This is a genomic window from Kitasatospora sp. NPDC101801 (assembly GCF_044766665.1).
Lineage (GTDB): Bacteria > Actinomycetota > Actinomycetes > Streptomycetales > Streptomycetaceae > Kitasatospora.
In genome coordinates, this window is sequence record NZ_JBIWML010000051.1 from 1 (window position 1) to 42874 (window position 42874).

Consider the following 42874-nt stretch of genomic DNA (forward strand, 5'->3'; position numbering starts at 1 on the left):
CCCTCCGCCACACCGGCCGCGACCACCACCGACCCCTGGCAGCCCTCGGCCTCACGTGATCAACCCGGACAGATCGCGATCATGCAATGACCCTGACCCCTGGCCGCCACTAATGCGCGAGGGGAAGGTCAGGCAGGTGTCCCCGAAGACCGATATGCCGTTCGGCTTCAAATTCCCGCACTCCTACCGGGTGCAGCCCTCGGACCTGCGGCCGGGGACCGGTTGGTGATGCTGACCGACGGGATGCTGGAGCGCAACGCCGAAAGCCTGGCCCTGGCGGACGTGATCGCCGGCACTCGCGCCCTGCACCCGCGCGAAGCCGCCCGCGCCCTGATCGGCGCGGGTGGTCGACGCGGCCCACGGCCGTCTGCAGGACGACGCGACCGTCATGTGCCACCAACCGCTCACAGCGCGATGCCACCACCGGCGCCGACCTCACCAACGCATCACCGTCAAGAACCGAACCGGCCCCGCCCGGACGCTGACCACCGCCGCGCGAAACCCAAGGCACCAGCACGTCCTGAGGGTGGCGCTGGCCGGGACAAGGTGCAGCAGCCGCGGCGAGCAGCACCACCCGGCACGAAGGCGCGCGCCTCGGATGTGGGAGATCGCGCAGGTGCGCCCCGCGGGCCCCTCGGGGCCGGGAGTGCCAGCACGCACGGCCGAACAGTGGGCGCGCGGTCGCGGGGATGCGGTGCGGCCTACGGAGCCTGTCACCGAAAGCGACGTCTGCTCGCGTGGACCAGGCTGTGCTGTGCGTGAACACCAGGGCCCGGGCGCGACCGCACATCAGGCGGCATCGGAAGGAGTGATTCTGCTGGAATCCATCCCCGATCGCGGGGCACACGGTGGCCCATGAACCGCTCCACCGCCACCGGCATACCCACCGCTCTCCTCGGGGACGGAGGGTTGATGTCGTCACTGTTCGATGCCGCCGCTGCGGGCGTCTACGCCGTCGACCCCGACGGGCGGGTGATCGCCTGCAACCCGTGGGCCGAACGCCTGCTGGGCTACCGGCCCGGGACACTGGTTGGGGTCGATGCCCACCAAGCGCTTAACCCCCACACCGGCAACACCGACGGGCTGCGCGGGCAGCGCCCGGTCCTGCAGGACGTCGCCGCGGGCAGGCGCATCAGCGGCGACCGCGCCGTGCTGCTGCGTGCCGACGGGACCCCGCTGCCGGTGTGGTGGTCCGCCGCCCCGCTGCCCGCCCGGCCGGAGCCCGGCGCCAAGGGCGGGGCCGGCGCGGTGGTGGTCTTCCACGACGCCACCGGCCAGCGCGACCGCGCAGACCGCAGCGCGGTGCGCTACGCGCACAGCGAGACGATGCGCGAGCAGGCCCAGTACGACCTCTCCGAGATCACCTGGCTCGGCGAGCTGACCCTGGCGATGGTCAGCACCCTGGACGGCGACCAGTCTCTGGAACGCCTGGTCCGGCAACTGGTACCGCGTCTTGGGGACACCGCGATCGCCGACCTGACCCACGGCCGGACCGTGCGCAGGGTGGCGTGGGCCCACCACACCCCCGACGCGATCACCCCAGCCCCCGAGGCGGCCCGCACCAGTCTGCACCCGGGCCACCGCACGGCCCTGGACCGGATCGGTCACGGCGCCGGCGTCCAGCACCTGACCGGCCTGACCGCACGACCGGGCACCGGAACCGACCTGCTCGACCTCACCGAAGCCGACGAAGCCCTCGTCGTGCCCCTGCGCCTGCGCGACACCACCCTGGGCGCCCTCACCGTGACCCGCGGCGCCGCCGGCCCCGGCTTCAACGAGGCGGACCGCATCCTGGCCGAGGAAGTGGCACGCCGCACCGCGCTCGGCCTCGACAACACCCGCCTGCACGCCGCCCAGGCCGACATCGCCACGACCCTCCAACGCGCCCTGCTCACCGACCTGCCCGCCGTCCCCGGCATCGAACTGGCCGCCCACCACCAGCCCGCCCAGCAATCCGCGGAAGTCGGCGGGGACTGGTACGACGCCTTCCCCCTGCCCGACGGCGACACCGCCCTGGTCATCGGCGACGTCACCGGCCACAACATCCACGCCGCGGCCCGCATGAGCGAACTCCGCAACATGCTCCGAGCCCTGGCCGCCGACCGCCCCGAAGAAGACCCCGGCCAGATCCTGGAACGTCTGGACCGCGCCCAGGCGCTGCTGACCCGAGCCGACGCCGCCACCCTCATTCTCGCCCGCCTGCACCCCACCCCCCACGGCCCGTGGGAACTGGCCTGGTCGGTAGCAGGCCACCCGCCACCCCTGCTGATCAACACCCACCGCGCCGCCTCCTACCTCACCGCACCCCCTGCCATGCTTCTGGGCGTCGCCCCCACCACCCACCGCCCCACCGCCCGTATGACCCTGCCCGCCGACGCCACCCTGCTCCTGTACACCGACGCCCTGGTCGAATCCCGCACCCAGGACCTGGACACCGGCATGACCCGGCTACGCCGCCACACCGACACCCACCGCGACCTGCCCCTGGCCGACCTGTGCACACGGCTGGCCAAAGACCTCGGCGACACCCGCGACGACATCACCCTCGTCGCCGCCCGCACCCCCGCTACTCCGTAACGGCAGGCCGGGCCGTCGTCATCGGCATCGGGGTGGGCGTGGGCGTGGGCGAGCGTGGTGACAGTCATCGAGGCGCTTCCGTCCGGCAGACCAGAACGAGTGTGGTGCCCGCCCGTGGACCTCCGACACGACCTCGGCCAGGAGAATTGAGCAACAGAGTCCCCACCCTCCGCAAAGCCTGGGCCGACATGGGCTACAAGAACGCCGTCGTCGAGCACGCCGCCACCCTCGGCATCGACATGGAAATCATCCGCCGCGACCCCACCACGAGAGGATTCGTCGTCCAGCCCGCCGCTGGGTCGTCGAACGCACCCTCGGCTGGCTGATGAACCCCCGCCGCCTGGCCCGCGACCACGAGGCCCTCCCAGCCCGCTCCGAAGCCATTATCCACCTTGCCACGATCAACCTCATGACCCGCCGTCTCACCGGCGAAACCATCCCCACCTGGCGCGAAACCTGACCCTCAAAACCAGGAACGAAACGCCGAGTCAGACCCGCTCGGCAGGTTCGTGGGTGATCAGGTCTCCCGGCTGGCACCGCAGGACGTCGCAGATCCTCGAGAGGGTCGAGAAGCGGACGGCCTTGGCCCGCTCGTTCTTGAGTACGGACAGGTTGACGACGGTGATGCCCACCTGGGCGGAGAGTTCGGTGAGCGTCATGCCGCGCTCAGCGAGGAGCCGGTCGAGGTGGATCCGGATCGTGTGGAGTTCCTCTTCGGGCATCAGATGGTCCCTTCGAGGTCCTCTCGCATGCGTACGCCTTCGCGCATGATCTTCCCCATGATCACTGCGGCGAGGCCGGCAAAAACGAGTTCCAGCGGTCCGGAGACCGTCGGCCCGGAGCCCGCGACCGGCGCCATGCTACCGACCAGCCAGGACTGCGACCAGCCGACGACGAGGCCGGCCAGCGGCATGCCCACGGCAACGAACCAGCCGAGAACGGAGAGCCGTTTCGCCACCGCCTCGGTGAACGGCCCGTGTTCCAGGACGGCACTCAGCAGCAAGGAGAAGAGCAGCAGAGCGAGGGAGGCGAACAGCAGCCAAGGCAGTTGGCCCGCCAGGTCGGCGGCGCGCTGACCCGTGGAGGGACCGTCCTGGCAGAGGCGCGCGGCGCTGCTGGATGCTTTCACGCCCTCCTCGACCGGCAGGCCGCCGGTCAGCGGGGCATTGGCCCAGAAGCCCGTCTGTGCACAGACCGCCCCGTCGTCGAGCACGTGACTGACGGTCGTGCCGATGAAGACGAGCCCGAAAAGCCCCGCCAGCGCAAAGGTCACCGAGGCCAGGGCCCTCGTGAGTCGCGTGTTCATCGCATTCCTCCCCATCGATTTTCGATATGCCCCAGACTAGGGAGCATATCGATATTCGACAAGTCTGAGGGCCTCGGGACGGGCCTCGGGGCAGTGAGGCGATCCGGGCCGAGGTGATCGCTGCACCCGGTCACGCGACCAGGCCGCCGCGAGTGGGCGCGGCCCGACACCAGCACCGACTTCGACGGCAGCCCCCGCGTCGTCCTGGACGACCGCGCAACCGGCTGACCACTCGCCGCTCCGGACGATCCGACGGCTGGCCCCTCCCTATCCGAGTGGCCAGCCGTCTTGCTTCACGCCCAGTGGGCGTGGTCGCCGGCGGCTGACCCGCCGTCAGCTGCCGGTCCACTCGTAGACCGTGACCCCGCCGCCGGTGGCCGCCACCCGGTAGCCGGCCCTCGGCAGGGAGTCCAGCACGGCGAGTTGCTCGGACTGCGGCACCGGGAAGTCGCCGGGCCGGTCCTCGGCCGCCACCCAGCGGGCCTCGGGGCGCCAGTTCGGCCCTTCCGCGCCGGGGAAGGTGAGGTACGGGAAGAGCGAGACGGTGCAGCGGCCTGTGAGCTGCGGCGCCAGCCGGTTGGCGGCGGCCACCGTCGCGCCGTCGGGTATCACCGCCAGGGTCCGCCGGGCGTCCCGTACGGCGGCGTTCGGCCCGGCCGGGTCGGGCAGCGGGGCGAGTGCCACGGCGAGTGCCAGGGCCAGCGCGGGCACCGCCGCGACCGCCCGACGGCGCCACCCCGGTACGGCCGCGCGGCTGCGGAGCCGGTGCAGCCCGTCCACCAGGGCCAGGAAGAGAACCGGCATCAGCACCGCGTTGTAGTGCTGCCCGGTACCCCAGTAGGTCGGGGCCGGTGTCCAGAACCGGCACGCCAGCGGCAGCACCAGCAGCAGCGCGAGCGGCGAGCGCACCGCCACGAACAGGGTCGGTGCCAACAGCATGGCCACCGTGCCCCACTTGGACCAGGGCAGCAGCAGCCGGGTCAGCGGGTTGCCCTGCCAGTCGCCGTTCGCGCCGTAGGTCCACACCCCGCCCGGATTGACCGCGGGCACCAGGACCAGGACCGCCAACAGCGTGCCGGCCACCGCCGCCAGTACCGCCGAGGCGCCCAGCCGGCGGCGCCCCCGGCAGAACACGTACGCACCGATCCCGGCCAGCATCAGCCCCTGGTCCTCCTTGACCAGCAGCAGCGGCAGCGCCCAGCAGACCGCCGCCCGGTGCCTCCCACGGGCCAGCGCCGCCACCGCGCAGGCGATCAACGGCACGGCCAGCGCCACCTCGTGGAAGTCGAACCGGACCGCCCGGCACAGCCCCCAGGACAGCCCGTACGCCAATCCCACCGCCACCCCGCGCGACCGGCCCAGCCGGTCGACCGCCAGCCCGGTGACCGGGACGCAGGAGAGCGCGACCAGCAGCGCCTGGACCACCAGCAGCGTGCTCGCCGCCGGGACCAGCCGGTAGACCGGAGCCAACACCACCAGCAGCGGGCTGAAGTGATCCCCCAGCAGGTTGAACCCGGCGCCTTTCAGGGTGGAGACCGGTGCGGTCAGCCCGGCGTAGGCCCGGACCCCCTGCTCGAAGATGCCCAGGTCGAACCCGCTGCTCTCCATCCGCCGGTGCCGGGACACCGAGAGCAGCAGATGAAATCCGAAAACGGGGACAACGGGAATCCATGAATGCCGTGCCGGTGCATTGGCCCATCGCTCACTATTCACTTCGGCGACGCTAGGCAAAACGTGCTGAAGGAATTCTGAACGAAGCTGAAGATTTGTTCAGAGAGGACCTTCTTGCCATAACGGGCAGCGCGCTTTACATATCGCCGAACTGCTCTAGGCTGGCCTGATGCGCCTGCTGATGGTGGAGGACGAGGAGCGGCTGGCACAGTCGCTCAGCCAGGGACTACGAGCCGAGGGCTATGCCGTCGACGTGGTCGGAGACGGTCTGACCGGGTTGGAAAGGGCCCGCGACGGAGGTTATGCCGCCGTGGTGCTGGATCTGATGCTGCCCGGCCTGAACGGATTCCGGGTCTGTCAGGAGCTGCGCCGCGAGCAGAATTCGGTGCCGATTCTGATGCTCACCGCCAAGAACGGCGAGTACGACGAGGCGGAGGCGCTGGACTGCGGCGCCGATGACTTCCTCAGCAAGCCATTCTCGTACCTGGTGCTGACCGCCCGGCTGCGCGCACTGCTGCGCCGCGAGGCCACCGCCCGTCCCCTGGTACTGACCCTGGCGGACCTGCGGATCGACCCGGCGGCCCGGCGCTGCACCATCGACGGTGCCGAACTGACCCTGACGGTCAAGGAGTTCGGCGTGCTTCAGTGCCTGGCCCGGCACCCTGACCAGGCGGTGCCCAAGACCGACATCCTGGACGCGGTCTGGGACTCCGCCTTTCGGGGGGACGTCAACATCGTCGAGGTGTACGTGGCCGCGCTGCGCCGCAAGCTGGCCGCCGCGGGCGCGCACTGCACGATCGAGACCCTGCGCGGCATCGGCTACCGACTGGCGGCCGGCGATGAGTGACCGCCGCAGGTTCGGTTTCGGTGTCCGGGCCCGCGCGGCCCTGGCCTCGCTGGTCGCCGCCGCGATCGCCTTCGGGGTGGCCGCCGTCCTGGTTGGCGGAGCGGTGCAGGACAGTCTGCACCTGCGTGCCGAGGACCGGGCGTTCACCGCGTTCGAGAACGTCTCGGTCAAGATCCCCGGTACCCCCGAGGAGGCATACCAGAGCGACCCCTACGTGGTGCTGGCCGAGGACGGCCGCTGGCTGCGCTCCTTCGGGTTGACGGACCCCCGGAGCAAGGGGCTCTCCTTCGGGCTGGACCCGGTCGGCCCCAGGCTGTTGGAGCCGGTTGCCGACCTCTCCTTCGGACCCGTCACGCTCGACTTCCCGTCCGATGCGGGCCTGGCCTTCGGCCTGCCCGAACAGACGGGCACCTCACTGCAGTTCTACCGCTCCCGCACCGCCGACACCTTCACCAGCGCCCAACTCGAGCGGTACTCCGGCATCGTCGGCCTGCCCGACCAACAGCTCTCCGTCTACACCCTGGTCGACACCGCCCAGGCCGAGCGGACCAGCGCCACCGTGACCCGGCTTCTCGCCTGGTACGTCGCCCCCGGCGCCTCGCTCTTCGTGGCCCTGATGGCCTGGCTGGTCACCGGCCTGGCGCTGCGCCCGGTGGAGGCGATCCGGCGGCAGATGGCGGTGATCGGCGACGGCGCCTTCCACCGGCGGGTGCCCGTCCCGAGAGCCAGGGACGAGATCTTCCTGCTGGCCGGCACCACCAACACCACGCTGAGCAAGCTGGAGACCGCCCTGGCCGAGCAGCGCCGGCTGGTCGCCGACGCCTCGCACGAACTGCGCAGCCCGCTGGCCGCCCTGCGCAGTTCGCTCGAAGTCCCGCTGACCCATCCGCAGCAGGCGGACTGGCCCGCCGTGGTGGCCGGGGCGCTGACCGACACCGAGCGGCTGCAGCAGTTGGCCGACGACCTGCTGCTGCTCGCCGACACCGAGGAGGGCCGGCCGGTGGAGGGCATGGTCGCCCTGCACGACCTGGTCGCCGAGCAGTTGGCCGAACGGACCGTCACCGACCCCGCGTTGACCTGTCACGGCGACCTGGCCGAGGCCACCGTGGCCGGCCGGGAGGTCCTGGTCGGCCGCCTGCTGCGCAACCTGCTGGACAACGCCGCCCGGCACGCGGCCGCCACGGTCACCGTGACCCTCCGCACCGTCGACGGCCGGGCCGAACTCACCGTCGCCGACGACGGACCCGGCATCCCCGCTGCCGACCGCGATCGGGTCTTCGACCGCTTCGTCCGGCTGGACGCCGACCGCACCCGCGCGGCCGGCGGTGCGGGGCTCGGCCTCGCCCTGGCCCGCACCATCGCCACCACGCTCGGCGGCACCGTCGCGGCCACCGAGCCGCCGAGCGGCCACGGTGCCCACCTGGTGGTCAGCCTCCCGACGGCCGGCTGACGGCGGGCGCGGTTCCCCCAGTGGGGGAACCGCGCACCGGCGTACCCGCCGGGTCGTACGTCCGAGACACGAAGGAGCAGGAGTGGAGGAGCGGGGCGTCGCCCCGGCCGCGGTGAAGGGCGCGGAGAGCACGGCGGTGCCGGAGCGGGTTCGCGCCGCCGGGCTCGGTCACGGGGTGGGGGTCTGTACGGTGACCGGCTCTGTCCCGTATTCGGTGGTAGCGCTCTGTGGTGATCACTGGAGGAGGATGCGGTGGCGGAGCAGGGGGAATCCGGCTCGGCCGTGCATCTGCCTCATGATCCGCTTGGTGCGGGTGTTGACGCCCTCAGTGCGGCCGTTGTGGTGCGGGGTGGTGAGTCCGGCGTTGACGGCGGCCCGGTCGAGTTCCAGGCCGTTCGTGAAGGAGCGCAGGTGGGGTAGGTCAGCAGCGCGAACTGAGGTGATCCAGGCGGTGAGCTTGGCGTCGTTGCCCTGGGCCGGCGTCAGCAGTTGTGCGAACTCTCAGATTAGACGGGCGAGTTCGGTCATCTCGGAGCAGGCCGTGGTGAGTTCTCGCAGCAGGGCGGTGTCCTTGTCGCGCAGGTTCTCGGGGCGGGTGAGTAGGAGGCGGGCGAAGCGCTGCGGGGTGGTGACAGGTTTGTCGCCCTCGGCGCGGCCCTGGGTGAGGTAGCGGACCAGGAGGTTGGCGCTGCCGGTGTAGCCCAGTTCCTCGATCTCGCGCAGGAGGTGGGTGACCGGCACCGCGGGGTCCTCGGCCCTGCGTCGGCGCAGGTGGTCGCGGTAGGGGTCGACGAGGGTCGACTTGTAGCGGGGTGCGCGGCGCTCCGCGGTGGGCTCGTTCATGCGGGCGTACCGCTTGACGGTGTTCAGGGCGACGTCGAGGCGGCGGGCGCATTCGAGCAGGCCGACGCCCTTGCCGAGGAGGTCGTGGACCCGCTGCCAGCGCTCGCGGGTGCTCTGCTCGCGAACTCCTCCCGGCCGGGCGGGGTTCACGGCGGTCGCCCAGCAGGCGGTGTGGGAGCCGACCTCGGCCAGGACCTTCCCGCACAGGTTGCTCCAGAGGTGCCATCTGTCGCTGACCTGCACCGCTTCGGGCAGGGCCTGGCGGATCGCCTCAGTGTAGGAGGCGGAGCCGTCGCGGCAGACGTACTCGGCCCCAGGGTGCGCGCGCAGCCACGCGGCCAGGGTTCTGGTGGTGCGGTCGGGCAGGACGTCGATCCGCTCACCGGTTTCGGCGTCGATGATCACGGTGGCATAGCGATGCCGGCGCTTGAGCGCGAAGTCGTCGACGCCGAGCACACGCGGCATGCGCAGTGACGGTATCGCCTGGCGTATGAGCATGCGCAGGGCGGTCGAGCGGGAGACCGCGCAGGCCAGCACGCGAGAGAGGCGGGCGCCCGCCCGGCCTGCTAATTCCTTCACAATCTCCCCGAGTTGGACGGCAAGTCGTCGCGTGCGCCGCTGGTAGCGCTCGATCAGGCCGGGGACCTGCTCGCGGAACGTCTGCCGCGGGCAGCCCAGAGCCGGGCAGACCATGCGCCGCACCCGCACCGACGCCACGACCCGCCGCCCGTCCACCGGCACATCCGCGATCACCCGCCCGTGGAAACCGTGAACCTGCCCCGTCAGCTGCCCGCACATCGGACGCGGCACCGGATCGTCCCGGGTCCGCGCCGACACCCGAATGAACTCGCCCTCATCCGTCACGCCCTCGACGACCAAGGCAGACAACCCCGAAAACACCACACCCACAAGCTCGTTGACATCACGCACACCATGCCAACGACGACCATCACCCTTCGTCACCACCGAATACGGGACAGAGCCGGTCACCGTACAGACCCGCTCTCGGCCGGTCAGCGCATCCGGCGCACCCACCGCAGGATGCACAACCCGATCGGCAGTGCGGTGAGGTGAGGGTCAGAGAGCGATGTCCGGGTGCAGTCGCGCGACGGTCCACACCCGCTGGCGGTGGACGGCCACCGTGGTCAGTGCCAGGAACGCGACTCCGAAGGCGAGCAGCACCACGCCATCGCGCAGCAGGTGGGACGGCTGTCCGCCGGAGACGGTGACCCGAAGGCCGTCGATCAGGTACGTCATCGGGAGCAGCGGGTGGATGGTCTGGAAGAACGCCGGGGCGGTGGACACCGGGTAGAGGCCGCCGGCTGCGGTGAGCTGCAGGATCAGCAGCACCAGGGAGAGGACGTCGCCGGCCACTCCGAGCCAGGTCCGCAGGAAGTGGTCGACGGCGACGAAGGAGGCGGCGCCCAGCACCAGCAGGCCGACGGTGGCCCAGGGATGCACCGCGTCCAGGCCCAGGGTCAGATCCACCACCGCGTAGAGGACGGTGGCGGCCACCGCGCCGAGCAGGGCGGCCGGGAGCCAGCCTGCGGCGGCGACGTTCCACGAGCGGGCCCGGCCGGCCAGCGCCCGCAGGTTGACCGGCCGCAGCAGGAGGTAGGCGAACAGCCCGAACACCCACAGCGCGATGCCGAAGAAGAACGGTGCCATTCCGCGTCCGTACACGCCGGCGGGGTGCAGGTTCGTGCGGTCGATGCGGGCCGGGGTGCCCAGTACCCGGGCGGCGTCGGCGGTCTGCTGGTCCGTCAGGTCGGGGATGCGGTGCAGCCCGTTGTCGACGGTGTCGGTGAGCCGGGTCGCACCGTCGTGCGCCTGGTCGGCAGCGGAGGCGGCGGCGCCGGTCGCCGAGCGGAGCGAGTCCAGGCCGCCGGCGACGGTCGCGGTACCTGCTGCCACATCGGCTGTCCCCGAATCCAGGAGCCGCAGCGGGGCGTTCAGCGCTGAGGCGTCGCGGCGCACCGCCTCAGCGGCGCGCTCCAGCTCCCGGGCCGAGGCCAGTTGGCGCTGGGCCGCGGTGTCGGCAGCCGCCGCGCGCTCGTCGATCCCGGCGGCGCCGGCATCCACCTGCTCGGCGTGCCGCAGGGCCCGCGCGAACAGCGGGTCCTGGTTCAACTCGGGGTGGGAAGAGACAAGTTGGCGCAGGTCGGCGAGGGAGGCGGTGGTGCCCTGACGGACCTGCGAGGTGCCGGTGTGCACGGTGCGGACGGCTTCGGCGGCCACCGAAGCGACCGTCACCAGCTGGGCGGCGGCCTGCGGCAGCCGGTCGGCCGCCGCTTGGTTGAGGGTCTCGGCGGCCCGGTCGACCTGTCCGACGGCTTGGCTGATCTGCTCCGCCCCCGCCGCGATCCGCGCGCTGCCCTCGCGCGCCCCACCGGCGGCGTCGGCGAGCGCCGCAGCGCCCTGGCGCGCGGTGACGGTGGCACCGACCAGCTGGTGCGCGCCCTCCGATGCGGCCTTCAACTCTTTCCGGAAGTCGGCCAGTTCGCCGTAGACGGCGCGCACGTACGCCTCATGAACCGCCGAGTCGACCTGGGACTGCAGTTTCGACTGGACCACTTCCGTCATCATGCCGGCGATGTAGTTGTTCGCGTCGTCGAGCCGCAGCAGGACGCCGCTCTGCTGCGGGCGGGCGTCGGTTGCGGTGGCCAGCCTGCCGCTGAAGTCCGGCGGGATCTCGACCGTGAACGCGTACCGGCCACTGCGCAGCCCGGCGTCGGCCGTGGCGGGGTCGACGAACTGCCAGCCGAAGGTGCCCGACGCCTTGAGCTGCTCCACCAACTGCGCGCCGGCGTCCACGGGCCGGCCCTCGGCGGCAACGGCGGGCCGGTCGAGGTTCACCACGGCGACCGGGATCCGGGCGGTCTTGCCGTACGGGTCCCAGTTGGCCCACAGGTACATGGCGCCGTACAGCAGAGGGATCAGGCACAACAGGAGCGGCACCAGCCGGCGCAGCGGGCCGCGGAAGCGGCGCAGTTCGAGCAGGGCGAGCCGGAGGGCGGTCATGCGGTCACCTCGCGGGGGGGGTGGCGTGGGCCGTGCGGTCGGCCGGCAGATCGGTCGAGCGGTGCGGCAGGGCGAGCAGGACGGCGCCTTCGGGCACGGGCACGGGCGGCTGGGCGGTGGTGCTCAGGACGGTGCGGCCGGTGGCCGTCACCGCGGCCAGCGCCTGCCAGGCGCGGTCGCGGTCGTGGCCGGTGAAGTCCCGGTCGACCGCATCGACGGCGAGCACCGGCGGACCGGCCGCAAGCGCCAGGGCCAGATCGAGCAGCAGGGCGTCGAGTGGTGGGAGGTCCTCGATCAGCGTCGCCGCGCGCAGGTGCAGGCCGAGCGGGCGGGCGGCCTCGACGACCCTGCGCCGGGTGACGCCCGGTTCCAGCCAGCAGCGTTCGGCTATCAACTCCCTTACCCGCAAGCGGCCTTCGGCGGCGACGGCACCGTCCGCCCGGGCGACCGCGACCAGCCGCCGCACCCGCCCGGCACCTGCCCCGGAAGCCCGGTGCCGTCCGACCCGCACCACGCCCGTGTGCAGCCGCATCCGCCCGGACAGGGCCAGCAGCACGCTGGTGCGCCCCGATCCGGCGGGCCCGTGCACGACGAGCAAACCCCCGCCCGGCACGTTCACGTCCACATTCTCGAACACCGGCCCGCGCGGGCCACGCACACTGATTCCCCGAGCCGTCACGGCTTCCCCAAGCACAGTCACTACTCACGGGTAACCGCAATCGGCCCGAACATGCGCCCTGTTCGGCTCCTGGCCGGATGCAGAGCGCTGAACGGGGGCACCCCGGCGACCAGACGGCACAGGTGACCGAAGCGGGCAGCGGGTTCGTCGCCGCCGGGGACGGCGACGCCGCCGTGCCCGGGCACTGCGAAGCGCGGGCGCCGGACCGAGCAGTGCCGACGAGCGGGGGTGGCACCTCGGCGCCACGCGTTGCCGGTCGGCGCGCGCCGTGCGGATCTCCAGGTCACCGTCCGCTGACCCGAGAGCCGGAGCGCGCTCCGGCCAAGAGGGCCTCGGCCTTCGCAGCAGCGTCCTTGCCGTCGGGCACGTCGGCACATATCGTCCGCCGAGGCTGTCATCAAGCTGATTCCCCGCGCCCGGCGCATCACCGCAGCCGCCGTCGGCGACGCCGTGACGGCCGCAGCTACCAACGTCAACCGGAGCTGGTCGGGGCCGGCAGCACCCGGCGCCCGCTCGCAGGCGCCGGCACCGGAGCGGCCGTGCCGGTGCCGGTGGCGCTCCCGGAGAAGGCGGGCGTGGGGAAACGACGGCGAGCGGTCATGACCAGAGCTGGCCAGCCAGCCAGCCGGACCGAGCCGACCAGAACAAGCCGTCCCGCTCTCATTCCCTGCCCTCACGTAGCACTCCCACCAAGCGAAACGGGGTGGGACGGTCCTGGGACCGTCCCACCCCGTCGCAGCACTGGCCCGCCTCCGGGCGGGCCGCCGCCGTCCTACCGGCGGGTACTCAGTGCGCGGTGCCGCTGCCGTAGTAGCCGGCGAGGCGGTTGCGGTAGTCGAGGTCGTCGGTGTGCTGCTCCTTGACGTACTCGGGAGAGTTCTTGATCTCGTCCTTGGTTCGGTTGATCCACACCGTTTCCTCGGCCGCATCCACGCGGGTGATGGTGCCCGCAGGCAGGAGCACCTCACGGCCGAAGATCCACGGGCCGGTGTCCACCACGATCGAGGCGGAGTCGACGTCCACGGTGTGCTTGTCGACCTTCCCGATGTGGCCGTCGGTCGCCTCCACCCGGTACCCGGTCAGGTCGGTGCCCGCCGCATAGCCCTCGGCACCCTCGTAGCCCCACAGTCCGCTGCTCACAACTGCCTCCTCAACGCTTCGGTGTTGCTCTGACGGTCGGTCGGCTACCCCGGGCATCCAGTTGCATTCGTGCGAACTTGCGCAGCTCACGGACCGCCGGAAGGCAACGGACCGGCGCGGCAACTCCGGCGGCGAGATGGGGTGTTGACCCGGCGATCGAGGGCAGGCGGACGGCACCGCAACGATCTCCTGAGCCGGAGGACCCGCCCATGATGCTTCTGCTGATGCTCGCCCTGCTCGCGCTCGTTGTGGTCGCCACCGTCGAAACCGCCAGGAGCTCGAGCGGACGCCACCGCGGCGCCCGCCGACTCACGACCGCCAGTACCGGCCAGCACCCCGCCCGCCACGCCCGCTGAACAACCCACCGGGCCACCTGCTGCGCCGGTCCGGGCGCGTACCGGCCGGATGAGCCGTGTCCTCTGCGGGCACGGCGGGATGGAGTGGTCATGACCGTCGCAGTCGTCGCCGGACCAGTCGTCGCTCGCGTAGAAGGTGTTGCTCTCGCTGTAGCTGACGTTCCTGGTGGAGGCGTTCACCTGGTGGCCGTAGAACTGCTCCCAGCCGCAGGTGCCCGCGAAGGCGGAACCTGCGGCGGGAACTGCGACGATGCCGGCGGTTGTGCGAGCAGGCGGGCCGTGCTCCCTTCCATGTGAGGGGGTCACTTCTGGTGTGCGGGGTAGGGGATCCACCCTCGCGCCGACGCCGAGCACCACCGCGCGCGACGGCCCCGCCGAGCTGGGCCACCTGTGCGAACAGCCTCGTTCGCCCGGGAGGACGAGACGAAGATATCCGTCCAGCCCACCCGATTCATGTACCGGCTTTCCCGGATGGCACATCCCGAACTCGGGTCATAGATTTGTGGACGGGAAATCATCTGACTCCTTTCCGAGGTGACAGAAAATGACCGGCAAACTCGCACGATCCATTGCGGCATGCTCGCTCGCGGTGACGGCCGTGGCCGTCCCGATCGCCGCCGCCTCCTCCGCCGGCGCCGCGCAAGCGCGCTCCGTGAACGTGACCAGCAGCTCCTCGTACTCCTACTCCACGGGCTACAACCAGCAGTTCAGCGCCCACACCAGCCACATCAGCGTCAACGTGACCAGCCACGGACAGTGGGGCTGGTACCCCGGCTGGGGCTGGGGCTGGTACTACGGCGGCCTCTGGTACGGCGTCGGGGGAATCATCATCGTCCTCTGACGAGCAATTCCTTTTTCGCCACTGTGGGTGACCCTGAAAGGGGTCACCCACAGTGGCGAAAAAGAATCATCAGAACGCGGCCAATCCGAAACTCGCGCGGCTCCGAATAAGCAATCGTGAATTCCTCCGATTTCCTGGCCCGACACCGCCGGCTGCTCCACGCAAAAAGCCGTGACACGCTCCCGTCAGTTGCAGGTACCGGCGGTGTGGCAATGACCGGCCGCGAGCGGGGCTCGTTGGTCCGGGCATGAGCTGGCCGCGACATGGCCTCGCCGAGCGCCGCGTGGAGCTGTCTCGTCCCGATCCGCCGATCTACGCCCAGCCGGCGGCTCGGTTCCGACGGGAGGGGCGTGCCGTTCCCGGGGATCGGGATCAGCGCACCCGTCCGTCCCCTCGCCCGGCTCCGCCCGCGCCGACCCAGGAGCTTGGCTCACCCGCCCTGCCGGTGCCGTCGTGAGCGGCACCACGGCACCCGGGGCGGAGCCCTTGGGCGAGGACGGTTGCAGCGTTCCGCTCAACGTGAGCATGCTCGTCGCTCCCGGCCTCCCGGTGCGGGTCGCCGCGTGCCTCGGCTACCACCGCGGCGACCCGTACGCGGTCCGGTTGGACTGCCACGTCGACTCAGCCGTGCCCGTGCGGTGGACCTTCGGCCGCGAGCTGCCCCGGGGGGGCTGCTCCCGCCCCTGCGGGAGCGGCGATGTGAGCGTGGAGCCCGGGCGGCCCGGCGACTCGGACCTGGTCATCACCTTGCGCGGCGCCGGCGGAGCGGCCCGGCTGCGCACCCCGCTCGCGCCGGTGCGGGAGTTCCTGGAGCGCACTCACCGCCTGGTGGCAGCGGGGACGGAATCCACGCACCTGCGGATCGACGAAGTCATCGACGTGCTGCTCGGCCGCACACCCCCTGATCGGATCTGACGGCCGATCGGAAAGCTCCCGCCCCCGCCGGGCCCGCCCCCGCGTCCGCCGGGCGAAGATCGCAGTGCCGGCTTCGGTCCCGGCGGCGGTGCTCCGGCTACTGCGGGCTCCACTGGAGGTGGAGGACGGCGAGGTCGTCGGTGTGACGGTGGGCGTTCAGGGTCTGGGCCCGTCTGATGAGCAGGTCGACGTGGGTGGCCGGGTCGGTCGGCGCGGCAGTGTTGATCAGGGCGAGCAGACCGTCGGTGCCGAGGCGCGCGCCGGTGCTGCCGTTGTGACCCTCGGTCAGGCCGTCGGTGTAGATGGTCAGGGCACCGGCCTCGGGAAGCGGGACGGTGGTGCTGGGCCAGTTCCGCAGGCCCGGCAGGATGCCCAGGGCGATGCCGTGGGCGGCACTCACCTCGACGGTGCCGCCCGGGCCGGTGAGCAGGGGTTCGTGGTGGCCGGCCAAGTGGACGGTGGCGGTGCCCCGCTGCTGGTCGAGGGTGAGCAGGGTGCAGGTGGCGAAGTACGACTCCCCGCCGCGTTCGGCGACCAGGACACGCTCCATCAGGTGCAGCAGGTCCGCGCCGCGATGGCCACCGAGGACGAGTGCGCGCCAGGACGCCCGCAGGAGCACGCCGAGCGCGGCGGCGTCGCGGCCGTGTCCGCTGACGTCGCCGACGACCGCGTGCAGGAGTCCGTCGTCTCCGACGACGACGTCGAGGAAGTCGCCACCGAGCAGCGCCATCGCGGTGCCGGGCAGGTAGCGGCTGGTCACCGTCACGGTGGAGGTGCCGAGGATGGGCGGCGGAAGGAGGCCGCGCTCCAGGCGGGCGTTCTCCTCGGCGCGCAGCCTGATGGTCTGGGCTTCGAGGGCGGTGCGTTCGGTGCGGCTGCGGTAGACGGCGTAGCGCAGGGTGCGGCGCAGGAGTTCGGGTTCGACCTTGCCCTTGACGAGGTAGTCCTGGGCGCCTGCCGCCATCGCGTCGGTGCCGGCCTTCTCCTCGGCCAGGCCGGTCAGCACGATGACGGCGTTGTGGGGGGCCAGTTCGCGAACGGCGGTGATGGCGGCGGTGCCGGCCGCGTCGGGCAGGTGGAGGTCGAGCAGGATGCAGTCGATCCGCTGGGTGGCAAGGATCTGTTTGGCGGCGGCGATGGTGGTGCTGACGGTGAGCTCGTGGTGCAGGCCGGTGTCGAGCAGGAGCTCCTCGACCAGGATCGCGTCGGCATCGTCGTCCTCGATCAGCAGCACCCGGTAGACCTGCTGGTCGTCAGCCGACCCGGACTGAGCGGTGGAGGTCATGGCGCTTGCCGCTCCGCTCCGGTTCCGGCGCGGACGGCCTCGGGCAGGGTGGAGGCGCCGGGAGTGTGCTGCGGTTCGGCGGCGAGGGTGAAGACGATGCGGGTGCCGTCGCGGTGGTCGGGGTCGACGGTGATGGTGCCGCCGTGGAACTCGACGATCTTCCTGCACATCGCCAGGCCGATGCCGCTGCCGCCGAACGCCTCCTTGGTGTGCAGGCGCTGGAAGATGACGAAGACCTTGTCGGCGAACTCCGGGGCGATGCCGATGCCGTTGTCGGTGATCGCGAGGCGCCACAGCGGGCCTTCGCGCTCCGCCGTGACGTGGATGCGCGGCTGCTCGCCGGGGCGGCGGAACTTCACCGCGTTGCCGATCAGGTTCTGGAAGAGCATGCCCATCTGGGTGGAGTCGGCGACCAGCGCGGGCAGCGGGTCGTGGGTAATGTCGGCGCCCGCCTCCTGGACGCTGACGCTGAGCGCGTCCAGGGCGCGCTCGAAGGTCTCCTCCAGGTCGACCTCGACGGTGGTGTGCAGGACCCGGCCGACGCGGGAGAAGTCGAGCAGGTCGTTGATCAGCGTCTGCATCCGGTTCGCGCCGTCGACGGCGAAGTCGATGTACTGGTCGGCCCGGGCGTCGAGTTGACCGCCGTACCGGCGCTGCAGCAGCTGGGTGAAGCTGGAGACCTTGCGCAGCGGCTCCTGGAGGTCGTGCGAGGCGACGTAGGCGAACTGCTCCAGCTCGGTGTTGGAGCGTTGGAGGTCGGCTGCCTGGGCGTCCAGGCGCACCCTCGCCTCCTCGGTGAAGGCGAGCTCGCGCACCAGGCGCCGCCGCATGAAGTCGATCTCCCCGCTCAGGCGCCGCAGGTCGGCCGGCCCGGTGGCGGTGATGGGGTGCTCGAAGTCGCCTACGGCGATCCGGCGCGCGTCCGAACCCAGTTGCTCAAGCGGCTGGTTGATGCCCCGGCGCAGGCCCTCGAAGACCAGCACGGTGAGCAGGGCGATGACCGCGGCGATGGCGGTGAAGATCCAGTTGCGCAGGTCGAAGGTCGACGTGAGGGCGTCGCGGGAGGCGGCACGGTCGGCGCGCAGGCGGTCCTGCTGGGCGGTCATCGCGGTGCGCACCGCGTCGAAGGAGGCCTGGCCGTCGGTGGACAGACTCGCGACCAGGGGGCTGGGTGCACCCGGGGGCTCGGCGGCGATCGGCCGGGCGACCTTCTCCTGCCAGGTGGCGATGGCCGCCTTCACCGCGGTCAGGTCTCCCAGGGCCTGGGCCTCGCCGGGCAGCAGTTCGGCGAGCCGGGCGGTGTAGGCGGCCTGGTCGGCCAGTCCTCGTCGGTAGGGCTCCAGGAAGTCGGGGTTGCCGGTCAGCCCGTAGCCGCGGATGCCGGTCTCCTGGTTGAGCATCGCCGCTTCCAGGCGGAACGAGGACGTCAGGGCGGGTGAGCGGGTGTCGACCAGCTCGACGCTGATGTTCTCGGTCCGCTGCAGCACCCACGCCCCGGTCAGGCCGAGCGCGGCCAGGACGGTCAGCGACAGGGCGACGCCGACGCGCAGCCAGCGCCTGGTCGTCCACGTGGACAGGGACCGCGTACGCGGCGGCCTGCGGTCGTCGTGCATCGTTGTTCGCCCCTCCGGATGGCGGCCCTCCTGTAGGGGACCAGCGCATACTGTAGAGGCATTGCGACAAGTGTTGTTGTCGAGGGTCGGATTGCGGCCTAAAGTACCGGTCATGCCCGGAAAGAACTTCGTGCTCCGCTCCACCCCGGAGGAGACGGCCGCCGTCGCGGAAGCGGCGGTGGCACGCCTCGCCCGGAGCCTCGTCCTGCAACTGCTGGAGGATCCCCCGGGGAGCAGGGGTACCGCACCCGCCCTGGGCGCGCTCCACATGCTGGACCAGCTCCAGCGGGCCGCCGAGCGTCTCCAGCGCGAGGCCGCGGTCACCGCGGCCCGTGCCGGGGCCGGCTATCCGCAGCTCGGCTCGGCCTGCGGGCTCACCCGCCAGGGTGCCCGGCTGCGCTGGCCGGGCATCTTCGACCATTCCGATGAAGCACCTACGGAGACCCTGATGATGATCAGCCCTGCTCGCGCGTTCGATGTCCTGCTGGTCGAGGACGACGCGGCCGACGCCATCCTCATCGAGGAGGCGCTCACCGAGCGAGGCGCCCGCAACCTCGTCCAGGTGACGGATGGACTCGCAGCCCTGGAGCACCTGCGCACCCCCGGCACGATCCGCCCCGACCTGATCGTGCTGGACCTCAACATGCCCCGGATGAACGGCCGGGACCTGCTGCGGGTGCTGAAGACCGACGAGGACCTGCGGACCATTCCCGTCGTCGTGCTCACCACTTCCTCCGCCCCCGACGATGTCAACGGCGCCTACAGCAGCCATGCCAACGCCTATGTCACCAAGCCCGTCAACCTCGTCGAGTTCGAGCAGGCGGTGCAGAGCATCGACGCCTTCTACCTCGACACCGCCACCCGCCCGCCCTGCGACTGACACCGCGCCGACCGACCGGGCCGCACTGGCAAGGTCACGCCGGGGTGCTGCCGCCCCGCAGTCGACGGACCATCGCCCCGGCCTGAAAGCGATTTTCACCATCCCTCTCACCCACGCGAAAAAGCCACAAATTCTTCACATGATTGAGGGGCATGGGCTTGTCGAGAGAGGGCATACGGGGGCAGACCATTACGCCGCTGGGGAGGACCGACATGACCGTGACGAGGGATCAGCTCCTGATGGCAGCGCCTGCCCCGACGGAGGACCGCGTACACGTCGCGCCGCCGCGCAGTCCGCGCGAGGTCGCGCCGGAGCTGGTGGAGCTCGGCGAGCTGACGGAGGTCGCGCCGAGCGACGCGCGGGACCTGACCCGGGTGCTGCTGGTGCGCCTCGCCGGTCTGGAGGAGGGCACCAGGGAGTACTCCTACGTGCGGGGCTCGCTGGTGGAGCTCAACCTCTCCCTGATCCGCTTCGCGCTGCGCCGCTTCGGGTCGCACCGGGAGAGCACGGAGGACCTGATGCAGGTCGGCGCGGTCGGTCTGATCAAGGCCATCGACCGCTTCGACGTCGAACGGGGCCTGGAGTTCACCACTTTCGCCATCCCCACCATCCTCGGCGAGCTGCGCCGGCACTTCAGGGACACGACCTGGGCCGTCCACGTGCCCCGTCGCCTCCAGGAACTGCGTCTGACCCTGGCCAAGGCCCAGGACGCACTCTCGCAGAACCTCGACCGGGCCCCGACGGTGGCCGAGCTGTCCGCGCACCTCGGACTCTCGCAGGAGGAGGTCATCGAGGGCCTGACCGCCTCCAACGCGCACAGCACCGACTCCCTCGACCTCCCCGCCGGGCCGGACGACGACGGCCCGGGTGCCCTCGCCGCCAAGCTCGGTGGCACCGACGAACGGCTGGGCCTGGTCGACAACCTCGTCTCCCTCCAGCCCCTGATCGCCGCCCTGCCCGAGCGCGACCGCCTGATCCTGTCGATGCGCTTCACCGAGGAACTGACGCAGTCCCAGATCGGCGAGCGCCTCGGTCTGTCACAGATGCACGTCTCCCGCGTCCTGACCCGCATCCTCAAGCAGTTGCGCCAATGCCTCGACGCGGCCTGAGAGCCGCCGAACCCACACGACGCGGGATGATCAGCCATCACCCGCCCGCCCACAGACCATCACCCACACGGTGAGAGGGTATGAGAATGCGGTCACACGACCAGCCGCCCGCCGGGGCCGGCACCATCGCCCTCGATGACGGCATCGGCATCGAACTGCGGCCCGGCGGCGACGGCGGCCTGGTCTGCCGCATCGCCGGCGACCTCGACATCGACTCGCTGGCGCCTGCCCAGGAAGCTCTCGCCGGGGCCCTGCGCGACAGCCGTCTCGTCGTCGTCGACCTCGCACAGGTGAGGTTCTGCGACTCCTCGGGACTGAACATGCTGCTGCTGGCCCGCACGAGCGCCCTCGCCGCCGGCACGGGGCTTCGGCTGGCGGCGGTGTCGCAACCCGTCCAGCGGCTGCTGGAGATCACCGGTGCCCACGCCGCGTTCGATCTGTATCCCACCGTCCGGGCCGCGCTCGAGGAGCTGTCGTGACGATCACCATCACTCCTGTGCGGGTTCTGACGGATCATGCCGTCCAGCCGCATCAACCGTGGCGCAGCGGGCAGGCGATGTGGCACGGACCGTCAACTCGAAGGGTCGACCGAATGAGCATCACCCGGCAGACCCTCGACGACCACCTGCCCGACACCTTGCTGACGCTGCCCCCCGGCGGCCAGCGGCGGTGCCTGGTGCTCGACGGGCAGCGCAAACCGGTCACCCGCGCACGGCAGTTCAGCGCCGGAGCTCTGGCCGACTGGTCGTGGCCCGGCGCCGACGACGTCGTGCTGCTGGTCGTCGAACTCGTCGCCAACGCCATGCTCCACGCCGACGGCCCCCAGGACCTCGTCCTCCACGCCACCGATACCCGCCTGCGCGTCGAGGTCACCGACGCCTCCCGGACCGCACCCGCGCCGCGCGAACCGCGCCAGCCGGCGACACCCGGCGGCCACGGCCTTCACATCGTGTCCACGATCTCCGACGGGTGGGGCACCAGCCCCCACCCGTCGGGCAAGACCGTCTGGGCCGAGATCGACGCTCCTCGCCCCTGACCGTCCGTCAGAGCGGGACCGTGCCGCCGATCCGTTGCGTGCTCTTGACGGCCGCGTAGGCCGTCCCCGTCCGTCCGGGTCGCCGACCTGCCGTAGGTAGGCACCGTGGCCACCCGGGCTGTGAGGGTACCGAGGGCTGTGCGGCGGGGACCGACCTGGCCGGGTACCGGGTGGAGGCGGCCGACGGCCACATCGGGAAGGTCGACAAGCACGCCGAGGTCGTCGACTCCGCGCACGTCGTGGTCGACACCGGCCCATGGTCTTCGGCCGCGAGGTGCTCCTCCCCACCGGCTTCCTCGGCCCCGTCGACGCGGCCGAGGAGCCGTTACCGCCGGCAGCCGGGCAGAACGGTTCACCCTGACGCAGGAGCATGACCCCAGCGATCACGGGAAAACGCAGCCCGCACCGGCCATCTGGGCCGCCAGTCACGGGAGTTCCCGCCATGCCGTTCGAATCGGTCGTCCACCCGATCACCGGAGTGCTCATCGGCCCGCTGGCACCGGTTCGCTTCACGGCACGAATCGAGTACCAACGCAGTGACCCCTTCGCGGTCCGCATGCTCTTCGGCCCCGAGCTCACCTTCGACAGCACCCCGGTGGCGTGGACGTTCGCCCGCCAACTCCTCAGCGACGGGCTGTCCCGCCGTGCGGGCCACGGAGACGTCAGGGTGAGCCCGTACGGAGCGGCACGGACCACCATCGAACTGCGCGACCACAACGGCTGCGCCCTCCTGGTACTGCACACCCAGGAACTGGAGGCTTTCCTGAACGAGGCCGAAACTCTGGTGGCGACCGGCTCGGAAGAGCAACTGATCTCCTGGGACGCCGAACTCGCTGCGCTCGTCCGCGACGCCGTCTGACGGCCCGGCCGCGCCGTCGGCCACGTCTCCCCCACCGGCGCGGCGCTCACGCCCTCGCCCCCGATGCCAGGCCCGCCACCCGTACCCCGCCCGGCCACTGCGTCACCTGGCCCCGAAGCGGGATCCCGGCTGCGGCGGCGCCGGCCCCGATCCGTATCTGCCGTGACGTCGGGGCCGGCGATCGCGGCGCTGTGAAGCCGGGGCGCAGTCCCAGCGAGGTCGGGTTGCCGACGCCGATCACGGGCGACAACGGGCGGGAGAGCCGGTTCTGACGGGTCGTCCGGCGCGGATCCACCGCGATCAGCGGAATCAGCTACCTGTCCGCACCCATCCGCGGGCACAGGGCAGCCTCGGGCAGCGCGGGTGCTACTGACGCTCCTCCAGGCGGACGGCCTTGCGCAGGTCCTCACGCGCCTGCCCGCCCTCACCCTCCTGCTGCTCCAGCATCGCCCGGGCGATCGCGTCCAGCTTGCGCTGGATCGCGTGCTCGGCCCGACGCTCGGAGTTCTTCAGCATGGCCAGCAGCAACAGCGTCACCGCCGCCATCGAGTCACCCACCAGCAACTGCCACTCGCTCGAAAGGCCCACCACGTGCACCACGACAAACCCGGCCACCAGGCAGACGCACAAGCCTGCGAACAGTGGCGAACTCGTGAAGTTCGACGCCAGCTCGGCGAACTGCTCGAACCGCCCCCGCCGACCGTCATCGCGCCTACGTGCAGGATGCTCCAGCGTCACGTTCTCACGTCCTCACGGCCTCGTTCGTATCCAGACCGGCAGCAGCCGGTGCTTTCGTCCTGCTCGCCCCAGACGCCCAAGCACGCCAGCCGGGGCGCCGACACGCCCAGATCACCCGCGGCATCCGGCCGCTGCCTTCGGTGTGCGGCTACCCGGATCCGGCAGCCGCACGCCGAAGGGACCACGCGGCCGACCACCCACCGCACCCGCGTGTGGATCCTGCGACCACGACGACGGCAGACTCCCAGCCTCGACCCGCCGACTCCGACGACGTCGGCCCGCAAGGCTTCGCCCGGCGTGATGGCAGGGGGGGTTCCGCCGGTGGCGTTGACGATCTCGCCGGTGATGTAGGAGGCGGCGTCGGAGGCGAGGAACACGTAGGCGGGCGCCATCTCGGCCGGTTGCGCGGGCCGGCCAAGCGGTGACTGCCTTCCGAACTGCGTCGCATCGGGCATCGTCGCCGGGATCAGCGGGGTCCAGACCGGACCCGGCGCCACGGCGTTGGCCCGGATTCCGCGCTCGGCGAGCATCTGGGCGAGGTTGTGGGTGGTGAGCCGGAACATGCCGTAGAGGTTGGTCTTCATCACCCGGTCGAACTGCTCGGTGGTGATCGCCTCGATCCCGTCCGGCTGCGCCATCTGGTAGGCGGCGTTGTTGACGAGCAGGTCGAGGCCGCCCAGTTCGCTCGCGGCCTTGTCGACGAAGGTGCACTCGCAGGGTCGCGCAGGGTGTGGCCCCTGGCCGCGTCGTACGCCCACGCCTTCGTCCGGCAGATCCCGCTCGGCGGGCTCCGGTTCGGTGGGACGGAGGAAGTCGACGATCTGGAACCGGGCCGGGCCTGCGGGATGCGCTTGTCGGCTCAGGGGGACGGCGGGTGGGCGTCGATCTCGGCCCATACGGTTTTCCCCCAGGGTTGAGGGGTGGCGCCCCAGCGGCGGCAGGTGCGGGAGACGATGAACAGACCGTGTCCGCCGGGCCTGGCCGGGTGGTGCGGTTCGCGCGGGGCGGGCAGGAGCGCCGAGGCGTCGTTGACCTCGATCCGCAGCCGCTTGCTGTTGGCGTCCAGGAGGAGGTCGATCGGGCCGCCGCCGTGCAGCGTCGCGTTGGCGACGAGTTCGGCGACCAGCAGCAGAACGTCGTCCAGATCCGGCCAGCCCCAGTCGACGAGGGCCGTGCGGGTGAAACTCCGGGACGCGCCGACCGGCCGCTGACGACCTGTGAGAGCCATCCGGCGGCGTTGGCTGCCCGGGGGAAGGACGGGCAGAGGGTGTCCGGGGCGGTGGCCGTTGGCTCGCTCCCGGGGGGCGTTCATACGGTCAGCCCTTCGCAGCGGAGGTCGTTCACGGACTGTACGCCTGCTTGCTGTGACACGCCTGATACGGGTGGGCATGGTGTCGCCACCGTGCCGGTCTCGACGTCGCCAAGACTCATGTGGTGCGGGCGAGGGCGGCCGGCACGGTGGGGTAGAGGTCGAATGCCGCTTCGGCTCCCGTGAGTTCCAGCAGCCGTCGCACCGGCTGGGATATCGAGGCCAGGCGCAGCTGGGCGCCGGCGGCGAGGGCGTTCGCGCGGATCTGCAGGAGCAGGTTGAGGCCGGAGGAGTCGCAGAAGGTGACGTGTTCGAGGTCGGCGACCACGACCTGGTTGTCCCAGAAGGCCCGTTCGAGTGCGTCCTTGGCCGGCCCGAGGGTATCGACGTCCAGGTCGCCAGTGAGGGTGACCAGGGTGTAGTCGGGAGCTGGGCGCGCTTCGACGTGGATGTCGTCGGTGTCACCGGGGGCTTGTGCGTCGAGCGGGAGAGGGTGTTCGTACCCGGGCATGGTCATCCCCTTGTGGAACGTCGTCAGTCCGGGGCGCGGCCGGGCGGCGGTCGTCGGCCGCAGGCCCGGGGTGAACGGTCAGGCCGCTTCCAGGCCCACCCGCAGCCGGGTGAGGATGCGGGCCAGCAGACGGGAGACGTGCATCTGGGAGAGCCCGAGGTGCTCGCCGATCTGGGACTGCGTCATCTCGTGGGTGAAGCGCAGCGACAGGATGAGGCGGTCCCGCTCGGGCAGGGTCGCGATCAGGGGCCGGAGCGAGACGAGGTTCTCGATCAGGCCGAACCGGTCGTCGGTCTTGCCGAAGCGGGCGGCGAGCGCGCCCGGGCCCTCGTCGTCCTCGCTCGCAGGCTGGTTCAGGGAGTCGGTGGTGTGGGCGTTGGCAGCGTTCAGCCCCTCCACGACCTCCTCCTGTGAGAGGCCGACGTGAGCGGCGAGTTCGGCCACGGTCGGCGAGCGGTCGAGCCGTTGGGAGAGCGCGTCCTGAGCCTTCGCGAGGGTCAGGCGCAGCTCTTGGAGGCGCCGGGGGACGTGGACGGCCCAGGTGCTGTCGCGGAAGTGCCGGCGGATCTCACCGAGGATGGTGGGGATCGCGAAGGTGCTGAACTCCACGCCGTGCTCAGGGTCGAAGCGGTCGATGGCCTTGATCAGCCCGACCGCGCCGACCTGCATCAGGTCCTCCGTGGGCTCGCGGTGCGAGCCGAAGCGGGGCAGCACGAACCGCACCAGCGACAGGTTGAGCTCGACCAGGCAGCCGCGGACGTAGGAGTACTCGCGGGTGCCCTCCTCCAGTGCGGCGAGCCGCACCAGCAGGACCCGGCTCATGTCCCGTGCGTCGGTGGGAGCTACCGCCCGCAGCTTCTCGATCCCCTCCAGCTCGGGCGCAACGTCGAAGGACCGCACTGGACGAACGGCCTCCACCTCACCGGTTACGCACGCGTCCTGGCGGAGTTCGTCACTGGCCACAGCCATGTCGGTCCCTTCGCTCGAGCAGTACGGTCCGCACCCGACTACCCCCGATTTTCGATTGCACTCCCCCTCATTGCGTACACATCTATGGCGCGGGTGACTGTGCCCCACCGAGTCGGTGAGGCCGCCGACATCGGTCTCGGCCGTGCCGCTTCCTTCCGCGAGGGCTTTCTGGAGTTCGTCGCGGGTCATCGTGGAGGGGTGGGCGATGCCCGGGGCGGTGGCCCGCTGGTGGAGCTCGGCCTTGGTGAGGGCGCCCAGGTCCTCCTTCTCGCGCAGCGGCGCGGCGGTGCGCTTCTTGCCGGTGGCGTCGGACCCCCTTGATCCGGCCCACCCGCACACCACCGGCACACGGCGGGCCGCGTCCCGCTCTGCCGGTGCCGCGCGGCCACGTATCGGCCGACGGGCCCCGGGCGAAGCTGCGCCCGCTGGAGTGATCACCACGTGGGCCGGCGCGTACCTGGCCCGCTTCGGGGTAGGCGGACCCGGATACCGGGTTGCCTACGCACGTCTCGGAGGGTCGGCTGGTGGCCGTCGTGGTCTCGCGAGTCCTTCCTGAGGCCAGGCTCACCGGGCTTCGGGTCCGTGCTCCCGGCAGGGCGGCAGAACCGCGAAGGCCTGTCCGCCTGGGCCTGAGCAGACCCTCTACAGTGTCGAGGCCGATGTGGCCGGGATCAAGGAGCACACAGCGATGAACAGCCAGCCCTGGCACGAGGGTGTCCGCCCGAGTGAACCAGGCTCGATCCGCCGCAGGAACAACGTCACGGTCACCGGCCGTGCGGACGGGCCGGTGCTGCTGCTGGCTCACGGGTTCGGGTGTGACCAGAACATGTGGCGCCTGGTCGTTCCCGCGCTGGCCGAGCACTACCGGGTCGTGCTCTTCGACTACGTGGGCTCGGGCCGCTCCGCCCACGGCACCTGGAGCGAGGAACGCTACAGCTCCCTGGAGGGCTACGCCGCGGACGTGCTGGAGGTCTGCGAGGCGCTGGACCTGCGGGAGGTGACCTTCGTGGGGCACTCGGTCAGCGCCATGGTCGGCGTCCTGGCGGCCGCGCGGGCGCCGCAGTACTTCTCCCGCCTGGCCATGGTGGCACCCTCGCCCCGCTACATCGACGACGCCGGGTACCAGGGCGGGTTCAGCGCCGAGGACATCGACGAGCTGCTGGAGTCCCTGGACGCGAACTACCTGGGCTGGTCGGCGGCGATGGCACCGGTGATCATGGGCAACGCGGACCGGCCGGAGCTCGGCGAGGAGCTGACCGCCTCGTTCTGCGCGACCGACCCGGACATGGCCCGGGTGTTCGCCCGCACCACGTTCCTGTCCGACAGCCGCCAGGACCTGAAGACGGTGGCGGTACCGACGCTGGTGCTGGAGGGCCGCCAGGACGCGATCGCCCCGCGCGAGGTCGGGGCCTACGTCCACGCCGCGATTCCCGGAAGCCGGCTGGTCACCCTGGAGGCGACGGGGCACTGCCCGCAGCTGAGCGCCCCCGAGGCCACCGCCGCAGCGATCCTGGACTTCGCGGGGGCCGGCCGATGATGTGCCGCACCGACGAGATCCAGGACCCCGACGGGGACCCGGACACCAGCGCCACCGACACCGCATTCACCTCGCTGCTGGAGGACAGTGCGGAGGAACTGTACGACCAGGCTCCGTGCGGCTACCTGTCGACGCTGATGGACGGCACCATCGCCAAGATCAACGCCACCCTGCTGGCATGGCTCGGCCTGGAGCGGTCCCAGGTGGTGGGCCGGATGAGGTTCACCGACCTCCTCGGCGTGGGCGGCAGGATCTACCACGAAACGCACTTCGCCCCGCTGCTCCGCATGAAGGGCGAGATCAACGGCATCGCCCTGGAGATCAAGGCCGCCGACGGGCAGCGGATGCCCGTGCTGGTCACCTCGAAGGTGAAGACCACCGCGGACGGCGAACCACTGCTGGTCCGCACCACCGTCTTCGACGCCCGCGACCGCCGCGCCTACGAGAGCGAACTGCTGCACGGCCGGAAGGCGGCCGAGGAAGCACGCCGGCAGGCCGAGGCCGACCGGGCACGCCTGCAGGAAGCCCTGGCCGTCCTGCAGCAGAGCCTGCTGCCCGCCACGCTGCCCGCCGTCCCCGGCCTGGAAGCCGCCTCGTACTACAACACGGCCTCACCGGACCTGCTCGGCGGAGACTTCTACGACCTGTTCCCCGTGGACGCCGGGCGGTGGGCTTTCTTCCTCGGCGACGTGTGCGGCAAGGGCCCCCAAGCCGCCGCGGTCACCTCGCTGACCCGCTACACACTGCGCGCGGCCGCTCTCCACGAACCCGACCCGCTCAGAGTGCTGAGCACCCTGAACACCGTGCTGCACGAGCGGTACACCAGCGGCGACACCCGCTACTGCACCGCCGTCTTCGGCGTCCTGCAACCGAACGGCGACAGCGTCGACGTCCACCTGGCCTCCGGCGGCCACCCTTCCGCGCTCGTCCAGCGCGCCAACGGCCGCACCGGCTACCTGCCCACCCCCGGCGGCATGCTCGTCGGCGTCCTGCCCGACGCCGAGTTCACCGCCGCACACACCCGACTGCACCCCGGCGACACCCTGCTCCTCTACACCGACGGCCTCACCGAGGCCCGCGTCGGACCCGAGCGCGCCCTCTACGGCGAGGACGCGCTGCTCGCCTTCACCGCGGGCCTGCCCGCCGCCGGACCCCAGGCCCTGATCGGCGCCCTGACCGGACTGATCACAGGATTCGGCGACGGCCTCGACGACGACACCGCGCTGCTCGCCCTCGGCGCTCCCACCCCGCCCACCACCGCCCTTCCCACCTCCGCGAGTGAAGACCTGACATGAGTTCGCTGACGATCACCATCACAGACGCAGCCACCGGTCCCGTCCTGGGGATCACCGGTGACCTCGACTACGAGACGGCACCCCGACTCCGCCAGGCCGTGGCGGACATCGCCCTCACGGGCGGTCAGCTTCTGGTCCTGGACCTGGCCGGCCTGAAGTTCTGCGACTCCAGCGGTATCACCGCCCTGCTCGCCGCCCGCAACCTCGCCACCGAGAAGGAGGTGGCCATCGCGATCGCCGCGGTCCCCGACAACACCCTTCGCATCCTGCGGATCGTCGGCCTGGACCGCGTCTTCACCCTGCACCCCGACGCGGCGACAGCCATCGCCTCCAGCTCACCGGCCGGGTGACCAACCGGGCCCACCTCCTCCGGGCTTCCTCGACGGCGCTACCGGAAACGCCTGGAGGAGCGGACCCGGAACGGTTCACGGCAGGTGCCGCGACGCACAGGTGCCGGGTACGGGCCGCCGGCGCACCCGTACGCCCGCGTGCCGCGCCCCGGCCGGACAGTACCCACGCTCCGGCGTGATCCGGCCGAAGGCCGGCCGGTCAGCTGTCGAGGACACCGACGTCGAAGGCGATGACGAGCAGGGTCAGGAGTCCTCGGACCGGCGTCGGCGGTCAGCGGTTGCGGATGACCAACGAGGTGTTCAGCGCACCGGCGAACCCGGTCCACCCGGCGTACGGCACCAGGGCGGCGCCGGCCACCGGGTCCACGCGGCGGACCCGGTCGGTCAGCGCCAGGTTCACCCCTTGGAGCACGACGAGCTCGGCCAGGGCCAGGCGCGGGCGGCGGGCCCGGAAGAACAGCCAGTTCCACCCGGCGTTCAGTGCCAGGTCGGCTCCGAGGAGCAGCGCGAGCCGGGTGCGCTCGGGGCCGGTCGTGCGTACCAGGGCGCGGCCGCCGGCGACGGCGATCAGGCCGTACAGGGCCGTCCAGGTGATGCCGAAGGCAGGCGGTGGCGGCTGCCAGGCGGGCTTGTCGAGGTTGCGGTACCAGGAGCTGTCGGTGTCCACTCCGGCCGCGCCGACGGCGGCGGTCGCCGCCACCGCGGCGGCGACGACCGCCCGGATGCTCCGGTTGCTGCTCATCGTGTGCCTCCTGCACCTCGGGGATCTGAACGGGCGGGGTCCGCGCGCACCGGCCGGCCCTCGCACCGGTGCGCGCCGGGCCTGCTGCGGCCGGTCAGTCGCGGGCGCTGGGGACCTTTAGCGGGTCGCGCGGGGCGGTCGGCTTGGCGGCATCGAGCTCTCCGCCGAGTTCGGTGAGGCGGTTGCGGCCCATGGCCTTGCGGACCTCGGGGAACCAGTCCTTCTCCTCTTCCTCGACGTGGTGGCGCACGTTCTCCATCAGCACCGTCATCTTGGCGTCGAAGCGCTCGTCCTTCGGGTCCATCCCCGCGAGCTCGGAGAGCAGCCACAGCATCACGTGGTGCTCCTCGACGCCTTCCAGCACGTCGTCACCGGTGTCGGGGGCGGCCTCGCGGGCGGCCGGGTAGAAGATCTTCTCCTCGATCCAGGTGTGGATCGTGAGCTCCTCGATCACCTTGTCGGCGATGTCCCGCTTGTGCTTGTAGGCGGTGTCGCCGGCCTTCTCGAACTCCTTGAACAGCTTCTCCACCGTCTTGTGGTCTTCCTTGAGCAGCACGATCGCGTCCACGGGAAATCTCCTCATCAGCGGTAGGGATACGGGTGGGTGAAGCACCGTCAGGCGGCTGAACGGTTGGACAGCCCTCGCCTGGTGGCAGGGCTCAGACAGCACCGGCCGGGGGGAACCTGTCCCAGGCCCGGTGAGCGCCGAGAAGGCGCACCAGGGCGGTGACGAGCTCGGAGGTGTCGTCGGTGGTGACGATGCCGGGTGCCTGGTAGTCGATGGCGGCCGACACCCACACGGGGAGCGCGGCGCCGGTGCCGGCCAGCGGCTTCGCGTGCCGGTACGCCTCGCTCACCAACAGGGCGATCCTGGAGTCCACGCTGTCGGCTGCGGCGGGTGGGGCGGACTTCGCGTCGCGCGCTCCCAGGTCGTCGGCTCCGGGAGCGGGCGCGGCAAGGACCACGAGGGCGTCGAACTCCACCGAGCGGGTGGCGGCGAAGGTGCGCTGCACCGGGACGTCGTCAGCCAGGGCCGCGCCGGTGGGGCCGATGAGCAGGGCGGTCATCCCGGCCGCCCGGACGGCGTCGCGGGCCTCGCGCACACGGTCGAGGTCACCGGCGGGGTCGACGACGATGCCGACCACCCTGCCCTCGACCGGCCAGGCGGCACCGGTCAGCTGGGACAGGGCCGGGCTCGGCTCGACGTCGGCGAGTTGCCCGGACCGTTGCGGGGCGGGCAGGCCCAGGCCCTGGGCGACCTCGGCACACAGGCGGGGGTCGATGTTGGCGAGGACCTGGAGGGTGCGTTCCTTGATCGCCTGCTCGTAGACCTTGGAGAGTTCGAAGGTGTAGGCGGCGACGACGTGCTGCTGCTCGGTGGGGGTGAGGCTGAGCCAGAACAGCCGGGGCTGGCTGAAGTGGTCCGCGAACGAGGCCGGAGCCTCGCGGACCTTCGCGGCGGCGACCACCGGAGCGGGGAATTCGACGTAGCCGCCGTCGGAGGCGCCGGCGAAGAACGGACAGCCACCGTCCAGAGAGTTCGGCTTGTACGGGGCGACGCCGGGGTGCACGGCGTCCTGGTGGAAGCCGTCGCGAAGCATGTCGTTGACCGGCGCGTGGGTGCGGTTGACCGGGATCTGCGCGAAGTTCGGGCCGCCGAGGCGGGTGATCTGGGTGTCGAGGTAGGAGAACAGCCGCCCCGCCAGCAGCGGGTCGTCCGTGACGTCGATCCCGGGCACGAGGTGGCCTGGGTGGAAGGCCCCCTGCTCGGTCTCGGCGAAGTAGTTTGTCGGGTTGGCCGTCAGGGTCATCAGGCCGATCGGCTGGACCGGGGCGAGTTCCTCGGGGACGAGCTTGGTCGGATCGAGCAGGTCGATTCCGTAGCAGGTCTGGTCATCGGTGTCAGGGAAGACCTGGATGCCGAGCTCCCACTGCGGGAAGGCACCGGACTCGATGGCGTCGGCCAGGTCGCGGCGGTGGAAGTCAGGGTCCGTCCCGTTGATCAGCTGGGCCTCCTCCCAGACCAGCGAGTGCACGCCGGCCTTCGGCTTCCAGTGGAACTTCACCAGGCTGGAGGCGCCTTCGGCGTTGACGAGGCGGAAGGTGTGGACGCCGAAGCCCTCCATCGTCCGGTAGGAGCGCGGGATTCCCCGGTCGGACATGTTCCACAGGGTGTGGTGGGTGGCCTCGGTGTGCAGGGAGACGAAGTCCCAGAAGGTGTCGTGGGCGGACTGCGCCTGCGGGATCTCCCGGTCGGGGTGCGGCTTGCCGGCGTGGATGACGTCGGGGAACTTGATCGCGTCCTGGATGAAGAACACCGGGATGTTGTTGCCGACCAGGTCGCAGACACCCTCGCCGGTGTCGAACTTCGTCGCGAAGCCGCGGGTGTCGCGCACCGTGTCGGCCGAGCCGCGCGAGCCCAGCACGGTGGAGAAGCGCACGAACACCGGCGTCTCCACCCCCTCGCCCAGGAACGCCGCCCGGCACACCGCGAGCGCGGTCCCGTACCCCCGGAACACACCGTGCGCGGCGGCACCCCGGGCGTGCACCACCCGCTCGGGGATCCGCTCGTGGTCGAAGTGGGTGATCTTCTCCCGCAGATGATGGTCCATCAGCAGCACCGGCCCGCGCGGCCCGGCCTTCAGCGAGTGGTCACCGTCCGCCACCCGCCGGCCCTGAGCCGTCGTCAGGAAACCGCCGTCCTGCGCCCGAACGTCGTCACCCGCACCGGTGCGGCCGGTCGCGGACACTGCGCGTGGGGCGGACTGGTCCGCCTTGGGCGGCAGCGGCTCTTGTGGCTCGGTCGGCTCGGCCCCCGTCGGGGGCACCGGGCCAGGTGCTCCCGGCACGTCGGGACTGTCTCGGTCCTTCGACCGGTCGAACGCTTCTGCCACAGCGTCGACGACCTTCTGGACGGAGTGCGACTTGTCCATCATTTCCTCCGGATCAGCAGCCCTGGGCCAAGGAGGGGCCGGTAGGGCTGACCTCCTTCTACGCATCGTGTGCGTGCCCGTCGTGGACCTGAGACTGATCGCCTGCCCCGGGAAGTCGGCAGTACACGCTCCGAGACGGACACGAACGTGGCACTCGATGCAGACCCGGGCGCCGCGTCCACCCCGCGAGCCGCCGGCACGCGGCGCCATACGGGCGCACCTGCCCCCCGGGGGGGACACAGCGGCGGGCCGCCCCCATCCGGAGCGGCCCGCCGTCCCACCTCCGGCGGTCAGAGGGCGCTGCCGCCGCGGTAGCCGTCGGTGTAGTAGTCGCTCACCTGGGCGAGATACTGCGGATCGTCGGTGTGCTTGTCCTTGTCGAACTCCGGGGAGTTCTTGATCTCGTCCTTGGTGCGGCCGATCCACACCGTCTCCTCGGCCGCGTCGACCCGGGTAATGGTGCCGGCCGGCAGGAGTACCTCACGACCGAAGATCCACGGGCCGGTGTCCACCACGATGTGCGAGGAGTCGACGTCCTCGGTGTGCTTGTCGACCTTCCCGATGTGGCCGTCGGTGGCCTCCACCCGGTACCCGGTCAGATTGCTGCCCGCCGCGTAGCCCTCGGTGCTCTCGTAGCCCCACAGTCCGCTGGTCACAACTGCCTCCTCAACGCTTCGGTGTCGCTCTGACAGCCCGTCGGCTACCCCCGCATCCGGAACGCATGCATACGACTCTCCCAGCAGCCCGGTAACGCGCCGGGCCCGGCATGGCAACTGAGCAGGCAAGCAAGGCTGTTGGCGATGGATCGCAGGACAGGCGGTACGGCGTCGACTACTGCGGAGGCCCCCGCATGGTGCTCCTGACGTGGCACCCGCTGCTGGCGTTGAGAGCCGCTCGGTGCAGGAGCAGGGCGCATCCGGTCCCGTACGTGCAGTGCTGCGGCATGCCGGCCACCGCAGCGGGCAGCCGAGCGGGACGACACATCGAGGAGCACTCCGGGCCACGCTGAGCGCTCGCCTCGACCCGAGTGCTCTGCCGACCTGTCCACCGCCCCGAGAGAGCAGCCACGGAGGAACCCCTTGAGCGACGTCCCGGCCCGCAACCGCACCAACCACACCACCTCCGGCGGCCCAGGTCGCGACGAGTCCGCACAGGAGCAGGCGGACCGGCGCTGGAGCGAGATCCTCCAGGAGGTGCGGGTCGCCCAGACCGGCGCCCAGGTGCTCTTCGGGTTCCTGGTCAGCGTCGCCTTCACACCGCACTTCGAGGGCCTGCCCCACTTCGACCGAACCCTCTACGTGGTCACCGTGCTCCTGGGCGCCCTCGCCACCGGCACCCTGATCGCCCCCGTCTCCATCCACCGCATCACGACCGGCCGCAACCTCAAGCCCTCCCTGATCCGCATAGCCTCCCGGATGCTCGCCCTCGGCCTCACCCTCCTCGCCCTCACCATCGGCAGCTCGCTGCTCCTGCTGCTGCGCTCCGCCACCGACAACCCCGCCCTCTCCTGGGGCCTCTCCGGCCTCGTCCTCGCCTACTTCGCCACCAGCTGGCTCATACTCCCGCAGGTCCTGCTCCGCCGGCCCGACCACTCCCTCCACCCGAAGTAGCCCACTGCAAAAAGTAGTTGACGGGCCGTCGCCCGGCCCGAGCCGACACAGCCGGCGGGCAGAAGACCGGTGCACCACAGCCGTCTGCGCCCGAGCCCTCATCCGGGCGTCGGCCGTGCACACCGGCTGGGGAGGAGGAGCGCCACGTGCTCGGTGCCCTCGTCCCCCCGCGCAGGCAAGCCCGCCACGGCCCGCTGCCAGGCACCGTGCCACCCGAGGAGAGTACGAACCGGGCTGCAGGGAAAGCGGTCCGACACCACGTCCAGGGCAACGGGGCCGGCCGATCGGCAGACGCCCACCCGAGAGAGAGGCCAAGGTCAGCACGATGGATCGCACGACAGACACAGCACTCGGCCGACCAGGCGCCAAGCCGGACGGCACACCCCACCGCGTCCTCGTCGGCATCGGCTCCGCACACCTCCTCAAGCAGGTCAGCGATCACCTCGCCACAGCAGGCTTCCAGACCACCGCAACGACGGCCGACGGCCGGGAAACCGTCATCACCTACAAAAAGCTCGACGGAACCGTCGACCTGGTGATCCTCGACGCCGCACTCCCCGGCCAGGACGGCTGCACCACCCTGGCCGCCCTCCGCGCACACGACCCCGACGTACGCGCAATCCTCGTCAGCGACACCGACGATCAGGAAACAGCCTTCAAAGCCACCGCACTCGGCGCAAAGGACTACCTCACCACACCCCTGACCCCACACGACTTCATCACCAGACTGGCCGACGCGCTGAACTGACCCGCTGCCACACCCCACCGGGTCGTCAACGGTCGTCGCCGCTCACACCTGCGACCGCTGGGGCAAGACCGTCCGGGCCCAGATCATCCTGCGGCCTGCCGAGAACGGACGCAGACTCAAATCCCGTCCTGGCGGCCCCGGATCGGGACATCCATCTGAGCTGGGTTCGCTTGCGTATGGAGCGTTACCGTCCGGCATCCATGCCCGGCAGGGTCACGGGGCTCCGGACCTGACGGTCTCGGAGCTGGGAGCGCAAGCCCGCTCAGGTCGGTCCGGACGGGCCGGTCGGCTGCCACTCGATCATCATGATCGTGGCGTCGTCGGTGAGCTTGGCGTCCTGCTGCTCCAGCAGGGCGTGGATCAGCCGCCGCAGCGCCTCCGGGGCGGGCTCCCCGGCGGCGGTCGCACGGATGATGAACTGGGTGAACCGCTCCAGTCCGAACAGCTGCCGGTCGGTGCCCTTGGCCTCGACGATCCCGTCGGTGTAGATCAGCACCCGGTCCCCGGGCTGGAGCGAGGCGGTGTGCACCGTGCGCGACGCACCCAGCTCCACTGCGAGCCCGAGTGGCACCTCCGGCTCCGTCACCAGGGCGTCGGGCACCACCTCCTCGTCGCGGATCAGCAGCGGGGCGGGGTGCCCGCAGTTGGCCCAGTGCACCGTGCCCGTCGCGAGGTTGAGGCGCAGGAACACACCGGTGGCGAACCGGTCGGGCAGCCATCCCGCCAGTGCTTCGTCGATGGTGCGCACCAGGTCGGGGAGGTCCGCGCCGTTTCGCCGCGCGTTGCGGCAGGCCGCCAGGGCGACCGCCGCCGTCAGGCCGGAGGCGAGGTCGTGGCCCATCGCGTCCAGCACCGCCGCGTGCAGCACACCCGCCGACAACGAGTGGTCGAACGCGTCCCCGCCGAGGTCGTACGCGGGCTCCAGAACTGCGGTGGAGACCGCCTGCCCGGTGGCCACCGTGCGCACCGGCAGGAACGCCCGGAGCATCTCGGCCGGCAGGCTCATGGTGTCGGCCCGGGTGCCGCGCGCGTAGCTGTCACTGCTGTCGCGCTTGGAGGTGATCACCATGGCGACCACCGCCGCGATCAGTCGGCAGCGGCGCAGCGCCTCTCGGTCCAGGGCCTGCGCGTGCACGCCCAGCACACCCAGCCGCTCCGCGCCGTCCACCAGCGGGAACCAGCTGCGCAGTCCGGTGTCGGTGTCCTCGCCGACCCGCAGCGTCCCGGTCCGGAAGGCCCAGCCGGCCAAGGTGCCCTCGATCGGCAGGGCGGTACCGCCGCCCACGGGCAGCAGCAGGTTCTGCTGGATGTCGGCCAGGTAGACCGTGCTGGCACCGATGCCGGTGGCCTCGGTGTACCGCTGGGCGATCGCCGCCACGTCGAGCGGATCCGTGGTGCGGCCGGTGGTGAGGAACTCCTCAAGGAGCTGCTCACCGAGGTTGAGGGGTGGGGTCCGCTGTTCTGCCATCCCTCCACTCGAACCCACGGCGCCGCACAGCGTGCGATCGGCGGGGCCGGGCGCCGTCAGGGTTCACCCGTCCGGGGGCCGGGCCCGGCGGCAGGCGACGTCCGCCCACGCCCACCCGCGATCACCGTCACCCCTGCGGGACCAGTACCCGAACGGCGAAGGTCGGACAGTGCGACAGGACTACGCCGCGACCGGTGAGAGCACCGATCCGGCCCGCCCTGAGTGGAGCCCCTACCCGGTGCCCCGAGGACAGGGACGCCACCGCGACCGCCTGAACGGAGCGGGCGGCAGCCGAGGGCCCGGGCGCCGACCGGTCGACTTCGCTGCCCGGGCAGTCTCGCCGCGGAGCGGGCGAACCGTCCTGATGTCAGGCCGCTAGCGGCACGCACCTGGACGCGCAGCGTGCGATCGGCCGACGGACTCACACCGTCGGCCACGTGTCGTACTGCGAGCAGCGGGAAGACGGGTCGACGACCACCGTGGCAGGAGCCGCCGGTTGGCGGCCGCCATGGTGTGGTCCTACGAGAGGCGAAGACGTTGGGCGAGGGTTCCAGGGCGTATGCGGTGTCGGCGGAGTTCTACGACCTGCTGCAGGCCGAGGACGACCGGCGCCGGGCCGAGCGGCGCTTCGCCCATGCGGCCCGGCGCGCCGTCACCGGCGTGGTGGAGGTCGGGGCGGGAAGCGGGATCGTCACCCAGGTGCTGCTGGCCGCCTCCGCCGTCCCCGTCCACGCCGTCGAGCCCTCCCCCGCGATGCGTTCGCTGCTGCTGAGCCGGCTCGCCGCCGTCCGCGCCGACCGCCGGGCCCGGGTCACGGTCCACCCCCACCCGCTCCAGGAAGCCGGGCTGGAGCAGGTGGCCGACCTCGTCGTCGCCTCCAACGTCATCGCCACCCTCGATCCCGCCACCCGGCGCGAGCTCTGGAAGCACGTCTGTGCATCCCTCGTCCCCGGCGGCCTCCTGCTCTTCGACCCCCCGCCCACCGCACTGCCCGCCGACATCCAGCACGGCACCACCCTCGGACCGGTCCGCGTCGGCCCCGACCACTACTACGCGGAGATCCGCCACACCCCCGAACGCGGCATCATCCGTGCCGAGTTCGCCTACCGCGTCGAACGCGAGGGCCGCGTCCTGCGCCGCGAGCACGAGACCTTCGACCTCTGGCCGGCCGACCCCGCCCTGATCACCGAGGAACTCCACCAGGCCGGCCTCCACCCCGTCCGCGCCCCCGGCCCCGACCTCATCGCCGCCCGCCGAACCGGCTGACCAACTCCACCGCTGCGCCCGCCCTTCAACGGGGAACGAAGCCACGAAGGCCCTCCGGAAGACCTCAGCACACCGAAATCGGACCTGCGCCTGGTGGACGAGCCCGCCGGCGCGGGAGGCCGGGCATGGAGAGTGACGGGGATGGTGATCGCACCCGCCGGCGGCTTCGGCCAGCTCCCAGGGCTTCGGCGTAGTCCGCGGGCGTCCGTTTCGTGATCACTTGCGCTGAGTGTCAGCGACGTCGGATGGAGCAAGCCGTCGATGCTGGGAGATGATCCCCTGCATGGCTGGCTCAGCTGAGCGGTCCGAGGACGTCGGGCGTTCCGTCAATGGCAGGACCGCAGTCCGCAGGAAGGTGCGAGGCCACGAGCTCCACGGCCTCATCTGCTGTAAGAGAGCCAATGATCTGCCCTCCCGGCTCATACAGCCGAATCACGCGGAACCGTCCCCCGTGGTCGGGAAAGATCGAGGGCACGTCTCGCGACCAAGGGAAGCCGGTGCAGCGGCTGAACGGGGCAGCACAGATCTCAAATGCGGTCTCAGAACAGTAGGAGGCCACAGCTGGTCGCCCTCCCGGTCTGTCCATGCCCAGGATCGACTCGTTCGCTGGTGCGGGCAGCTCCAGCGACGGGTCACCGACGATCGGAAGCGATCGGCGAGAGTGCCACTTGGAATCGTCCCCCTGGCCACGCAGTGGCACGGTAGCCAGCTCGTAGCGGGCGCCCAACGCGGCGAGTTCTGCCTGCCGCTCGGTGGGCTCGACGCCCAGGAGTCCGCACGCCTCGCGGAGGCGCTCCACACGTTCGTCGTGGGGGAACGCCCGTCCGGGACGCTCCCCCACGACGACGTCAGCTCTTGGCCGCAGGCTCGGAAACCTGGCTGAGCGGGGCCGCGATGGACTCTAGACTCCGGCGTTCCGCCTTCACCCCGATCGCAGCCTCGACCAGACCGGCGCCCGCCATCAGGCCCGCGCCGATGCAGAACGCGAGCGAGGCGTCGCCCACCTCACCGCTGCTCACCAGACCGTTGAACAGCAGCGGACCGGAGATGCCACCGGCCGCGGTGCCCACCGCGTAGAAGAACGCGATACTCATCGCCCGGGTCTCCAGCGGAAAGACCTCACTGACCGTCAGATAGGCCGCACTGGCCCCCGCGGAGGCGAGGAACAGCACCGCCGTCCAGCAGGCGGTCATCGTGGTGGCGTCCAGCGAACCGCGCTGGAACAGCCAGGCGGTGCCGAACAGCAGGACCCCGGAGCCGATGTACGTGCCGGCGATCATCGGACGGCGGCCCACCGAGTCGAAGAAGTGGCCGAGCAGCAGCGGACCGAGGAAGTTGCCGACCGCGATCACCGCGAAGTAGTAACCGGTGTCACCGGCCGGGACGTCGAAGAATTCGGTCAGGATCGCCGCGTAGCCGAAGGTGACCGAGTTGTAGAGGAACGACTGCCCGATGAACAGCGACAGGCCCAGGATCGTTCGCCGCCGATAGGTCGTCACCAGGGTGCGGGCGATGGTGACGAACCCGACCGGGCCGCGCTCGCGGATCCGGATCGGCGGCTCGTCCACCGGCGGCAACGGCTTGCCGGTCTCCCGCTCCACGATCCGCTCGGCCTCCGCGACGATCGCCTCCGCCTCCTCCCCGCGGCCGTGGGTGAACAGCCAGCGCGGACTCTCCGGGACGTGCCGGCGCACCAGCAGGATCACCAGGCCCAGCACCACGCCGATCCCGAACGCGAGCCGCCAGCCGACGTCGGTCGCGAACAGCGAGGTGTTCAGCAGCGCGATCGAGGCGAACGCGCCCAGGGCGGCACCGATCCAGAAGCTGCCGTTGACGATCAGGTCGATCCGGCCGCGGACCCGGGCCGGGATCAGCTCGTCGATCGCCGAGTTGATCGCCGCGTACTCGCCGCCGATGCCGAACCCGGTGAGGAACCGGCACAGGAAGAAGAACCAGGTCGTCCACGACAGCGCGGTGATCGCCGTCGCCGCCAGGTACACCACCAGGGTGATCATGAACAGCTTCTTGCGGCCCAGCCGGTCGGTCAGCCAGCCGAAGAACAGCGCGCCGCAACAGGCACCCGCCACGTACAGCGCGGCGGCCACCGTGGTGACCTGGACGGTGCTGATCGCGATGCCGCTGCCCGGCTCGGCGAGCCGAGCGGCCAGGTTGCCGACCACGGTGACTTCCAGGCCGTCCAGGATCCACACCGTGCCCAGACCGATCAGGATCCGCCAGTGCCACGCCGACCACGGCAGCCGGTCGAGCCGGCCCGGCACGTCCGTCTCGACCGGGCCAGGACCAGCAACTCGGTGTTGTGCTGCGGACATTCCGCCCTCCCTCCAGCGAACGCGCGCCCGGTGCCTCCGGGCGCGCCGCCCGGGCGTGTGCCCCACCAGACCGCCGGCACACCCGCCGCGCCGGTCCTCAGGGACGGGCAGCCGGTCCAGAACAGCGAGGCTCCCGAGGGGGGCAGGTGAAGACCGGCGCCAGGTCGCGGACAAGTGCGACAAAGCGCTGGGTGTCGGTGGTGGTCGCCAGCGCCTGCCCCGCCTGGCATCGCCCCTGCTCGTAGCCCGGCGGCTCCATCTGACGGAGCGACGACCTGACGCTCGACTGGGTCACCGAGGGCAAGCCGTACCTCGTCAAAATCGTGGACGGTTTCAGCCCCGACACCAACCGCCCGACCCCAGCGACTTCCTGCGCGAGCGCACTGCTCGTGGTCCTGACCGGCGGGCTCGTGCGCCAACTGGACACGGCCTGAGGATCGGCGACACCGCACTGACGATCTGGTCGATCGTCAGGTGGCCGGTGCCGGTCGTGCTGGTGACCGCGATGATCGCCCTGCTCTCCCGGGCGGCGCCCAACGCTGCCGGACGCGGCTTCCGATGGGTCACGCCGGGCAGCTTCCGCACCCCGCTGAGGTGGCCGGCTGCCTCGGTCTGCTTCGCGGTCCACGTCGCCAACCTCGCCTCCTACCGCAGGACTTACGGCACTCCGAGCGGAGATCGCCGACGGGCACCCGCCAGACGGGGAGCCCTACGTCGCCCCGTGCGCCACCCGGACCTGGAGCGAGGAAGAGCACCGCCGGATCGAGTGACCATCACCGGCAGCCAGGGATGCGACGGCACCGACAGGTTAGACGCGCCGCCGACGGCAGCTCCGTCACCGGCTACGAGCGGGACCACGGGAGCGAGGTGAGGACGCGTGAGCAGCACCGATCGGCTGGGCCCCCGGCACCGACGAGCCGGTGGGCGCACCGATGTCCCGGGCATCCCGGCAGACGTCGGAGCCGGTGCACCGGGAACTCCGGCTGGTACGGGCGGAGATGACCGAGAAGGGCAGACGGCACGACGCCGGAGGAGGGCAGTTCGGCGGGGCCGGCCTGCCGGGTCTCCGGCAGGAAGCAGATCGCGCAGGCCGGTCCGCCCGTACCCACGAAGACCGTCGACAGCGTCGAAGCCGACATTTCCGAGGTCAAGGAGCACACACCGATGAGCACCCAGCGCCCCGACCAAGAGCCCGCACCCACCTTCGAGCGCCTGCGTGAGCAGATCGAGGACACCCGCGAAGAACTCGGCCACACCATCGAGGCCCTGTCCGGAAAGGCAGACGGGAAGATGAGACTGCACGACCAGGCCACCGCCGTGAAGGACCAAGCCGCCGCCAAGGGCGCCGAGCTCACCGACCGGATCCACGACGCGGCTGAGCACGGCGTCCAACTGCTGAAGGACCACACCCCCGACCCGCTCCTGGACCGGGCCGCCCGCGCAGCGCAGCGCCTGCGCGAAAAGACCGCCCGGGCAGCCCGTAGCGCGTACCGCACTCCCGACGTCGCGTGGCAGGAGAGCGGACCGATGGCGGACCCCGCGCGCGCCCGGCGCCTGCCACTGCTCGCCGGCGGTGCTGCTGTCGTGGTGCTCCTGATCGCCGTGCGCAGGGTCAGGAGGCAGCGGTGAACAAGACCAAGATCGCCTACAAGCCGGTCGGCCTTGCCCTCGGCGTGATCAGCGGCATGGCGGCAGGCGTCGCCTTCAAGCAGGCATGGAAGGTGATCGGGCACGACGACGACGCACCCAACGCCACCGACGAGGACCGCACCTGGCGGGAGATCCTCCTCGCCGCCACGATCCAGGGTGCGATCTTCGCCCTGGTGAAGGCCACCGTCGAACGCTCAGGCGCCACCGCCGTCCGACGCGCCACCGGCACCTGGCCGGCCTGAACGACAGTGCCACCCCGCCGGCTGACAACGGAGAGCGTCAGGACGTCACCACGAGTCCTCACGCTGGAGAGCGTTGCTGGTGGGCACTCCGGTTCGACGAACCGTCCGGGGCCGCATGACTCGCCCCCGGACCTGGCTCCGCCACCCGGGTTCACCCGTGCGGACGCAGGCCGGGGCGCGGGCGCGACGGCCCGGAAAGTCGCACGAATGCGTTCCGGTTGCGGGGGTAGCCGACGGACCGTCAGAACGAAACCAAGACGCCGAGGAGGCAGTTGTGACCAGCGGATTGTGGGGCTACCAGGGCACCGAGGGCTACGCGGCGGGCACCGACCTTACCGGCTACCGGGTCGAGGCCACCGACGGCCACATCGGCAAGATCGACAAGCACACCGAGGACGTCGACTCCGCGCACATCGTCGTCGACACCGGCCCGTGGATCTTCGGCCGCGAGGTCCTGCTCCCCGCCGGCACCCTCAGCCGCATCGACACGGTCGAGGAGACGGTGTGGATCAACCGCACCAAGGACGAGATCAAGAACTCCCCCGAGTACACCCAGATCGAGCACACCTGCGACCACGAGTACCGCGACCGCCTCGACGGCTACTACGGCGCCGGCAGCGGCACCGTCCTCTGACAGAGGAGAGTCGTACCGCGGGGGGGGGGGGGGCGGGCGGGGGGGGGGGGGGGGGGGGGGGGGGGGGGGGGGGGGGGGGGGGGGGGGGGGGCGGGGGGGCGGGCCGCGCGGCGC

At 71.2% G+C, this 42874-nt stretch carries 39 protein-coding genes and 4 pseudogenes; 22 read left to right on the plus strand and 21 right to left on the minus strand.

Features of this window, described 5'->3' with window-relative positions; translation table 11 throughout:
• Positions 1-912 precede the first annotated feature (912 nt).
• On the plus strand, positions 913-2577 hold the full coding sequence (locus ACIRPK_RS33415) for a SpoIIE family protein phosphatase (RefSeq protein ID WP_403045767.1): 1665 nt from the start codon (positions 913-915) through the stop codon (positions 2575-2577).
• A gap of 161 nt (positions 2578-2738) precedes the next feature.
• Positions 2739-3037: pseudogene (locus tag ACIRPK_RS33420) on the plus strand (IS5/IS1182 family transposase); the annotation flags it as partial.
• Positions 3038-3065: 28 nt separating this feature from the next.
• Here ACIRPK_RS33420 and ACIRPK_RS33425 read toward each other — a convergent pair.
• From ACIRPK_RS33425 to ACIRPK_RS33435, 3 genes are all read right to left on the minus strand, one after another.
• Positions 3066-3299 (minus strand): helix-turn-helix domain-containing protein, encoded by a 234-nt coding sequence (locus tag ACIRPK_RS33425; protein WP_403045769.1) that lies wholly within the window; start codon positions 3297-3299, stop codon positions 3066-3068.
• Positions 3299-3883 (minus strand): DUF2975 domain-containing protein, encoded by a 585-nt coding sequence (locus ACIRPK_RS33430; protein WP_403045770.1) that lies wholly within the window; start codon positions 3881-3883, stop codon positions 3299-3301. The genes ACIRPK_RS33425 and ACIRPK_RS33430 overlap by 1 nt, the downstream gene beginning before the upstream one ends.
• Positions 3884-4216: 333 nt before the next feature.
• Positions 4217-5509 (minus strand): DUF2079 domain-containing protein, encoded by a 1293-nt coding sequence (locus ACIRPK_RS33435; RefSeq protein WP_403045772.1) that lies wholly within the window; start codon positions 5507-5509, stop codon positions 4217-4219.
• 214 nt (positions 5510-5723) lie between these two features.
• Here ACIRPK_RS33435 and ACIRPK_RS33440 point away from each other — a divergent pair, with 214 nt between their 5' ends.
• The gene (locus tag ACIRPK_RS33440) at positions 5724-6401 is read left to right on the plus strand and encodes a response regulator transcription factor (protein WP_403045775.1); all 678 of its coding nucleotides are present in this window, start codon (positions 5724-5726) and stop codon (positions 6399-6401) included.
• Positions 6394-7851, plus strand: a complete 1458-nt coding sequence (locus tag ACIRPK_RS33445; protein ID WP_403045777.1) for a sensor histidine kinase — start codon at positions 6394-6396, stop codon at positions 7849-7851. Before ACIRPK_RS33440 ends, ACIRPK_RS33445 begins: the two co-directional genes overlap by 8 nt.
• Positions 7852-8085: 234 nt before the next feature.
• On the opposite strand, the pseudogene ACIRPK_RS33450 reads toward ACIRPK_RS33445, so the two are convergent.
• From ACIRPK_RS33450 to ACIRPK_RS33465, 4 genes and pseudogenes are all read right to left on the minus strand, one after another.
• Positions 8086-9594: pseudogene (locus ACIRPK_RS33450) on the minus strand (ISL3 family transposase).
• Between the two features lie 177 nt (positions 9595-9771).
• Positions 9772-11715, minus strand: coding sequence for a YhgE/Pip family protein (locus ACIRPK_RS33455; protein ID WP_403045779.1), 1944 nt, complete (start codon positions 11713-11715; stop codon positions 9772-9774).
• Positions 11716-11719: 4 nt separating this feature from the next.
• Positions 11720-12334 carry an ABC transporter ATP-binding protein gene (locus ACIRPK_RS33460; RefSeq protein WP_403045781.1) on the minus strand — a complete coding sequence of 205 codons (615 nt, stop codon included), beginning with the start codon at positions 12332-12334 and terminating at the stop codon, positions 11720-11722.
• Between the two features lie 846 nt (positions 12335-13180).
• Positions 13181-13534, minus strand: coding sequence for a PRC-barrel domain containing protein (locus ACIRPK_RS33465; protein ID WP_403045784.1), 354 nt, complete (start codon positions 13532-13534; stop codon positions 13181-13183).
• A gap of 209 nt (positions 13535-13743) precedes the next feature.
• Between ACIRPK_RS33465 and ACIRPK_RS33470 the strand changes: the two genes are divergently transcribed.
• The 3 genes from ACIRPK_RS33470 (at position 13744) to ACIRPK_RS33480 (ending at position 15646) form a co-directional block, all read left to right on the plus strand.
• Positions 13744-13890 carry a hypothetical protein gene (locus tag ACIRPK_RS33470; RefSeq protein WP_403045787.1) on the plus strand — a complete coding sequence of 49 codons (147 nt, stop codon included), beginning with the start codon at positions 13744-13746 and terminating at the stop codon, positions 13888-13890.
• A gap of 544 nt (positions 13891-14434) precedes the next feature.
• On the plus strand, positions 14435-14731 hold the full coding sequence (locus ACIRPK_RS33475) for a hypothetical protein (protein ID WP_403045789.1): 297 nt from the start codon (positions 14435-14437) through the stop codon (positions 14729-14731).
• Positions 14732-15256: 525 nt separating this feature from the next.
• Positions 15257-15646, plus strand: a complete 390-nt coding sequence (locus ACIRPK_RS33480) for an SsgA family sporulation/cell division regulator (protein WP_403045857.1) — start codon at positions 15257-15259, stop codon at positions 15644-15646.
• A gap of 97 nt (positions 15647-15743) precedes the next feature.
• Here ACIRPK_RS33480 and ACIRPK_RS33485 read toward each other — a convergent pair whose 3' ends face one another.
• Positions 15744-16931 carry a PP2C family protein-serine/threonine phosphatase gene (locus ACIRPK_RS33485; protein WP_403045792.1) on the minus strand — a complete coding sequence of 396 codons (1188 nt, stop codon included), beginning with the start codon at positions 16929-16931 and terminating at the stop codon, positions 15744-15746.
• Positions 16928-18544 (minus strand): ATP-binding protein, encoded by a 1617-nt coding sequence (locus ACIRPK_RS33490; protein ID WP_403045794.1) that lies wholly within the window; start codon positions 18542-18544, stop codon positions 16928-16930. The genes ACIRPK_RS33485 and ACIRPK_RS33490 overlap by 4 nt, the downstream gene beginning before the upstream one ends.
• A 112-nt stretch (positions 18545-18656) precedes the next feature.
• On the opposite strand from ACIRPK_RS33490, the gene ACIRPK_RS33495 reads away from it, so the two are divergent.
• From ACIRPK_RS33495 to ACIRPK_RS33515, 5 genes are all read left to right on the plus strand, one after another.
• Positions 18657-19424, plus strand: a complete 768-nt coding sequence (locus tag ACIRPK_RS33495; RefSeq protein WP_403045797.1) for a response regulator — start codon at positions 18657-18659, stop codon at positions 19422-19424.
• A 239-nt stretch (positions 19425-19663) separates the two neighbouring features.
• A complete protein-coding gene (locus ACIRPK_RS33500; protein ID WP_403045800.1) occupies positions 19664-20533 on the plus strand; it encodes a SigB/SigF/SigG family RNA polymerase sigma factor in 870 nt (289 codons plus the stop codon).
• Positions 20534-20619: 86 nt separating this feature from the next.
• Positions 20620-21012 carry an STAS domain-containing protein gene (locus tag ACIRPK_RS33505; RefSeq protein ID WP_403045803.1) on the plus strand — a complete coding sequence of 131 codons (393 nt, stop codon included), beginning with the start codon at positions 20620-20622 and terminating at the stop codon, positions 21010-21012.
• Positions 21009-21569 (plus strand): ATP-binding protein, encoded by a 561-nt coding sequence (locus ACIRPK_RS33510; protein WP_403045806.1) that lies wholly within the window; start codon positions 21009-21011, stop codon positions 21567-21569. The genes ACIRPK_RS33505 and ACIRPK_RS33510 overlap by 4 nt, the downstream gene beginning before the upstream one ends.
• 442 nt (positions 21570-22011) lie before the next feature.
• Positions 22012-22428, plus strand: coding sequence for an SsgA family sporulation/cell division regulator (locus ACIRPK_RS33515; RefSeq protein ID WP_403045808.1), 417 nt, complete (start codon positions 22012-22014; stop codon positions 22426-22428).
• A 366-nt stretch (positions 22429-22794) separates the two neighbouring features.
• On the opposite strand, the gene ACIRPK_RS33520 is transcribed toward ACIRPK_RS33515, so the two are convergent.
• The 5 genes and pseudogenes from ACIRPK_RS33520 to ACIRPK_RS33540 form a co-directional block, all read right to left on the minus strand.
• A complete protein-coding gene (locus ACIRPK_RS33520; RefSeq protein ID WP_403045811.1) occupies positions 22795-23166 on the minus strand; it encodes a low affinity iron permease family protein in 372 nt (123 codons plus the stop codon).
• A gap of 308 nt (positions 23167-23474) precedes the next feature.
• Positions 23475-23867 (minus strand): annotated as a pseudogene (locus ACIRPK_RS33525) (SDR family oxidoreductase); the annotation flags it as partial.
• 158 nt (positions 23868-24025) lie between these two features.
• Entirely contained in the window at positions 24026-24394 is a 369-nt protein-coding gene (locus ACIRPK_RS33530; protein ID WP_403045814.1) for an ATP-binding protein, read from the minus strand.
• Between the two features lie 199 nt (positions 24395-24593).
• Complete coding sequence (locus ACIRPK_RS33535) at positions 24594-24986, minus strand: STAS domain-containing protein (RefSeq protein WP_403045817.1); 393 nt, start codon at positions 24984-24986, stop codon at positions 24594-24596.
• Positions 24987-25064: 78 nt separating this feature from the next.
• Positions 25065-25955, minus strand: a complete 891-nt coding sequence (locus tag ACIRPK_RS33540; RefSeq protein WP_403045819.1) for a SigB/SigF/SigG family RNA polymerase sigma factor — start codon at positions 25953-25955, stop codon at positions 25065-25067.
• A 688-nt stretch (positions 25956-26643) separates the two neighbouring features.
• On the opposite strand from ACIRPK_RS33540, the gene ACIRPK_RS33545 reads away from it, so the two are divergent.
• From ACIRPK_RS33545 to ACIRPK_RS33555, 3 genes are read left to right on the plus strand one after another with little or no spacing between them, the layout of a single operon-like run.
• On the plus strand, positions 26644-27492 hold the full coding sequence (locus ACIRPK_RS33545) for an alpha/beta fold hydrolase (protein ID WP_403045822.1): 849 nt from the start codon (positions 26644-26646) through the stop codon (positions 27490-27492).
• Positions 27489-28787 carry a PP2C family protein-serine/threonine phosphatase gene (locus ACIRPK_RS33550; RefSeq protein WP_403045824.1) on the plus strand — a complete coding sequence of 433 codons (1299 nt, stop codon included), beginning with the start codon at positions 27489-27491 and terminating at the stop codon, positions 28785-28787. The genes ACIRPK_RS33545 and ACIRPK_RS33550 overlap by 4 nt, the downstream gene beginning before the upstream one ends.
• On the plus strand, positions 28784-29137 hold the full coding sequence (locus ACIRPK_RS33555; protein ID WP_403045827.1) for an STAS domain-containing protein: 354 nt from the start codon (positions 28784-28786) through the stop codon (positions 29135-29137). Before ACIRPK_RS33550 ends, ACIRPK_RS33555 begins: the two co-directional genes overlap by 4 nt.
• 271 nt (positions 29138-29408) lie before the next feature.
• On the opposite strand, the gene ACIRPK_RS33560 is transcribed toward ACIRPK_RS33555, so the two are convergent.
• The 4 genes from ACIRPK_RS33560 to ACIRPK_RS33575 form a co-directional block, all read right to left on the minus strand.
• Positions 29409-29879 (minus strand): TspO/MBR family protein, encoded by a 471-nt coding sequence (locus tag ACIRPK_RS33560; RefSeq protein WP_403045829.1) that lies wholly within the window; start codon positions 29877-29879, stop codon positions 29409-29411.
• Between the two features lie 94 nt (positions 29880-29973).
• The gene (locus ACIRPK_RS33565) at positions 29974-30447 is read right to left on the minus strand and encodes a hemerythrin domain-containing protein (protein WP_403045832.1); all 474 of its coding nucleotides are present in this window, start codon (positions 30445-30447) and stop codon (positions 29974-29976) included.
• Between the two features lie 91 nt (positions 30448-30538).
• The gene (locus tag ACIRPK_RS33570; protein ID WP_403045860.1) at positions 30539-32812 is read right to left on the minus strand and encodes a catalase; all 2274 of its coding nucleotides are present in this window, start codon (positions 32810-32812) and stop codon (positions 30539-30541) included.
• A 290-nt stretch (positions 32813-33102) separates the two neighbouring features.
• Entirely contained in the window at positions 33103-33468 is a 366-nt protein-coding gene (locus tag ACIRPK_RS33575; RefSeq protein ID WP_403045835.1) for a PRC-barrel domain containing protein, read from the minus strand.
• 423 nt (positions 33469-33891) lie between these two features.
• On the opposite strand from ACIRPK_RS33575, the gene ACIRPK_RS33580 reads away from it, so the two are divergent.
• Both ACIRPK_RS33580 and ACIRPK_RS33585 read left to right on the plus strand, forming a co-directional pair.
• Positions 33892-34422: a DUF6328 family protein gene (locus ACIRPK_RS33580; protein WP_403045837.1), complete on the plus strand. Its 531-nt coding sequence runs from the start codon at positions 33892-33894 to the stop codon at positions 34420-34422.
• 325 nt (positions 34423-34747) lie between these two features.
• Positions 34748-35170, plus strand: coding sequence for a response regulator (locus ACIRPK_RS33585; protein ID WP_403045839.1), 423 nt, complete (start codon positions 34748-34750; stop codon positions 35168-35170).
• Positions 35171-35432: 262 nt separating this feature from the next.
• Here ACIRPK_RS33585 and ACIRPK_RS33590 read toward each other — a convergent pair whose 3' ends face one another.
• Positions 35433-36638, minus strand: coding sequence for a PP2C family protein-serine/threonine phosphatase (locus tag ACIRPK_RS33590; protein ID WP_403045841.1), 1206 nt, complete (start codon positions 36636-36638; stop codon positions 35433-35435).
• Between the two features lie 564 nt (positions 36639-37202).
• Here ACIRPK_RS33590 and ACIRPK_RS33595 point away from each other — a divergent pair.
• Complete coding sequence (locus tag ACIRPK_RS33595; protein ID WP_403045844.1) at positions 37203-37904, plus strand: class I SAM-dependent methyltransferase; 702 nt, start codon at positions 37203-37205, stop codon at positions 37902-37904.
• Positions 37905-38196: 292 nt separating this feature from the next.
• On the opposite strand, the gene ACIRPK_RS33600 is transcribed toward ACIRPK_RS33595, so the two are convergent.
• Both ACIRPK_RS33600 and ACIRPK_RS33605 read right to left on the minus strand, forming a co-directional pair.
• The gene (locus ACIRPK_RS33600; RefSeq protein WP_403045863.1) at positions 38197-38490 is read right to left on the minus strand and encodes a DUF6193 family natural product biosynthesis protein; all 294 of its coding nucleotides are present in this window, start codon (positions 38488-38490) and stop codon (positions 38197-38199) included.
• A 262-nt stretch (positions 38491-38752) separates the two neighbouring features.
• Positions 38753-40234, minus strand: coding sequence for an MFS transporter (locus ACIRPK_RS33605; RefSeq protein WP_403045846.1), 1482 nt, complete (start codon positions 40232-40234; stop codon positions 38753-38755).
• A gap of 377 nt (positions 40235-40611) precedes the next feature.
• Here ACIRPK_RS33605 and ACIRPK_RS33610 point away from each other — a divergent pair.
• From ACIRPK_RS33610 to ACIRPK_RS33625, 4 genes and pseudogenes are all read left to right on the plus strand, one after another.
• A pseudogene (locus ACIRPK_RS33610) lies at positions 40612-41004 on the plus strand (YhjD/YihY/BrkB family envelope integrity protein); the annotation flags it as partial.
• A gap of 394 nt (positions 41005-41398) precedes the next feature.
• Entirely contained in the window at positions 41399-41863 is a 465-nt protein-coding gene (locus ACIRPK_RS33615) for a DUF3618 domain-containing protein (protein WP_403045849.1), read from the plus strand.
• Positions 41860-42126, plus strand: coding sequence for a DUF4235 domain-containing protein (locus tag ACIRPK_RS33620; protein ID WP_403045851.1), 267 nt, complete (start codon positions 41860-41862; stop codon positions 42124-42126). Before ACIRPK_RS33615 ends, ACIRPK_RS33620 begins: the two co-directional genes overlap by 4 nt.
• A gap of 274 nt (positions 42127-42400) precedes the next feature.
• Positions 42401-42760 (plus strand): PRC-barrel domain containing protein, encoded by a 360-nt coding sequence (locus ACIRPK_RS33625; protein WP_403045854.1) that lies wholly within the window; start codon positions 42401-42403, stop codon positions 42758-42760.
• The last annotated feature ends 114 nt before the right edge of the window (positions 42761-42874 follow it).

Excerpts from the sequence above, each read along its gene's own strand:
- ACIRPK_RS33415 (WP_403045767.1), top strand. The coding sequence starts at position 913 with ATGTCGTCACTGTTCGATGCCGCCGCTGCGGGCGTCTACGCCGTCGAC.
- ACIRPK_RS33425 (WP_403045769.1), bottom strand. The coding sequence starts at position 3,299 with ATGCCCGAAGAGGAACTCCACACGATCCGGATCCACCTCGACCGGCTC.
- ACIRPK_RS33430 (WP_403045770.1), bottom strand. The coding sequence starts at position 3,883 with ATGAACACGCGACTCACGAGGGCCCTGGCCTCGGTGACCTTTGCGCTG.
- ACIRPK_RS33440 (WP_403045775.1), top strand. The coding sequence starts at position 5,724 with ATGCGCCTGCTGATGGTGGAGGACGAGGAGCGGCTGGCACAGTCGCTC.
- ACIRPK_RS33445 (WP_403045777.1), top strand. The coding sequence starts at position 6,394 with ATGAGTGACCGCCGCAGGTTCGGTTTCGGTGTCCGGGCCCGCGCGGCC.
- ACIRPK_RS33455 (WP_403045779.1), bottom strand. The coding sequence starts at position 11,715 with ATGACCGCCCTCCGGCTCGCCCTGCTCGAACTGCGCCGCTTCCGCGGC.
- ACIRPK_RS33470 (WP_403045787.1), top strand. The coding sequence starts at position 13,744 with ATGATGCTTCTGCTGATGCTCGCCCTGCTCGCGCTCGTTGTGGTCGCC.
- ACIRPK_RS33475 (WP_403045789.1), top strand. The coding sequence starts at position 14,435 with ATGACCGGCAAACTCGCACGATCCATTGCGGCATGCTCGCTCGCGGTG.
- ACIRPK_RS33480 (WP_403045857.1), top strand. The coding sequence starts at position 15,257 with ATGCTCGTCGCTCCCGGCCTCCCGGTGCGGGTCGCCGCGTGCCTCGGC.
- ACIRPK_RS33485 (WP_403045792.1), bottom strand. The coding sequence starts at position 16,931 with ATGACCTCCACCGCTCAGTCCGGGTCGGCTGACGACCAGCAGGTCTAC.
- ACIRPK_RS33490 (WP_403045794.1), bottom strand. The coding sequence starts at position 18,544 with ATGCACGACGACCGCAGGCCGCCGCGTACGCGGTCCCTGTCCACGTGG.
- ACIRPK_RS33495 (WP_403045797.1), top strand. The coding sequence starts at position 18,657 with ATGCCCGGAAAGAACTTCGTGCTCCGCTCCACCCCGGAGGAGACGGCC.
- ACIRPK_RS33500 (WP_403045800.1), top strand. The coding sequence starts at position 19,664 with ATGGCAGCGCCTGCCCCGACGGAGGACCGCGTACACGTCGCGCCGCCG.
- ACIRPK_RS33505 (WP_403045803.1), top strand. The coding sequence starts at position 20,620 with ATGCGGTCACACGACCAGCCGCCCGCCGGGGCCGGCACCATCGCCCTC.
- ACIRPK_RS33515 (WP_403045808.1), top strand. The coding sequence starts at position 22,012 with ATGCCGTTCGAATCGGTCGTCCACCCGATCACCGGAGTGCTCATCGGC.
- ACIRPK_RS33530 (WP_403045814.1), bottom strand. The coding sequence starts at position 24,394 with ATGGCTCTCACAGGTCGTCAGCGGCCGGTCGGCGCGTCCCGGAGTTTC.
- ACIRPK_RS33535 (WP_403045817.1), bottom strand. The coding sequence starts at position 24,986 with ATGCCCGGGTACGAACACCCTCTCCCGCTCGACGCACAAGCCCCCGGT.
- ACIRPK_RS33540 (WP_403045819.1), bottom strand. The coding sequence starts at position 25,955 with ATGGCTGTGGCCAGTGACGAACTCCGCCAGGACGCGTGCGTAACCGGT.
- ACIRPK_RS33545 (WP_403045822.1), top strand. The coding sequence starts at position 26,644 with ATGAACAGCCAGCCCTGGCACGAGGGTGTCCGCCCGAGTGAACCAGGC.
- ACIRPK_RS33550 (WP_403045824.1), top strand. The coding sequence starts at position 27,489 with ATGATGTGCCGCACCGACGAGATCCAGGACCCCGACGGGGACCCGGAC.
- ACIRPK_RS33555 (WP_403045827.1), top strand. The coding sequence starts at position 28,784 with ATGAGTTCGCTGACGATCACCATCACAGACGCAGCCACCGGTCCCGTC.
- ACIRPK_RS33560 (WP_403045829.1), bottom strand. The coding sequence starts at position 29,879 with ATGAGCAGCAACCGGAGCATCCGGGCGGTCGTCGCCGCCGCGGTGGCG.
- ACIRPK_RS33570 (WP_403045860.1), bottom strand. The coding sequence starts at position 32,812 with ATGGACAAGTCGCACTCCGTCCAGAAGGTCGTCGACGCTGTGGCAGAA.
- ACIRPK_RS33585 (WP_403045839.1), top strand. The coding sequence starts at position 34,748 with ATGGATCGCACGACAGACACAGCACTCGGCCGACCAGGCGCCAAGCCG.
- ACIRPK_RS33590 (WP_403045841.1), bottom strand. The coding sequence starts at position 36,638 with ATGGCAGAACAGCGGACCCCACCCCTCAACCTCGGTGAGCAGCTCCTT.
- ACIRPK_RS33600 (WP_403045863.1), bottom strand. The coding sequence starts at position 38,490 with ATGGACAGACCGGGAGGGCGACCAGCTGTGGCCTCCTACTGTTCTGAG.
- ACIRPK_RS33605 (WP_403045846.1), bottom strand. The coding sequence starts at position 40,234 with ATGTCCGCAGCACAACACCGAGTTGCTGGTCCTGGCCCGGTCGAGACG.
- ACIRPK_RS33615 (WP_403045849.1), top strand. The coding sequence starts at position 41,399 with ATGAGCACCCAGCGCCCCGACCAAGAGCCCGCACCCACCTTCGAGCGC.